The organism is Leptospira sarikeiensis, assembly GCF_004769615.1.
GTDB lineage: Bacteria > Spirochaetota > Leptospiria > Leptospirales > Leptospiraceae > Leptospira_B > Leptospira_B sarikeiensis.
The window spans coordinates 1-57,485 of the sequence record NZ_RQGF01000038.1 but is presented as its reverse complement, the minus strand read 5'-3'; the positions used below and the strand labels follow the sequence as shown (position 1 = coordinate 57,485).

Genomic DNA, 57,485 nt, shown 5'->3' with positions numbered 1-57,485 from the left:
TTCGAAGGCTAGGTTTGCTAGTTTATCCGCTCGTTTGTTCTTTTCTCTAGGAACATGGCGGATAATGAAAACTTTGAGTTTGGAGCTTAGGGCTTTGACCCTTTCTTTTGCAACCTGTAGATGAGGGGATTTTACTTTGTATTCCCCTTTGAATTGTTTCACTACTAATTCGGAATCTAAAAATGCTTCTACTTCGTCCGCAGCTTGGGAAATGCAGTATTCTAATCCCGCTTCCAGGGCTGCCCATTCTGCCACATTGTTTGTTCCGTCGGAGATCCTACGTGATATGGAATGGGTTTCCTCATCGGCTTCGTATACCGCAACTCCGATCGAAGAGGGTCCAGGATTACCCTTAGAAGCCCCGTCACAGTAGATTTTGAGCTTTTTCACTGGTTCTCGTTTTTAGCCTTAGATCCGAATAGGATTTGGAAAGGTCTCCAAAGGATTAGATACGCGATCAAGATGAGAGTGGAGCCTAAAAAAGCGAGAATCCCTAAAACGACGAATTGTAGATTTCTATACCAAAGATCGAATGTTTGTGGGAAAAAGATCCCACCTACTAAACAGATTAGTCCTATGAAAAGGAGTGCGAATAGGACCAAAGGCAAAGATAAAAAATAAAAAAGGTAGCTGATCGCCGTTAAGCCGAAAGCTAATTTATATGCGTTCAAACGTGCCGGATGATCCATCATTAAACCGAATACCATCGTTAGTCCTATCCCTCGGAGGCTTTTGTTTGGCAATGGAAAAACTGTCTAGGAACTTGGCATTCTAACAATGCAGATAGATTATTTTCAGTTCCTAAATTCTCTTCCGGAAACCCCTGAGTCGGAATGTAGCTATTATCCGGATAGAACTTCCAAAGTAAAAGGTTTTATCCTAAGGGAAAATATTCCTTCGGAAGGATTGGATGTTCTTTTTAGATTCGGGTTTAGAAGATCCGGGAACTTTTTCTATAGAACGAATTGTTCAGATTGTTCTCATTGTTTAAGTTATCGTGTTCCTTTGGGATCTTTTGAGAAAACATCTTCTCATAAAAGATTGGAGAAGATTAATTCCGATCTGATCCTACAAACTTCTCTTCCGCAAATTGATGAAAGCAAAGAAAGTTTATATCTCAAATACCAAAAGTCGAGACATCAGGGAAGTCATTCTGGATCCGACTTTGAGATTTTGGAAACGATGAAATACCAAATGTATGTAGGTTCAGAAAGTTCATTGGAGCTTCTTCTTTTTAAGGAGAATACTTTGCTAGGATGGATCTTATTAGATCTTGGAAAAGAAACTGTGTCTGCAGTGTATTCCGTTTTTGATCCGGACGAAGACAAAAGAAGTTTGGGAAATTTTCTAATCCTCTCTTCTATCCTTTGGGCGAAGGAGAAGGGTTTTACAGAATTACAATTAGGTCTTTTTCTTCCAGGTCATCCTAAGATGGATTATAAAAAGAACTGGAAACCTTCCGAAATTTTAAACAAAGAGACTGGTCTTTGGGAAAAGACTGAAAGTTTTCTTCCTAGATATTTTTTAGAGAATGGTGGGGACGGGAAACAAAGATCTTCCAACTAAACCAAAGACTATTTGTAGTCCAAAAACCGTCCAAATCAGGCTTGTCATACGGATAGAGCGTCCGAGAAAGGTAGGTTATGGCTAAAAAGATCATCGTAGTAGGCGCTTCTAGCGGTATTGGTAAAGAAATTGCATCCCAATTGATCGAAGAAGGGCATCAAGTCGCTGCCTTCGCAAGAAGGGAGAAGGAATTGAAAAAGATCTCTCCTTCTTCCAAGTCCAAAAATTTATTCATCAAACATGACGTAACCGAATATTCAAAGGTTCCGAACGAATTCGCAAAGGCGGTCAAAGCTTTAGGCGGACTAGATGAGATCTATTATGCTTCCGGAGTTATGCATAGAGTTGGCCCGGATGAATTTCCTGTAGCTAAAAATATAGAAATGTTGGAAGTCAATCTTCTAGGTTGTGTCGCTTGGTTGGATTCTGCTGCGGCTTACTTTCAAGATAAAAAAGCGGGGAAGATCATCGGTATTTCTTCTATCGCAGGTGATAGAGGTAGAAGAGGAAATCCTGTTTATAACGCGTCCAAGGCGGGAATGTCCACTTACTTGGAAGCTCTTAGAAATCGCCTCGCTGTAAAAGGGATCCAAGTCGTTACTGTAAAACCTGGAATGATCCAAACTCCTATGACGGAAGGCTTGCCGGGACTCATGTGGCTAATTACCGCAAAGGAAGCCGCTCAAGTTATATTAGCAAAAGTGAATGCAGGTAAAGAGAATTTTTATGTGCCTGCTCGTTGGGCGATAGTGTCCTTGATCATTAGGCTCATTCCTTCTTTCATATTCAGAAGACTTTCCGTTTAAGGATCCAGGTGATTTGAATGGCTACCGCCTCTAAGAAAAAGACCGCAAAAAAAACTACTTCGTCAAAAAGTAAAACCGCAAAGTTCGATGCTAAAGGATTTGAGTCTCGTTTAAGCCCTGCTCAAAAAGTAGAAGCTTGGGGAATGAATCATTTCTCCAATAGCCGAGTATTTCTTCCTACATCCATCCAAGATTTCAGGGATCTATTCTCTTATGCAAGAGATACGAATTCTAAGATCGCTTTCAGGGGAGGCGGATGTAGTTACGGAGACGCGGCTACGAATGAAAAAGGGATCGTAGTAGATATTCGGAATTTTAACAAAATATTATCCTTCGACCCGAAAACCGGGATTTTGGTCGCTGAGTCCGGAGTTACTATCAAACAACTTTGGGAGTTCGGGATCGAAAGAGGATTTTGGCCACCTGTAGTAAGTGGAACAATGTTCCCTACATTAGGCGGAGCTCTTTCTATGAATATTCATGGAAAGAATAATTTTGCGGTAGGACCTATCGGAGATCATATCCAAGAATTTACTTTTTTAAGTCCTGACGGAAAAGAAACCCTATGTTCTCCTAAAAAGAATTCTGAACTTTTTTACTCTGCGATTTCAGGTTTCGGAATGCTCGGAGCCTTTTTAACGGTAACGATCAAACTGAAAAAGATTTACTCCGGCAAAATGAAAGTGTGGCCGGTGAATACCTCTAATCTTCAAGAGATGTACGATTATTTCGAAAGAGAATACAAACAATCGGATTATTTAGTTGGTTGGGTGGACGCATTTGCCTCCGGAAAAGGTTTAGGAAGAGGACAAATCCATAAAGCAGTTCATTTAAAAACGGGAGAAGATCCTGATTTTCCTGAAAACTGTAAATTAGAGAATCAAATTCTACCGAGCACATTTTTAGGGATCATTCCGAAAGCTTGGATGTGGATCTTCATGTATCCGTTCAGCAATAACCTCGGAATGAGATTCGTAAATTTCGGAAAATGGATCTCAGGTTTTATCGGGAATAATAAACCGTATTTCCAAGGCCATGCGGAGTATGCTTTCCTTTTGGACTATGTTCCGAATTGGAAATATATGTATAAACCTGGGGCGATGATCCAATACCAAAGTTTTATTCCTAAGGAAAATGCCGTAAAAGGTTTCGAAGAAATCCTAAGCGTTTGCCAAAAAAGAGGGATCGTAAACTGGCTCGCAGTATTTAAAAAACATAGACCGGATAAGTTTTTACTCACTCATGCTGTAGACGGATATTCAATGGCCATGGATTTTCCTGTGACGAAGAGAAACAAAACACGTCTTTGGGAACTTGCCAAGGAATTGGATGAGATTGTTGTGAAGAATGGAGGAAGATTTTATTTTGCAAAAGATAGCACTCTTCGCCCCGAAATCTTTAAAAGAGCGATGCCTAAACAAAATCTGGAAAAATTCAGATCGTTAAAGAAAAAACTCGATCCAAAAAATCTTTTAGAATCGGATCTATTCCGAAGAGTTTGGGAAAAATAAAATTTCTTTAAAGGCCCCGTTTTTCGGGGCCTTCTTATATTATCTTTTTTTAAATGTGAAAGTTTCCATATTAATAGAAGGACTTTGGTAGAAACTTCTATTTTCCAGCTCATAATTTTTTGAGTTTGGAACTAGGATCTCTTTTGGATAATTATCTTTAAAACCGACAACAGTTACTTCTTTTTTGCCTATATTTTCCAGTTTGTTCAAGAGTGTATCGAAGGAATCATCCGTGTCGATTTCGTATACCTCTCTTTCTTCCTGAAAAGAATTGGCAGGAAGGAATACCGAACCCTTTCTATAGATCACTATCTTAGAAGTATGTTCACTCAGCTCTTGTTGTTCTTTGACTACCGATTTTGTGAATTTGTAATAGAGTCGATCGAATATGATCCCCCCGATCATCGAATAGATGATAAGAGATAGCGCGGTGATCTTGACCGGTTTAGAAAATTTTTCCCAATTTTTTTCTAGTATGGAGACTAAGAATAAAAGTAAGAAGGGGAGAATTGTCATTAGAAATCTAGGACCGAATAGTACTCCTTGCCAGAAACGAGTAGAAGTTAGGATCCCGGATAAGAGAATGAATAATAGGATTCCGGATAAGATCCTACCTATCGAATTCTTTTCAGGTTTCCAGAAAAATATGAAGGCGAGTACAGGATAGGCACCTAATAATCCTAGGGAACCGTTCCCCCAGAATACTAATTGTCCTAAATAGGAAATCTGATCTATAAAACGGTATACACCTGATTCTTGCAGATAACCTCTGGAACCTAAAGGATGGCCGACTACAGAATAATTGATCAATGCTTGTGCTACTAGTAGTGTTCCGTAGGTAAAAGGGAAAATAGTAGTTTTCGGTTCTCTGAATATTCTAAAAAGATAAACTAGGGATATGGACGCGGAGAGTAGTATAGTTTCCTGCCTGAAAAAAGAAGAAAATCCGAAAAATAATCCAGCAAGTAAAAGGTCCTTGGCTTGAGTGGATTCTTTTTCTCTAAGTAAAAAATAAAACCCTTGGGTCACTCCGTAGATCGCAATCACTGTCTCAGAAAGGTCTGTCGCAAATAGGCTGAACGCAGAGCCGATAAGTAAAAGTCCTAAAAACGTTAATTTTCCCTGAGGTTTTAATTCGAATAGTTCTGAGATTTGAAATAATGCTCTAAGAGTTAAGATCCCGAATACTAATGATAAGAAAAAACTACCGAATCTTCCGAGTAAGAGCGCAAACGGATATTGGATTGCTGTATAATAAAAAGGAAACACATAATAACATTTTCCGTTGTATACATGGGTCATGGTGGACCCTTTTTTCAGATCTAAGGGAAGGAACCGAAACTCTGGATCTATCTCTTTGCCCGAATATCTACAGGAAAAATCCGGGAGACCGTTTTGGATCAGATCTGCTAACTGTTGTTGCTTAATTGCTCCGTCTCCGACTCGGATCCCTGTTTGGTACTGCCAACCAAGAAAAGAAGATAAGAATATCGCCCCAACGATCAAAAACCCGGACGGTTTGCTGGAAAAGGAAAGGATCCTGGAATAAAAGGATATTAGCATTCTGCTAGGAAGTCCTAAGAAAATCCAGGGTCAAGACAAAATACGAAGTAGGATCCACAGGCTTGAGTGGCAATTTGGAAAGAAAAGAGTCGAAAGTTCTTTATAACGAAGAGGAGTAGATCTCGACTTTGGGCTCGAAACAATGTATATCTTCTTTTTCGTCCTTGATAATTCGACAAAGCTTAGTGTATTACTATTTCTTAATTTCTATTTAATTGATCGCCTTTTTATTGTTAGTCTAAGTTGCCATTCGATCGATTTGGCTCCGGATAAATGCAGATACGGTTTCCGGCAAAGAAGAATACTCGGATCCGGATCCTCTCAAATTGTTAAAAAATCCGAAAATGGCCGGGTCTTCCTTTCTAATAACAATCTATCTATGCCTTTTTGCCTATTTTTTCATATATGAACGGGGGAGAGAAGGGATAGAAGCGTAAGTTCGGCTCCATTAAGTAAATTGAAATCTATTTTTTAATAGAAGCCGGATCCAAGATTGAAGAGAAAGTTTTATTTCGTTCTTCAAAATTGTTAATCGAATCGGAAAACTTTTCATAAACGGAAGAATTATGGAAATTCTTCGAAAAAACCTAGGCGAGATTCTGGATTTGATCCAAAATTTAGATCATTCATCTAATCAATGGGAAAATTAAGAAGGGCAGGAGCTCTGACTGCGGGTCGGTTACAAAATCCTAGATTAGATACTTAGGAAATTTGCTCTTTTAGTAAGATAAGCACGAGTTTACATTTTAAATTCTTGATCCTTCCAACAGGGTTTTCATTTTATTGTTAAGAATGAGCGAAGGACGAACTGCTTGGAGCGCTTCCAAATGGCGGGAATGGTTTTCCGAAGGTGAAACAGTTCCGTACTTCCAGCCCATTTTGTCTGTAGAAAAGGATTCCATTTTCGGTTACGAGGCTCTTGCTCGTTTTATAGATAAAGAAGGTGCAGTTCACAGTCTTGGGCCCTTTTTTCTTGCGGATATCCCACATTCTCTTTCCACTGCGGAACGCGAAGAATTCAAAAAACTAAAACTTGAGATAGATCGGACCATTCGCAGAAAGGCGGTCGAAACTATAAGTAAGGCCCGCAATTTAGATCCAAAGGCTAAACTTTTTCTGAATATTTCTCCTTCTTTCATGCAGGATTATCTTTCCTCCAAAACGGATGAGGAGCCTTATACCTTACAAATTGCAAAATCTTCCGGGCTGGATCCTAAAAGGATCGTAATCGAAATTGTTGAGGAACATTTTTCCGGAGAGATCGATCAATTAAAACCTCTGATCAATCTTTATAAAAGATCGGGATTTTTAGTAGCTATAGACGATCTAGGTTCCAAATCCTCGAACTTGGATCGGATTGGAGCTCTTCATCCTGACATTATCAAAGTGGATCTCGGACTTATCCGAAGTTCTGTTGCCTCTCGCAACTTCCAAGAGATCCTATTCACATTGTCTAGACTCGCCGAAAGTTTAGGTTGTTCTCTTTTATTCGAAGGGATAGAGACAGAAACTGAACTTTATAATGCGCTTACTTACGGAGCTAGATTTCTACAAGGGTTTTACTTTGCAGAACCCACGGCTGATCTTGTGGATATCAGCGGCTTAAGTATTCGATTCTCTCAACTGCACGAACTATTCTTTAATTATAAAAAATACCAACTCTTAAGACAGATCAAAAAAGAAAAAGAATTGGAAGATCGTTTAGATTCTTCCGGGATAGAAGTCCAAAGCTCATCGGATGGATTGGTGGCGATCAAACTTAGGAATTCCTACTTACTCGAAAAATCCGTCTTTAGGATGTATGTGACTAATCATGAAGGAAGGCAACTTTCTCCGAATTATTCAAGCATATCCAGTTCTGGAATGTTAGAGGACGATTCTTTTATAGGAAGGAATTGGAGTTGGAGACCTTATTTTTTAGAACAATTTTATAAGAATGCAAAAGATTCTTCCGGAGATTGGATCGCAAGCAATCCTTACTACGATCTAGAAAGTCATCTATTATTAGTGACTTATTCTAAAAGAATGCCCGAAGGAAATGTTCTATTCGTAGATGTTAGAATGTGGGACTTCCCTTAATTTTTATTTTTGGATTCTTCCGCCATTGCTTTTAGATATTCCTGAAGGTTATCTTCCGAAAATGATTTTCTAAATCCGATCAATCGTATTTCCTCAAACTTATGGAAAATATGCCAGAAAAAAGTGTTAATTGAGTTCAAGGAACTGTAAAAGCAAGAATTTCGTAGGCGCAGAGACTTTTTTATAGATTTATATGTTTCTTTCACAGCTTGATTCGGATGATTTTTCATTTTTTTTAATATAGGCAGATAATCTTCCTCATCTAACCAACTCCCAAACATCAACATATCAAAAAGATACGCAGCCTGATATTCTACTGAGGGATCTTCATTGAATAAAAAAGGCTCCACAACTGAAAATGATTTCGGATGGCATATATCCTTTAATAATCTGAGGACATCAGGTTTGTAGTCTTTAGATTTTGGAGAATAAAGTTTTTGAATGCAGTAGTCCGTTGCCTCTTCAGATCTGAGTAATTTCAGAATATCTCCGATAGGAAGAGCAATAATATCTCCGCTTAAATAATAATCTACCGCTGAATGGATATTTTTTATTCCTAGTAAAGAATGTAATAGTTGGCTAGCAGATCCGATACCAAATGAGTATCCATCTTCTCTATAGCCGCCGCTTTTCTTTAGTTGTTTGTGGATCTCGTTTTTCCAGTTAATTGTATTCATGAAAGAAAAGATAGAAATTCTATGCCGAACCTTTTTAAATTATATAAATCATATCCTCTTTCATATTTAAGAAGACAAAATTCTGACTGGTTGAATGGAAAAAATCAGAATCATTAATTCGCCTCAATACTCGCTATATTTGCGGAACGGATCCAGCCGAACAAACTTAAAAATTTTATACACCACCAACCGGGATCCATTTCCCATTTTTGAAGTGAGAACTTGCTAGATTCCGGGAACGCGTGATGATTATTATGAAGGGATTCTCCCATTGTCAAAAGAGAAATAAAAGGAATATTATATCCTTGGGTGCATGCGTTCGGTACGACTCTGTGTAATTCTCCCTTTTTGTGAGCATAATGACTCACGAGCCAATTCCCGATTGTACAGGCTGTAATCCTTCCGAAGACTCCCCATACTACGAGACCTAAGCCGCCAAAGTATGCGAATAGAGCGATGATTGGCAACTGTTGCCATAGCCAGGTTTTTTCTAGGAATTGGATGAATTTATCTTCTCCATAATCGTTCTCATAACGAAACGTTTGCTCTTTCTCCATTTTGATCGTAAAATTATTTTGTATTATAAAATCTTGAAATACATTATCGTAATGACAAAAGTAGGGATGGCAGGCCTCGCTTCTTTGGGCCCAATCCCTTAGATCATGAAAATACCTTAAGGATAATGGGCCACCAAAACCTGTTAAAACTCCTAAATAGAGCAAAGTTCTTTTTAATTGGATCGGAGCAGAATACGAATCATGGAGTATTCCTCGATGTAATCCTACGGAATGACCGAAGCTAAGTGTAATTATGGACAATAGAAAGGAAACGATCGAATTCCTAAGAGAGTAGGTAGAATAACCTAAACTTAAAAAAATTGTTAGGGATGTTAGGAACAGAAGGGATTTAGTGGGAGCCCAGTGCAGTTTGCCCTGGCGAGGATCCAAATTTTGGATTTCAGGAGAGTATATCATAGAGCCTCCTGCGGGCTCCGAGAGAATCACGGCTCCCGCCTTCACTCTAGTTTATATATCTCTGAAAAAATAAATTAAGTCAAAAAAAATCCGAATAGGACCTTAAAATTTTAAGATCAATTCGGACTCACTTTTACGCCTGCATCCGCAAGCAATCGATTCACGTTGTCTATAAAACGTTTTTTCTCTCCCGGCCTTGCAGAGTTTCCCTCGAGAGAAAGACCTACATACAGATTTCCGTCTGTGTCTCTCGCGATGGAACGTACCACTCCATAAGCGGTAATGGGAGATTGCATTTTAAAGAATATATCGAAAGTAAATCCTTTCCTTCTTGGAAGCTCTCCATTCAGATCCGGGTGATTGATCTTAACTCTCAGTCCTCCGGTAGAAAGATCCAACACTGCAAATCTTTCTTTCACCAGGATCGTATTTGATTCTCTAATACGATCCACCATGTCAAAGGTAAGGGTTTTGATTTCCATCACTTCCGAAAGATCGATTTCTCTGGTTCTATTTTGAGCATGTACATAACCGATCGGGATCGCCTGTTCGTCGTGGTTGATATATATGACAGGAACGATGAGTTCCGATTTGATCTTTTGGTTCGCATATTCTATGATCTTTTTGCGAACATCATCTTCGTCGCCTAGTTCATTTTCATAGTCGATAAATCCATTCGGATCGGAGGACTTATAGGAATCAGGCTTTTGAGTATTCGGAATATATAATATTTTACCGGTTTTTTTGACTAGATCGAATTTATCCCCTATGGAACTAAATACATCTATCTTTACGATATCGAATTTGGGTTTGAGAGTCCTTTCCGTATCTGCAAAATTTACTTTTACCGAAGTAGGAATATTGAACAAATTGGCATCGATCGTAGTCTTACTAGTACGGAGATTTGTGATCCAAACCGCGCCATCCGGTGGTTTGATCCTAACAAATTTTCTTTCCCTACTTGCGATGGATACATGCTCCACCTGCATGATGTACTGGTTATTCGGCTTTTCTTCCAGCACCTCGCATTCTAATTCTACGTATCTCGCGAGAAGTTTGTACAATACAATATGAGCATTCAGCTTAAATTGTTCGGCCATCCGACCCTGTACTAAAATTTTTGTGGCGTCTTTATTGACAGAGAGTAATTGCACGGATTCGTGAGTCTCTGTATCCCTTACGAGTAAATCGGTTTTGAGTAGAAATTTTCCAATGATATGGAGTTTTTTCCCAGGTTCTATGATGAACTCTTTATCTCTCTGTTTCCTTTGAACCTTTTCCATTAAATTCCTAGGTGATCGGATTCCGGCGGAAAATTATCTTGATTCCAGCCTTTGGCTTCGTTTTGATGTAATAGGTAAGGTACACTAATGTCAAACCAATCTTACCGAGACTCCCAATTTTTAGACGGCCTATCAGGCGAAGAACTTTTCAGCATGCAAATCGGGCTTACTTATCGGGACTTTTTAGTCCTGCCCGGTTTTATCGATTTTAATCCATCCGACGTAGAATTAGATACTAGACTGACGAAAAAAATAAAACTTAAACGTCCATTCGTAAGTTCTCCTATGGATACTGTTACCGAGTCCTCAATGGCTATCGCACAGGCCCTTATGGGAGGGATCGGTATCATCCATTATAATAATACGATCGATGAACAAGTTGCCGAAGTAAGTAAGGTAAAAAGGTTTGAGAACGGATTTATTTCGGATCCAGTAGTTCTCGGACCTAAGAATACAATTCACGATCTGGACAGGATCAAAGAGACCTTAGGATTTACTGGGATCCCGATCACTGCAGACGGAACAAGAAATTCAAAATTGATCGGAATTGTTACGAATAGAGATATCGATTTCGAAAGAGATCGTTCCATTCCGGTTGAGAAAGTGATGACTACCGAAGTAATCACAGGAAAAGCAGGGATCACATTAAAAGAAGCAAATGACATCATCAAAAAAGAGAAGATCGGAAAACTTCCGATCATCGACAAAGACGGAAAACTTGTCTCTTTAGTAAGTCGTTCCGACCTGAAAAAGAATAAGGAATTCCCGGATTCTTCCAAGGACGAGAACAAAAGACTTAGATGTGGAGCTGCGGTTTCTACTCTTCCTGAATCTAGAGAAAGAGTTGCTGCATTGTATGAGGCAGGAGTCGACGTAATCATCATAGATTCCGCCCAAGGAAATTCGATTTATCAGATCGAAATGCTCCAATTCATTAAATCCAATTTCAAAAATTTGGAAGTGATCGGCGGGAACGTAGTCACTCGTGGCCAGGCAGAAAATCTGATCGGAGCCGGTGCAGACGGGCTTAGGATCGGAATGGGACCGGGTTCCATCTGTATTACCCAAGATACAATGGCTGTGGGAAGAGCTCAGGCAACTGCGATCTACCAAACTGCTTCTCATGCGGCAAAATACGACGTGCCAGTCATCGCTGACGGTGGGATTTCCAACATCGGGGACATCGCAAATGCTTTGGCAATCGGAGCTTCTGCATGTATGATGGGATTCATGTTTGCAGGAACAACCGAGGCTCCTGGCGAGTATTTTTATGAGAATGGAATTCGTCTCAAGAAGTATAGAGGAATGGCAAGTATTGAGGCCATGAAAGCCGGAGGCGACAAACGTTATTTTAACGAAGGTCAGAAGGTAAAAGTGGCTCAAGGTGTAAGCGGTTCTGTGGTGGACAGAGGTTCTATCCTGAATTTTATTCCTTATTTAAGCCTAGGACTCAGACTTTCTTTTCAGGATATGGGATTTCGCACCGTCCAAGATCTACATAAAGGTCTTAGAGAAGGAAAACTCAGATTCGAAAGAAGAAGTGAGTCTGCTCAGGCCCAAGGTTCCGTTCATAGTCTATATTCTTATAGCGCACCTAGTTTAAGAGCGGAATAAACTATACTCTTGGTTTTGTCGGGAAGGAAAGGTTTTGAGAAAGTTACGCGTCATTTCGATAATCCTTTTTCTCCCGATCTTACTCTCAGGGGAATTCTCCTACGCACAAACCTCTCCGGATAAGGTTCGAGTAGCCCAGGAATTAGTTGCAAGACTAGACCAGGCACTTCTCAAAACAGACGGACTCGTAAAAGCAAATCTGATCCTGATCAAAAAAACCGGGGACTCTTGGACCTGGGATATGAGTGTTTTTAGAAAGGGAGAAGATTCACTCTCCTTATTCGAAAGTAAAGGGCGCGGATTAGAATATAAGATCCTATTCAAGGAAGACGGAGAATTGATCTTCGCGTTCAATGCTCTTTCTCGAAAAATTTTCAGAAAGAACGACGAGGAAAAATACGAAAACCATTTAAATACTGGTTTTAGCTTCGTGGATCTCGCAGGTACTTCTTACCAAGCAAATTATAACCCCATCGTCCAAAGTGATTTGGATCTAGGCGGGAAAAAAATGAAACGTGTGGCCCTTAGACCGATCGTTCCGTATTTTTATTCCAAGCTGATCTTACTTTTGGAATCGGATACTCTTAGGCCGATTCGTCTGGATTTTCATGATAAGGACGGGGTTCTTTATAAGACCATGAACATCAAATACGGTCCTGTAAAAGTGAAGGCAAAACAAAAAGTTTCCAAAGAAGATATAATCAGTCGTTTGGAAATGTTGGATCTGAATACAGGTGCGATCAGCGTTCTGGAATATATAGAAGTGGATCGGGACGTAAAACCGGATCCTTCCTTATTCGAATTAGACAATTTAAACAGATTATAATGTCTGAAGAAGAAATCGTTTTTTTTCGACCTGGATTTCTAACTTCTCCTGAATTAAAATTAGAAGGCGAAGAAATTTCTCATCTAAAAGCACTTCGTGTTTTTGCGGAAGAAAAAACGGTCATCATTAAAGACGGTTTGGGGACTTCTTCCTATTATTCAGTTGCAGTTTCTTCTAAATCAGGAAATCTTCTCCGCTCCGAAAAAAAAGAAAGACCTAATGTTTCCGCAAGGATCGCAACCGCTATTCCGAAAGGAAATCGATTAGAATGGCTGATCCAAAAAGGAACTGAGCTTGGTATCACAGAATTTATTTTCTTAGTGTTCTCTCAATCCGATAGAAAGGATCTGAATCCGGAAAGGCTTTTGAAAGTTGCCGCAGAGGCCGCTTCTCAATCCGGTCAGGATTTTCTACCGGAGATCCACGGACCTTTTACACTTTCTAAATTTTTAGACCGGACTAAATCCAAGGAAGAGTTAGTCTTATTCGATCCAAGGGCAGAAGAGAGAATTGATCCGAAGTCGATCCAAGGAAAAACGATCATCATCGGGCCTGAAGGTGGATTTAGGAAGGAAGAATTGGATCTATTGAAAAAAGGATCCGTTCTTTCTGTAAATGTGGGAGAATCGATTTTGAGAATAGAGACCGCAGGAATTTTTGCGGCCTCTGTATTTCGTTTAGGAAATTGATTATTGTCCGAATTTTACGGCGCTAAGGATGAACACACAGTTGTTCAGATAATCGTCACAATCGCTCTTACAGCTTTGCGCTAATTGGAAACAAAGTGTGGAGATATTGCAGCTGGTATTACAGCTGGAAAGGCAAGTGTTTAGGCCCGCTAAATTCGTAGTCGTTACTGTAGTGCCGTATTTGTTCTCACAAGCATTTTTACATGCTGGATAACTTCCCCCGGTGCAGTTCGCGTAAAAAGTAGCTAAGGCGTTTCCCTTAATATCTCTTTCCCCGCTATTGCATGATAAAGAACCTAATATTACGATTGCTAGTAAAAACGGGAAGATTCGGGTCATATAAGTAAATCGTTTTTGGTCGGGACAGATCGGTAAACTAAAAAACATTCGACGTTAGAGGAGAATGGACCGGAATGAAGCAATCTAGACCGAGGTGCATGGAATGATCGTAAACGGTAAAGAATTTCCGATCCAAGAACTTTCTTCTCCAAACGTTTTTTCCTTATTAGAATCCCTAAAACTAAAACCGGAAACCGTAGCGGTCCAAAGAAATGGCGAAATTTTGAAAAGGGATACCTGGCAAAATTCTTCTCTTACCGAAGAAGACCGGGTAGAAATTTTAAAATTCGTAGGCGGGGGCTGAACGATCTTTGGAATATTTACCTAGACCCAGGCAAGGAATCTGGATATCTCCCGGCCTGTATCCGATTTTGGATTTAGAATACTGTGTTAAATCTTCAAAGGACCCGATCCGCTTAGTAGGTCTTTGGAATTCTCGAAGGGATCTAATCCCATTCTATCAAATCCGTGCAAAAAGAGAGACCTCGTCCGGAGTCCGTCAAATTTACAAAACTCTGATAGAGGTATATCCCGATTTTCCAGTGATCATAAACGATTTTTGGGAAGAATCTTTGGAGTTGGAATGTTTTGGATTGCATATCGGAAAAGAAGACTATGCGAGTCTTTCTGCAAAAGATAGGGATCGGATCCGTGAAAGTAAACTTTATCTAGGGACTTCCTGCCACACTTCCAAAGACATATCTTCATTAGAACCGGGGGTTTGGGATTATACCGGACTTGGACCCATTTATACTACGAATTCTAAAGACACTCAGGATCAGCCTGTAGGTTTGGAAGGATTAAAAGAAGCCTTACAAATCGCTAAAATACCAATCACTCCGATCGGTGGGATCGGACCCAAAGAAATTTCGAAATTATCCGGCCTCGGGCCCTTATCTTTTGCAATGATCGCTTCCGCCTCGGAGGAAGAGAGTTTTTATGAATGTATTCGTATCCTTCAGGAGATAAATATCAGTTAAAAAAGCCCTAGGAGCTCTCTTGGGCTTAAGCTTTTGCCCCTAAGGAATATTAAGTTTCTATTGACTCGTAAATTATGTCCAATAAGATGATCCCTATGAAACAGCCAGGGGAAATACGCCATTTATCCGCTAAGGATGATCGCGACTACCTTTTAGATTACCAAACCCTGAATGTGGACGATTTGGAAAAGGCTCCTATTTTAGGCGTGCCGTTTGATAATGCGAGCCTAGACGAGGCAGTCGCTAAAATTTATCATCTCATGGAAGAGAAGGATAAATTCCATCATGTACTTCTTTTAGATCCGATCAAAACAATGGCCCTTCGTAAGGGCAAAAAATTACATAGGATCGCTCAAAAAGCTAGTCTCATCTTAGCCGAGGGAGCTGGGCTTCAATGGGCGGCTAAAAAATTAGGTGGAGAATTAAAGGAAAGAATTCCTACCATCGCACTCATGATGGACCTGGTCCGTCTTTGTGAACTCAGAAATTATTCCATATTCCTATTAGGTGGAAAAGAAGAGATCGTTGAAAAGGTTTACTTCAATCTATCTAGACATTTTCCGGGTGTACGAATTGTAGGAAGACATGCAGGTTATTTAAATACCCAAAGAGAATTACTGGTTAAGGAATCTATCCGCAAGACCAGTCCGAATATTATATTTCTTGCAATGGATTTTCCTGACCAAGAGATCTGGGTGGAAAACAATACCGCATTTTTCGGTCATGCAGTCGTGATCGGAGTCGGTCCTGCCATGGATATTCTTTCCGGAAAGGTTAAAAAAGCTCCTAACGCTTTCAAACTAAAAGGTCTTACATGGCTTTGGAGAATTATGGTCCGTCCTTGGAGATTAATTCGTCTCAGTCGTATGTTCGGATTTTTTATCGTAGTCGCGATCAAATCTCTTTTCGTAAAAAAGAAAAAATAAACTTTTTAAAATTCGTTTCGCACAGAGGCACGGAGTTCACAGAGAATTTCGAAGCGTTAGTTATTCCTCGGTGTTCTCTGTGGGCTCCGTGTGAAATCTTTAGTTTTACTTACGTACTAGATCTTTAATGGAATCTAGAGTAGGAGAAACCCAGTCTTCTAAGAGAGGTTCTCTTTTAAGAGCTTCTTTTTTGAATAGAAGATCCTTATTCGCTAAGGAGATCTCGCTAGATTCGTTGATCTTACGAGCGGTTTCGATCGCTTTCCAATAATTTTGAAGAGCCTGAGCGGTGTAATTCTCCGCTTCTTGAGCTCCTGCTTTTTTAGAAAGTGTCTCGTAAGAAGCGCCAATATTATTATATGCCGCAGTTAAAGTTTGATAAACTTCCTGATGATACGGATCTTCCGTTTTTGGAGAACTCATCTGAGGAAGTTTTTCTTCCATATCATCTTTTACTCTTAGGAAATATCCTAAAGCGGTTTTAGTCTGACCGGTATAGAAGAACGCATTTCCTTTTGCCATGAGAAGAGTTGGGTTATAATATTCGTCCTTGTCTTCGAAACCTGTCCAATCCGCTAAAGATTTGTCGAAGTCCGAATCCATGTATTCCACCCAACCTTTATAGAACTTCATTTCTCTGAGTAGGGAAGCTGGAAGTTCTCTTCTCCATTTGCGGATCAAATCGTATTTAGGTTCTTCAGAATCCACTTTTGCAAATTCTTGGAGGGAATTTTTAAGTTCATTCCTACGGTTTCTTTTTTCTTCCTCTTCTTTTAGGACGGATAAACTTTTTCCGTCCGATTCTGAACGGGAGCGGAAAGGATAAATTTTTCTTCCAGGAAATTCTTTCAGAGATTCTTTTTCCGTAAGACCCGCGGATAATAGGTATCTGATCTTTCCAAGATCGAAATGGACCCTAGCAGGGTTTCCCTCGAATAATGTTTCGTCTTCGTCTTTAGATCCGAACCAACGAACACTAGTTTCATAACGGGATTCAGCTTCTTTTAAAAGATCTTTTGCTTCTTCGAAATTTCCGACTCGAATAGAATGTTCTGCAAGTTCTAAAACTGCCAGCCAATGTTTTGGATCCAGAGTAGCCGCTTTTTCGAAAAATCTTCTAGCTTGGATATTTTCTTTTTGAGAGAGATAATATTGCCCTCTTTGGTAATATCCTTCCGCGTAATCTTTTCCTTCGATCTCGGTTCCGGTCCTTTCGTCTTCCATGGACCTTCTGTAGATAGTATCTAAGAGTCGGATCGCACTTTCTTCTATCTCTATTCCGGAAACTTGATCTACAGGATTGATATTGTATTTAATCCTAAGTTCTTCCGGATCGATCGTAGCATAGAAGTTTGCAAGTTTTGCTAGAGTGTAGAAGGGGAGTTCCGACTCCATATCCAAATTATTTCTGAGTAAACGGTGATGGTTTAGAACGAATTGAGGATCCCCACTTTCTTTCCACATTTCCAAATAAGTGGAAACAAGTCCTGCTTGCCCAGGGACACTTTTCGGGTTCGCTTCTACGATACGATTATAGAAAGACGCCGCTTTTCCGAATTCTCTTCTATTATAATAAATTTTAGCGATCCCTGCCGTAGAATCCTCGTCATAAGGGCTTTCTCCGTCTGTGAATACCTTGGAGTAATAATCCACTGCAAGAGAATCGTTTTTATATCTTCCTTTTTTACCTTCGCTAGGTTCTGCGAAGTCCGGCATGATCTGAGAATGGAACCAACCTAAATTTCGATAAGTTTGATTATCATGAGCCCTGTCTTTCAATCTCATCGCAAGGAATGCACCAGCTTTTAGGACTTTTCTAGGAGTTTTTTCCTGATCTAATAGGAATTTGATCCCTTCTTTTCCTTGGTTTATACCTTGGCTTGTTTTTAATTTTTTCTCACTCCAGGATTCTCCTTGGGCAAGACGGACTAGAGGTGCCTGTTCTCTTTTATTCCAAGAATCTAATGTTCCGGCACCTAGATCAGGCTCGATCCTACCGAATAATTTTTCGAATGAAAGTTCGTATTCTCCCGCGCGGCTGTATTCTACCCCGTACAGGTTCATATATTTTAAATTATATGGATCAATATCGAAACCTTTATCATAGGAATCTTCAATACTGATCAGATATTTTTTGCGATCTTCTTCCCCTAGGGTCCCTGCGAATTTTTTGGCACCCATTTCGCGGATCTGTTCTAATCCAGCTTCATAATTTTGAGCGGCTTGTCTAGGAAGAATGATATGTTTATAAGTGAAGTAACTTCCGAAACCGATCAAAATTGCAGCCGCAGCCATAAAGAACGTTCTGCGGATCTTCTTTCTTCTTTCTAAAAGACCTTCTCTAGTATAGATCGGGTCGGAAGAAATGATCGGCACTCCATCAGCAGAGTAGGCGCCGGATCTATCCGTAAGATTAACTTGGTATCCTAATGCAGAAGATAAGAATGCTGCGATGTCCTCAGGAGTACTTTCTATTTTAATAAGTTCTAATAGATCTCTTTGAGCCTTTTTAGAAAGTTTATCCTGAACGATTGACTCAATTACAGTCCTACGTAGAAGAGGAGGATACTTGAGAATTTGTCTTTGAATAATTGCAAGTTCTTCATCCGTTAAGGACTTATCGATCTCGTCCTTATCTTCCCCGCCTAAGGAGCGAAGATCTTCTTCGAAAGCAGCAGCACCTATATCTTCGGAATCAGAGTCTGAATCAAGATCAGGGGAGAAGCTTGTGAAATCGGATGATTCAGGAACGGATTCCATCTCCATTGCGGAAGCCGGCTCTGCGGAAAAATCAGCAAACGGATCGGATTCAGGAATAGAAGTGGCACTAGAAAGATCAGAGAAAGGATCATGATCTCCACCGGAAACCGGAGCGAAATCAGCAAAAGGATCTGAATCTCCCATCGGAGAATCAGCAAAACTATCATCTCCGCCTCCCATATCAGAAGGGGCGGAATCATCAAAACCTAAATCTCCAAAGTCTCCGGAACTAGGAGAAGCTCCGAACGGATCTCCTTCTTCTAAACCGAATTCATCACCAGGAGTATCTTCCATACCGGAAGCATCAAATGCGGAGAATGGATCATCTCCTCCGGAAGAAGGTGGAGAATCGAAATCTTCTAGGCCTGAACCTGCAGGTTCGTCTCCTCCTAAACCAGCGAACGGATCATCAGAATCGCTAGAAGGAGTATCCATGTCCATTCCTAGATCTGAATCTGCAAATGGATCCGCTCCAGCATCTGTAGGAGCTCCAAAATCTTCTAAAGGAGTATCTAGATCAGGTGCAGAATCAAATCCTCCAAAAGGATCATCCGCTGCAGGAGCTCCAAAATCGCTTAGATCGGTAGAATCTTCCGTAGTTTCTTCTGGAGTTCCGAAATCTTCTAATCCGGAACTTGCAAATGGATCCGCTTCCGGTTCTGGACTGCCGAAATCTCCGAAGTCATCGGAGGCCGGAGGAGGAGAATCGAAATCCGCAAAAGGATCATCACCTGCATCTGCACTAGGTTCTTCGGAAGCCCCGGAAGGTTCGGTCAATAACTCATCTAGATCGATATCATCGTCTTCGGAAAAGGATAATGGCTTTGGTCTTTGTGGGGCCTCTGGAGCTTCTTCTTCATCTGAATCTCCGCCTAGGTCGAAAGGTTCGTCGGAATCAGAAACTTCTTCAGTATCCTGATCCTCATCATCCCCAATAGAGATCGGAACTCCATATCCCATCTTCTCTCTAAAAGAGGTGAGCATAGGATTCAAGTCTTCGGAAGATTCTGGATTTCTACTCAGAGGTTCCAATATGGAACGGATCTGATCTAGTTCCTGTTCTGAATAATTAGAAGATGGCTCGGCCATAAAGTCCTTCCAATAGTATCGGCTGGTCTTTGAAAGAGCAAAGATTTTTTCCTTATGTCGGATCTAGTTTCAGCCCCAGGAAATACGCTTAGGGTTTCCGGCAAATCCTACGACAATCGGGTTATGGTGCATAAAGCCAAGGCCACTGCCTTACTTACCCTGATATTGACCTTCGCCCTTGCTGCGGAAGAGGCGGAAGACTGGATCGGTGCGTTCCGATCCGTAGATTATGAGGAAGGGGAAGAAGCCCTTCCGGAAGAAAAAATTTATTATTTCTGGCAATTGGAGAATTTAAGGAAGGCGGTTCCACCTAGATTCATCCGTTTTGTGGATACTTCCTCCGCTTTAAAGACGGGCAAACTCTTGAACCGCGGAGTTTTATTCAGTTATGAAGGCTTAGCAAACGATGAAGTGAGCGTCTGTGGGGAATTCAATCATTGGCAATGTGTTCCTTTACAAAAGAATGATAAGGGCATCTTTTATACGGTCGTGGATATTCATGGGGACCAATTATACGAAGGAAAACCTGCTTACGAATACAAGTATAAGGTGGACGGGATTTTTACTCATGATCCTGAAAATCCGGACACTGTAGAAGATGGGGAAGGTTCTCTAGTCTCCAGGATCGCCTTTAGAGAAGGTGGCCCAAATAAACAGACAAGCACTAGAGTTTTAGAAGATTCTCCTTACGAAGAAAAGGAATTTAGGACAGTGGAGTTTCGGATCTATCAACCTCAGGCAGAGTCAGTGAGTTTGATTGGAGAGTTTAATCATTGGGATCCAGAATCCGATTTTCTAGTGAAAGAAAGGAACGGTACCTTCCGGATCGTGAAAAAATTGAAACCGGGTGAATACCAGTACAACTTCTTGGTAGATGGTAAAATCGTACTAGATACTTATAATCCTCTTACAGTTCTAAGAGAAGATACCGGGGAAATTTCTTCTTCCTTACGTGTTCCTGACAGAATGGGAGTTTTGGAGAGAAAATAGACTTCACTCTCCGAAATTCAATCTCATCTATCTGTCCAAAATAGATTGACCCCTTGAGGCATAGATCGGATTGTTTAGATCCGTTCTATGGAAAAGTTTCGCCTCTCTGTATATATGGTGATCGGGATCATCATCATCCTGATCGTCTTTACACTTCTAAAAAGTTGGTTCGTATACGATAGAGGGATTGAGCTCGCGAAACATCCATCTAACAATAGCCAAACGGTTTATGTGGAACCGGACGATGATCTTGTGGAACATTCTTCAGTAGCCTGGGGAAAGTTTTTATATTATCCGTTGGGGCTAAACAGGGACAGAGAAAATTTCGGGCCTCGTAAAACCTTAAACCATGCCCAAAACCTCGTATTCGTGGATCTGCAGACAGGTCGCAATCGTAAGGTTTTTAATAAAAGTGTATATATCTGGGATTATTTTTACGGAGCGGAACCGGAAAAATCCAACTCGGAATCGGAAAATTCGGAGCTACTACAAACGGATCTTTTTCTAGGTCTAAAGACCGGAAAAAAATTCATCATAGTTGGAATGCCTGAAGATACGAATAAGGACGGATACTTAAACCAGAAGGATTCCAAAAAAGTATTCGTATACGATCCTGGCTTGGATGAGTTACTTTCCGTTCTTCCCAAAAAATTCTATTTGGAAAAAATACTTCCGGAAACTCCTGAAAATAAATTAGTCATGATCGTAAAGAGAGAAGAAGAAACAGGCGCAGGTAAAAAAAAGCCAAATCTTCCTACATTATATATTTATGATACTCTTCAGAAAAGGGGCCAGATGATAGAGAGGCCTTAAAAAAGGCTGGGCGGCTTCTCGCTTTGCTCGAACCGTGCTGCTTTCGACTTCGCGCATTTGCGCTCATCCGGGCAAATGCCCGGACTAAAGGTCTGCGCATCACTGCCGCGTTATTCTTGAGCTTCTAACCATCTTTCAGCTTCTAATGCTGCCATACAACCCGAACCCGCTGCAGTGATCGCCTGGCGATAATTCTTATCTTGAACATCTCCTGCTGCAAACACACCTTCTACGCTAGTGCGAGTAGTACCTGGAACAGTTTTAATATATCCAGTTTCATCTAGATCCAATTGACCTTCGAAAATTTCAGTATTCGGTTTATGACCGATCGCATAGAACAAACCTCCTACAGGAAGTTCTTTCACTGCTCCTGTAGTAAGTTCTTTTACCGCTAAGGAAGTAAGTTGATTTCCGTTTCCTTTTGCTCCTTCTACGGTTGTGTTCCAGATAATTTCTATCTTAGGATGAGTGGTCGCACGTTTTTGCATGATCTTAGAAGCTCTTAAACTATCTCTTCTATGGATCAAATAAACTTTAGAAGCGAATTTGGTCAGGTGAGCCGCTTCTTCCACTGCAGAATCTCCTCCACCTACGACAGCTAATTCCTTATTTCTATAGATAGGAAGAGCTCCGTCGCAAACCGCACAGGCAGAAATTCCTTTTTGCCAATAAGAATCTTCTCCTTCGATGAACATTCTTTTAGCAGTAGCTCCAGTTGCGATGATCACAGTCTCCGCTTCTATCAGTTCATCATCCGACCAAATACGGAAAGGTCTTTTGGAAAAATCCACTTTGGTAATTGTTTGAGTGATGATCTTTGTTCCGTATTTTTCGGACTGTGCTCTAAATAAGTTCGTGAGCTGGGTCCCATCAATCCCTTCCGGAAAACCTGGAAAGTTTTCGACCTCAGTAGTGGTGGTGAGCTGTCCACCTGCGGCGATCCCTCCCGCCATAAATCCTTCGTACATAACCGGATTTAAATTTGCTCTGGCTGCATAGATGGCTGCCGTATGACCCGCAGGACCGGATCCAATGATGACTACTTTATGGGGCATCTTACTTCCTCTAAGGTTTAGAATGATTCTAAATTGATTTTATTTTTAGACTGGGGAATTGTAAAGTAGATCTTTTTTTTCTCGGAGAAAGAGTCAGAATTCCTACATTCCTTTCTGGGCCGAATTGGCTTGCCACCTGGGCAGGAATCCAAATGCTTTCCAGTATTCATGGATTTTGCCAAAAAATCGTTTTTCGGCTTCCTTTTTTTGATCTTAATCTTCCTCGGAACCGAAGCTGGTCTATTTCTACTCCGCAGTCCTTCCTTACAATACTACCGAGATTTAAAACTCATTCATAGTTTTCATCCCGAATACTACGTAGCCTTAGAGCCGGGAGAATCAAAATACGTTCGGCATTTCGCGGGAAAATGGGAAGGTCAGTTTAGCATTAATTCTCTAGGCCTTAGAGGAGCAGAAGAGCCAATCCCAGGAAAACCGAAACTTTTATGCTTGGGCGATAGTTTGGTTATGGGATTTGGAGTGGGGGATTCTGATACCTTCTGCCAACTTTTGAATGGGATCGAAATTAATGGAGGATCCAGACAAGCACTCAATCTAGGAGTGGATGCATACGGCTCCAGAGGTTCTTACTATAGGCTAAAAGATATTTCTTCCAAACTGGACAATGTAAAAGAAGTTCTTTTCTTCATTTCTCCGAACGATTTCGATATGCCGGAAGCACTTGCAAAAAAAGGAATATTGCCTGACGACCAAACGGATGCGCTTCGGGAAAAAGATCCGAACTATGCACGTAATTTCAAATTCCAATTTATTTTAACAAAAATATCTTATACACTCCAAGCCTTAAAACTCGCATACGAGCAAACCCAAGTCAATTACGCGATCACTAAACTTACAGTTTGTAAGGAATTAGATTCTGCAGGTTTTTATAGATGTGCATTATTGGATGGGGAAGGAAGCCTAGAGCCCGGGAAAGTTTCCGGAAATCTAAGTACCTATATGAAATCCTCCTTTTTTAGAGAGGTTAAAAAACCTAATTGTGATTCTGACTTAAGTCCTAGTTCGGCAGTATTCGGTGCAATGTGCCCTGAGCCAGTTCCTTCTCATGTTACATGTGTGGATTCTCCTCCTTCTTCGGATTCTTTGCCTGTATTGCCGGAACTTACGCAAGAATATTATCAAAAGATGATAGATCTTGCAAAAGAGAAAGGTTTTAAACTTATTCCTGTGATCTTACCGATCCAGATAGAAGAGATCTTTTGTTATAATAACGGAAAATACCATCCTCTGGAAAATTATGCGACCCGCGCCTCTGCTTTTTTTGAAAAAAGAGGGGTAAAAGTCCTAAGGTTTAAGAAGGAAACTTCATCCATGTGCGGTTTTGATCCGAATGGAAAAAAATACGGGATCCTAGATCATTATATACCGGAAGACGGGCATTTTACCAAAAGAGGAAATGTTTGGGCTGCGGAATCTCTGAGAGCTAAATTAAAGGAGTCGGATCTTGCTCTTTAATTCACTTCATTATTTAATATTCGCTCCGGTCGTTATTTTAGTCTATTTCCTGGTCCCATCCAGGTTCCAGAAGTTCTGGTTACTATTGACCAGCCTTTATTTTTATGCGGTTTTCAGAGTTCCTTTTATCTTACTCCTGATCTATTCTATCGGGATCACGTATTTCTGCACACTTTGGATGGATAAGTCGGAGTCCAGATTCGGAAAATTATTTTTTCTGAATATTGCGATCTTCGGAAATTTAGGCCTACTATACTTCTTTAAATACCTGGATTTTTCCTTCTCGGTTTGGAACACAATTCTTGGATTAGTTCCTTGCGAGCCATATTATGCATATCCTTCGGGAATACTTCTCCCAATGGGGATTTCCTTTTTTACACTACAGGCGATCGCGTATGCTGTGGATGTGTATCATAAAAAGGTAAAACGTGCAGAGAGCCTTTTTCAATTCGGATTATTCTTAAGTTTTTTCCCTCAGTTAGTCGCAGGGCCTATCATTCGTGCCCAGGATATGCTTCATCAATTCCTGGATACATATACATTCAAAAAAGAAAATTTACTTCCTGGGATCAGACAACTTGCCTGGGGACTTTTTAAGAAAACATTCGTAGCCGATCCAATTGCAGCGGTAATCGATCCAGTGTTCGCGGATCCTCTGCATTATGGTTGGTTCTCTCTTGCGGTTACCGGTTCCTTATACATTATCCAAATGTACTGTGATTTTTCGGGATATTCTGATGTGGCCATCGGGACAGGAAGGATCATGGGCTTTCATATTCCGATCAACTTTAGACAACCTTTCCTTTCTCAAACAGTTTCTGAGTTTTGGAGACGTTGGCATATTTCCTTCAGCTCTTGGTTGAAAGAATACGTTTATATTTTCTTGGGTGGGAATAAGAAGGGGATCTCTCGGACTTACTTAAATTTATTCCTTACCACATTCGTGAGCGGGATCTGGCATGGCGCTGACTGGAACTTTGTGGTTTGGGGTTTTGTTCATGCAAGTTTGATGGTGATCGAAAGATTCGCATTCTCTTTTGAAAAAGTTAAAACGTATTGGGATAAGATCCCAAGCTTTATCAAAGTAGTATATCCATTCTCTATCTTCGGGATCTCTATGTATTTCTTCCGGGCAAGACCTGTAGAAGGGATCGGAAATAGTGTCCAAGTAGGTTGGGCAATGGTGAGTAGAATGTTCTCAGGAGTAGAAGGAGATTTTCTAACTGTTCCATTCTCAGTTTTAACTACCGTATTTATTCTAATGTTCGGTGATTATCTCATGGAGAAAGAAACTCCTTGGGCCAAAAAACTGTTCGAGAACCGGGTTTGGGTCTACGGGATCTCCGGAATCTTGATCTCCATCTGTTTTATCTTATATAGTGTAACAGTAAGCGCACCTTTCTTGTATTTCCAGTTCTAGTTGTTTCGCACAGAGATCACAGAGGGGAATAATTGTAGTAACTCCTACGCGACTTATACTCTGTGTTCTCTGTGAACTCAGTGTGAAATGATTCCATTTTCACGCAGAGACGCAAAGTCGCAGAGAGAAGTCTTTTAAAACTTGATTTCTCCGCGGCTCAGCGCCTCTACGTGGGAATAATTGTCCTGAAATTTTGTTTCGCACAGAGATCACGGAGGGGTTTATTTGTAAGAACTCCTGCAATAAGTTATTTAATCTCTCCGTGTTCTCAGTGAACTCAGTGCGAAATAATATCCTTCTCAATCTCGGAAGAAATGAAACGATATAAAGAAGGATTCGGGTGCCCGTCTTTAGGTAGGAAGATCTGCTTCTTTCCTTCTTCCCAAAATTTATAGATTGGTTGTTGGAGATCCAACACTCGGATCTTTGAATCAAGAGCGATTTGTCTGACTTCTTTCACTAATGCAGAATCTGCCACTGGCGCATAGCTTGCGGAAGGCTCTGGTAGAAATACAAGAGTTAAAGGAATTTTCTTTTTCTTAGTATATTCGAAAAGAGAAATTAACGCTTTTCTATGAGGATGATCCGGGCCTAAAACGGAGCCACTAGACGGGATCACTAAATTTTCAGCGGATTCTGGTTTATACTTCTCATACAAAATTTTTAAACCGTTAAAAACAGCACTGTATTTGGAAAGAGCATAAGAAATACGAACCAAAGTCCTTTTTTTGAAGGAAACTTTTAGCTCTTCTTCCCTGTATGAATCCGTAAAATCAGAGATATGATAGATCCAATAGGCTTCTTTCGGAGCCGGAGAAATTTCTAAAACTTCTTCCAATCTTTCCTGGATTCCAAAACTTCCAACCGCATCAACTCCTAGGTTCCTTACTTTCCTATTTAGATTCTTTTTTTCTAAATTACTTTGTAAAATCCAAGGAAGGCTCTCCTCATTCGAAACAAGATAACCCATTGCCACCGAATCTCCCAGGATCCAGGTTTCTTCTATCCTGTTGGAAGTTTGAGCTGTGCCAGTGACCCTTTCTCCATTCGGATCGGTGGTTACCTTATACAAAATATCCTTATCCGGATGGTATAAGGTTATACTTTCGTTCGGGCAAAGTCTCATCCAGGGAATAGGATCCGAAAAAGGGGAGAGATTTTTTAAGCAATGAAGCCTTTTATCCTGTAATCTGAATAGAATGGAGGGGATGGGCAGAAGATGAAAAACGATCTCTAGGCCAAAAAAGAAAAACAGGGATCGAAATAAGATCTTATGATAAGGAAATGAGAAAAAATTTTTTCTCATTTTCCTGAAGTTTCCTCATATAACTTCTTTCCGCAATGAGAGAATAATCTTTTAGAAGCAGGGTTGGACTCAGGGATCCGATTTTCCAAAAAACGTTTCCTTTCGGAAACATTCTTCTTATTATCTAAGATACAGGAACTTAAAAATTTTGCGAGGCTCTCCCTGTCCTTGTCCCAACTCTCCGAAAAAGATCTGAGTACAGTATCCGTCTCGTCTCTTGAGCCTGCTAATAAATAAATTTCCAAAAGATAGAGAAGTATCTCAGGGTTTTTCGGATCTTTTTTCAGGGCTTTTTCTAGATAAAGGGAGGCAGATCCTGGAGCTTCTCCACTTTCTGCGAGAAGAATTCCTAAATTTTTATTAGCAGTAAAATTTTCAGGATTTTCTCTGAGTGCTAAATCGTAATAATATAATGCCTCTGCAGTATTGCCTTGCGATTCTTTTTCTCTCGCCATACTTGCTAACTCCCCTGAGGAATCGCAATTTAAGACAAATTGGGACATAAACAAAATTATGGCGTATCGGAACTTCTGTCTCATTTCCATAGTTTTTTTTCCCTTAGGGGATAAGAAAAGGGCAGTTTTTTGTTATGTCGGCCCGTCGAATTTGTACAATTTACGGGCCTCCTCGTGCCGCAATCTTAAAAAAGTTTCAATCTCGAGGGAGAATTTGTCCGAAGGATTTAGTACTGTAATAATCGGAAGCGGGACTAAGAAAGTGACATCTTCTCATAAGAATCTACTCCAAAATTTTCAAGAATACCTCTCGGTTGAGAAGGGTCTGAGCGACAATTCCATTTACTCGTACGGATACGATCTGAACAAGTTTAAGAACTTCCTCGAAAAAGAACATATCGACTTCTTAGAAGTCCAGGCGAACGACATAGTTCGTTTCTTGAACGAAGAACGAAATCGAAAGATCTCTGCGAAGACGATCGCGAGAGAAGTGGTAGCCATCCGGCAATTTTATAAATTCTTAAAAGACGAAAAGAAGTTAGATTCGAATCCAACGGAGAAGATCGAAACTCCTGAAGTGATGAGATCTATCCCTGATTATTTAACTCAGGAAGAGATCGAAGAATTATTTAACGTAATCAAAGAAGATAATCTCTACGAACTCAGAGACAAATGTATATTCGAACTTTTATATTCTTCCGGTCTTCGAATTTCGGAAGCTTGTAATCTAAGACTTACAGATATGGATATGTCCGGAATGACCTTGACTGTAGAAGGAAAAGGCGGGCGCCAAAGACTTGTTCCTTTCGGTGAAAAATCCTTGGACATCTTAAATCGTTATCTAAAACAAAGCAGACCTTATATTTTAAAAAATAGGAACTGCGATTATCTTTTTGTTTCCAAAAAAGGATCTTTCATTAACAGAAAATCAGTTTGGAGACTTCTGAACCATTATATCAAAAGAACTAGTATCAAAAAGAAAGTGACTCCTCACACTTTGAGACACTCTTTTGCGACTCACTTGTTGGAAAATCATGCAGATCTAAAATCAGTTCAAGAACTTTTGGGTCATATCGATATTTCCACCACTCAAATTTACACCCATATGGCGAACAAAACTCTGAAGGAAGTTCATAAGAAATTCCATCCGAGAGGATAATTTTTCGCTGGCGAAGCATTGGCCGATATTAAAAAAAACGACTATTCGAATCAGTTTCGGATACAAGTTCCTTCCCATCCGCGTTACGTTACAGTAGCGCGGAACTTCGTTTATAACCTAGCAAGAGAATCTGGATTTTCCCTGTACGACGCTGCGGATCTAAAACTCGCAGTGGGCGAATGTCTTTTGAACGTGATCAAACACGCATATTTAGGAAAAACGAATTATCCGATTTTTTTGGAAGTTACCGTGTTAGAAAATCGGATGGAAGTACGTATCCGTGATTTCGGTCTTCAAAAAAATATTTCCGAGATCAGAGGATACGATCCTGGGGATTATAGGGAAGAAGGGATCGGTCTGTATTTGGTCCGAAAATTGACGGATCATTTTTATATCGATCAGTCCGGTAAGGGAAATCGCCTCATCCTTACCAAAATGAAATAGACTATAAAATTTTTCCAACCTTCGTATTTTTGAAAGAACGGCTTGCAGAATCGTAAGTATATTCGTCTACTTCGTATATTCAGTTATTTCGAAAACCAAAATGAAATTTATTTCCATTGTCTTTCTCGTAATTTTGTTTTTTTCCTGTAGGAAGGGTCCTTCTTTATCCAAACAGGAAGTTCAGGATCTTAGTCAGAACTATATTAAAGAATTATGTAAAAAAAATTTAGAATGTTCTGCTCAGTATCTGGAATCTCTTCCTTCGGGAGAGCAAAATGCTGCCAAGTCGGGATTTTCTTCCTTGGACCAATGTATGGCAGAGCAGAGTAATCAGTCCATCTTGCCCGACGATTACGAAAAGGTCACGGATGAACAGATCGGAAAAGTAAAACATTGTATGGACGAACTTTTAAAAACCCCTTGTTCCGAAATGGAGCAGGCGGGCGGGATCCCTGCTTGTAGGGAATTATTTCCGGAAGGAGGCTGATCAGTCGGGAGAGGTTTCCGTTTCGACCGATTCTTCCTGCAAAATGCCGAGTCTTTTCGGTTTCACCTTAGAATGAGCCACTTGTCCATCTCCTCCTAAATATAAGAAAGAAGGTCCCGGTAACTCTTTCAGTTTTACGCTGAATTTTTTATTTCTACCTAAATTGATCTCCACTCCGGGGAAAATCTCTCTCTCCACTTCTACAAAAGAATTTCGATCCGGATCGAAGGATAATATCGCGGATTGTTCCTGTGCATAAAGGTTTTCCAAAATGGAATGATACTTTTGGCGGATCGCCTGTAGTTTAGGAAGGCTTTCCTTTTCTTCTGCAGTTAAGGATCTTCTTTGGGAATCATCGTTTAATTTTTGTAGGCTAGTATCTACTTTCTTTATGATCTCTTGATTTTTACGGATCTCGGATTTTAGATCTTCCAATTCTGCTAAAAGTTCGGGAGGCATTCCGCAGCTCAATATCGTTTTGGTTTCTACGATTGCACCTAACTTAGTGCAGGTGATCATTTTACCAGCCACACATTGACCTCCGATGATCTCTCCTCTTCCTCCTCTAACGACTACGGATTCTCCCGCGATCAATTCGGAATGCATTGCGGCTTCTTCTATGAAGATTGAATTTTTTGCGATCATCTTTCCTTGTTCTATGAACTTTGCATAGATATCGGAACCTGATTCTATCATTCCGCCGTTGCGTCCCATAAAACCACCGGAGAGAACGATATCTCCCTTTGCTTTCAAGAACACTTTTCCTACGGATTTTTTGACGATGATGGAACCATCCGTTTCTAATGTGAATCCATCTGCAATGGATTCTTCTACGATGATTGTTCCAGGAAAATTAATATTTCCTGTGGAGAAGTCTACGTTTTCTAATAAACAAACTTCGTCTACTCGTATGGTACCGAAACGATCGATCAATGGGCGACCATCTATTAAGGATTGGACTAGATTTCCATCCTCTGAAATTTTTACGTTCGGGCCCAATCTCCATTCTGCAAATTTACCTTCTTCGAACGGGAGAACTTCTCCTTTTGTATTTTTGCCTGGTTTACCTGGAGAAGGGGAAATTTTTTCAGCGAGCTTTTGGTTCTTCTTCACGCTTTGGATAATCTGGATATTCTTAAAATCCACTCTTCCGAATTCGTCTTCTTCTAAGGTTGGGGTTTCGGGATGTTGGAATAAGATCCGAATGTCCCCGTCCTTTCCTGGGACCGGAGGTTCTCCTTCTGCGATCAAAGTCCTTTTGCCGTATTCTTCCGCTTGAGAAAGTTTACCTATAGCTTCTTCTAAAATTCCGAATACGATCCCGAGAGATCCTAGTTGGGAATGAATTTCTTCTTTAGTTAATAATTTTCCGCCGAATTTGGGAGGATGAAGTATCCCATACACGGACATCTTATCTTCTGAAATTTTTAAGTCCAGGCTAGAAGGTTCCGGTTTGCCGGGCCATTTACCTATCAAATGAGGTTGTGAATCTTTTGAACGTAATACTCGTTTGACCTCGTCTTCTGAAACTTCAGAGATCTTAAAAACTTCCAATCGTTTTAGGATTTCACGATATTCTACATCTTTTCCTTTTTTTCCTGCAGGAAAAATGGTGAGGTATGCGAGTCCGTCTAGGTTTTCCACTTTGAAAAAACCGTTTTCGTTCTCTTCTAAATCTTTTAAAAATGATTCCGTAAAATTGCGGATCGAGTCGCTCATCCTGGGGGGCCGTTGTTGGAGAGTAAGTCCCATCCTATTTTTTACAATCGAAAACCTACAAAAAGACTTAATGAGTCCGGGTGAAAAAGAGGCCCTTTTTCAACTTTTTTCGTTTGGAATTTTAGTCGGTTGGAACTCCTACTTAGACCTTTTTTCCTTCCTTTTTTCCCAAATTATGTCCTTGAAAATCCGGAAGAAACGACCGATGATCCTAGGGTAAGCTTATGGCATTCAATCCGTTTTCATTTCTAACCGGGATCCGGGAGTCTATCGATCAGATCTTGGGCAATCTTCCGCCCAAAACAGTTAAAACGATCGGTATGGCGGCTTTGGCCCTTGCTGTTTTAGTCGGGATCGTTCTATCCTGGTTTAGTTTTCAAAGAGGTTTGGAATTGGCCGGTGAGGAAGATCAGGCAAAAGAACTGGATCGTAAGGCATTATTTTTAGAAGATATTGAGAGAGAATATAATCGGAAAAGAAAAGAGCTCCGTTGGAGTGATCCTTCTTATTCGGATTCTGCGAAATCTTCGCTGGATATAGAAAGATATTCTTTAGAAAAACCGAAAACCGATCCTTCTACTCCTAAACCTGAATTGGAAGAATCTGATACGATCCGTAATTCTAAAATGAAAGAAGGGGATCCTAGGGTCTTTTTCCCGACTGAAAATGAAAGACCTGCGAGAGAAGATCTTCGTCCTTCCGGAACAGAATCGGATTCTCCTCGTTTGGAACCGAATACTAAGTCTCAGAATAAAAACAATTCTTCCGAAAACGAAGGATCTAGATTGAGTCGTCCTCCTAAAAAAGAATTAAAGCCGAGGGGAGAATGAAGAAGTATATTCTGTTTTTTTTATTTTCCTTCTTCTTTGTAGAAAACATTTTTGGAGAACTTATCCTTCCTTTTCCAGATACCGAAACTGCCCGCACTCAGCCTGATTCTACATTGCCTCCTATTTTGACTGAAAACTCAGAGCAAGAGATTTCGGGCCAGGGACAAAATGCAGAGTTAGTTTCTAATCCCGAGGAAAATACAAACGTACCCGAAGAAGTAAAAGTTTCAGAAACAAAACAATCAAATCCTGAACCTATCAGAGAGAAAAAGACACAGCTACCGAATCTAACCGATAGAAAAGAAAAAAAGAACGGTAAGAAAAAAGAAGCTGCGGACCCGAGCAAAGCTGCATTTGAAAGAGGTCTTGCGAGACTTCGCAGCGGACAGAAAGACGCTGCTAAAGAGGAATTTTCCAAAGCGGCCACCACGGAAGGAAGTTATAGTTCTCCCGCTAAATTAGAATTATCCAAATTAGAAAATTCGAAAGCTCCAGAATCCGACGGGGCTTCCGGGCCGGAAGACGATTCTAAATGGAAAACATCCTTGGAATCCGCAAGATCCTTAAGGGCACAGGGAAAAAATTCGGAAGCGGAATCTATTCTTCTTAGGATCTCAACGGAAGCCGACGGGGAATTCAAGTCCAGGGCCTTATTACAATTAGGCGATCTACTTTTTAGGACCGGGCGATATTCAGATGCTCGTAGTTATCTAATGGATTTCTGGAATAAGTTCGGTAAAAGTTTCCCGAACGCTGAAGATGCAAACTCCAGAGAATATAAAAGACAAAGAGAAGAAAAAGAACTAGGAGCTTATTTACTTTTTAAATCCAGCTATAAGGCCGGAGAAGGGGAATGGGCTAAAAGGTTCTTAAAGAAATATTTATCTAATTCCGTTTCCGAATCCCAAGGAGTATATTCCCCTTTGAGAACGGAAATGGAATCTTTCGCAAAAAGCGATCTTTAAGTTAAGGCTACGTTTACTTCTAATTTTCCGAATTTGGAAAATAGGCTGATCCCTAAGGCTTGTTTTTTAGGGATCTTTATAGTTTCATTCTTTGCATCCACTATATTGGGAGCAGTGATCTCTATAGACTGACCTGCAGTAGCGAAAATATTCATCGCGTTACCCGTGGTCATGTTTGCGATCTCACCTAAGATATCTTTATATTCGTTTTTGATATCGTCGTCGCTCATGCCTGGCATCAGCTTCTTGGAAATTTTATAAGCCGCGTCGTAGTTTAGGCCGTAAATGACTTCTCCGTTGAATGTACCTAAAACTCCGATGATGATCGCAAGTTCTAAGGTAGTTTCAGGAGTATCTTTGATCCCGATCTTTCCACGGATCAAATCTGTCTGCAATACATCTCGGAAAACAATTGTAGCTGCTTCCAAGAACGGGTTTACTAACTCGGCGCGGATTTGCATTATTCCTCCGAAACGGTTGGCCGTTCGATTTTGATACTTTCCTCTAGGGATTGTGGAATTTCCATGAGTATTGCTGTTGTGAAAGAAGAGTTTTCTCTCGTTCTTAAGAAACCAGGATCAGGATTTCCGAGTTTAACCCCGGAAAAAGAAACGATCGCATATTTCTCTCCCTGTCTATAAGGCCCGATATTCTTTTTCTGAGTGAATAGACCAGGAAGGCTCAAGTCTTGTAGGAACTTTTTGTCCGCACTCAAAGAGAATACATCTTTTCCGATATTGATCTTATTGAGTTCGGAAAGGGACTTGTTTCTAAGTGAAACTGTGGGTTTTCCTACAAGAGCAGAAATTTTCTGAAGTCCGTCCGCCTCGTTTTGCAAAGCGACTAGTTTCGCTTTTAAACTTTCCAAAGAGTTTTTACGCGCGTCCAATAAAAACTTACTTTTTAAGACCGCCTTTCTTTCTTCGAATGGGATCGGTTTTCCGTCTTTTCCTTTTAGAGTGCCTGGATCTAAAGATTCTTTCTCATACAATTCTTTTAATTGTTGGTCTGTCGGTTCCAGATTTCTTTCGGAAGCTTTTACCAGATCTTCTTCCGTATAGAGGACTGTGTCCAAATCTACTCTTGCTCCGGATGCTTCCGAGAGAATATTCAATTCTCCATCTGTGCGACGGAGTTCTGAAGGAAGGAAACCTTGAAAAAGGAACTGGGACACTTTATAATCAATCCTAAAACGAAGCGGAGCCTGTTGAAGGTACTGACGATAAATTTCTTCAGGTTTTCTCATATCTTCTTCAGAATATCCGGCGCCCTGAAAGGAATTTTTAGATGCTCTTTGAGCGTCTTCCCATAAGGCCTGTTTTTCTGATTCTTCCGTCAGAGTATAGCCGACAGAATTTCCGATCTTACGGAAGATATACTGTCCTTTTAAAGTTTGGAATGCACAATCTGCCCAAAGTGCTTCGGAGCCCTGGCCTTGGTACATCTGGATACAGAATCTTTTGGCCGCGTGAAAGGAATCGATCGGTACATTTTGCCCGTCGATGCTTCCCATGGTAATATTTCCCTTTCCGAAGAGCATATCGATCCCGGCCTGCTCTACATCCGATTTAAGTAGCATAAATGCTAACATGACTACAAGGATCGTTAAAAAAGTCGCCGATCCAACTTTGAATAAAATATCTTTAATGGAAATTCCGTCTGGTTTTGTCATAAAACTACGTTTACAAGGAAGCATCGTCCGTGCCGGGAATCTGTAAAGGAGAAAAACCCTCCGAAAAATGCTTCAGAAACCCCGGCTTTCGATAGATACATATAATGATGCTTTATATTGCCTTAGCACTCATTTTGGTAGGAATTCTCTGCTTTATTTATGTTTCTTTCCAGCCTAATTCTAAAAAAGAGTTTAGCAGTGGAGCATTTTTAAAGGGAAATCCTGTTTCGGGAAGAGAGAAAAAAATTTCCCAGGATACCTTGGCCTCTCTAAAGAAACCGGTGCAGTCCGGACGTTCTGAAATTTATTCCCAAATGGATATCGCATTTGCGGAAGAGAGAAAGATCCGACCTCTTTCGGAAAGACAGAAACAGGAATCGTTTAGAGAGGATTCTGAAATTCCTGAAACAGAGGAAGAAGAAATTCTAACCGAATCCTTAGGAAATTCTAGAGGGGAAATTTTAGAAATGACTACCGAGCCTGAAAGGATCCAAACAGCAAGAATTCCGAAAGAAGAAGAATGGTCTATGGAAGGGGTTCTATTTTTGGATCTTTCCGGAAGACTACCTTATGAGGCTCTCCAAGAAAAGATCCGTCCTGAAACTTTGAAAGGTTTTCGTAGAATGGGAAAAGGATCTATCCGGGAAATTCCGGGAGGTTTTAGCTTCCAGGCCAGAAACTCGGAGTTTAGTTATAAATTAAACGAAGTAGAGAAGATCGTATTTTATGATGAAGGTTTTGCGTTACTCCCTTTAAAAAGAGAATACCCGACCCCGATTTTTCTAACCAAGGACGGGGAGAAATTCAAATCATATCTAGAGTATACGTCTAACGTTTGATCTGAAGGTCGTGAATTAACGACCTTCGACCACCAACCATTTTGTGGTTTTCACTATGATCCTGGTCAGGATATAAAAAGCGGCTCCTAGTCCGAATGTCCAGATCTGAGGCTCCGTAATCACTGTCCAAGGCTCTCTCCAATCCCCGAAAGAATTTTTGAAAGTAGCCGCGTAATCGAATAATACGAAAATTACTAGGATCCCGAACAAGCTCGGATATTCTCTTTTTAGGATATTTTTAAAAGAAAAACTTAACTTAGGTTTTACATAACCTGAAAATTTCGGAATGAATGCCGGGATATTATTCGCCCAATCCAGGTAATCTTTTCCGAATTTTTCTCTTAAGAATTTTTCCTCCGTGAACATTATTCTTTCGTAATAAAATCCGAAAAATAATGCGAACACTAAGGTTAAAGGAAGATCTCTAAAATATAGAACTGGTCCTAAATACATTAAGAAATTTCCAAGATACAATGGATGGCGAACTAAGGAATAGATCCCTTCCTGATTTACCACATCCGCTACTTGTTCTTTTGTATTTCTTCCGGAAGTGCGGGCAGGGGCATATCCGATCACAAAACAACGAACGAATAGACCGATCAAACTTATGAACAAACAAGCTGCCGCGTAGTATAGATTAATCTCGTAGGAATCTTGTAAAAATTCGTAATGGGATAAGGAATAGATACAAAGAAGAAGAATAAAACCTGGGATGTAGGATCTCCAGCGGAATAGGAAATTCCCTTGTTGATCCAATTCTTCGATTAATGCCATACGAATTCCTTATGGGTTTAAATAGTATTAAGGAAAGAAACTTTTATCCCTAGGAGGTGTCAACCAATGATTCCTAAAGCTTTTGCCTGGAGCTTTCAGGGAGAAAGAGGGCTTTTGGCGAATTCGGCTAGATCTTTTTGTAGTATCCTTTCTATATTCCAGGGATCCAAGACCAATTTATAACTTAATCCTTCTCTTTGGAAAACATAGCTGCCTAGTTTTGTCATCCCGATCGGAGAAACCACATATTTATCAGAAACTGTTCTGATCTCTATTTTAAAGTTTTGGTTTTTCGGTATTGAAAGGATCGGTTCAGAGTTATGTAATAAGACCTCGTCTGCGCTTAACTTTTTGATCTGGTCCAAATATAATTCCACTTCTTCAGAAGAGGTCGGGATTTGTTGTCCAGAGACTTGTAATATCCAGGATCCTCCTTCTTCAATTAAGGAAAAATTTCCGGTGTTAGAAAACGGAAAAATAACAATTTGAACAACTTTCTCCCTTTCCGGAAAAGCAGGAACAAGAGATCGACTCAGGAAAAAATCCAATTTACCGTTACCAGTCGCTAATTTTAGATTTTCTTTAACTAACCAGATCTGGTTTTTTTCATCCATGATATAAGTTCCGGATCCTTTTCTGACAGGAGCTCCGATCAATATTTTTCCTATGGATTTTCCGGAAACGTCCTTTAATTCCAAGATAGGTTCATCCCCGCCTAGTCCGAATTCCTCTTTGGAAATAGGATCGGATTCAGTAAGTTGAGTGAATTTTCGTAAATGTAAACAGGCCTGGATCAGCTCTTCTATCCTTGCAGGATCTCCAGGAAGATTGGATTGATCGGAGGACTGAACAGTCCAACCGTCTAAATGCCGATTTAGGATACTTTGTTGTCCCTTTCGGCCGGTGATAATCGTTTGTATTTCTTCCGATTTGATCTTAAAGAAGGCTTCCGAGTTCTGATAATTTCTTTTGAACCAATCCCCCGGATCATAAAGAAGGAAAAGTAAGATCCCTAAAATCATATTCGTAAAAAATAAAGTTAGAGCCGGATTTTCGGCTGCCTTTTCTTTTAAGGTTTGGATGGAATTACGAAGTGTCATACTTACGAATTCCTCTTTTTCAGTCTTCGGAACGCGTAAATTCCTACTAGAAGAGGAATTAGAAATAAATGAAATAAGCTAATTGCTGTTTCTATATAGAAGGGAAGAGATTTCATTTTCAGGACCGCTGATCCTTTGGAACGAACCTCTAATAGATCCGTTTCTCCTCTAAGTATATCGATCGCATTTAATAAAAACGGAATATTTGCATTTTTTAGGATCTCCGAAAATTCAGGAAATGCCAAAAGGTCCGAGACTATATATGGAGAACCTAACACTAAAAATTTCGTTTTTTTACCCGGCTTAGTCTCCAAAAGAAAATCAGGATCTTGAGTTTTTACTTCGGAGAAATAAGAAGTAAATTTACCTTCTGCATATACTCCTAGATGAAAAGGTCCACCGTTTGCATGGATCGGGACAGAGAGTATTTGTTTTTCTCCTAAAGATACAGGTTCGGTTCTTGATTCCGCTTCTGGTCCGCTTCGGATGAGAGAAGTAAAACTAGCGTTTTTTTGTTTTTCCGGGAGAAATAGAATACTAGAAGACCAAGGTAAGACCAAACTTTCCTGATTTTTAGTAAACGGACTTTCAGGATCCAAGGTTGTGATCTTTTGTTCCGAAACGATCCAAGGGGGGTAGGGATATTTTCCTAAAACCCCAGGTTCAATTTCTATTACAGAACCCATCGGGAGAGAATAATCCGGGTCAAAAACGATATCAGAATTAATTCGTATTCCATAATGTTCTAAAATACGGACCATTTCCTCAGAATCCGGGTTTTTTTGAGCAAGCCCTGCACCCAGATCGTTTGGCATAATACCGAAACTTCCTCTTTCGGTATTTGTTTTGAATTCCATCGTTTTTGCTAGAAGAATGAGACTTCCACCATTCATCAAAAACTGATCCAATCTTTTTACTGCAGAGGTAGAAAGAGGGGAAGCTCCGATCCAAATAATTATTTCAGTCCCGGGAGGAATTGGATCTCTTTCTAAATCCAATTCTAAAATTGGGCCGTATTCTCCCCTTAAGATCCTTCTTGCAAAAATTTCCACACGATCTTTAGGAGAACCTTGCTCTTGGAAGTTTAAATTCGCTTCCGATTTCAGAAGAACAATACCTGAGTCCTGGTCTTGTTTTTCCATCTTACGGATAGAACTTAGGATCTGGTATTCCAAATCTTCCGTAAAGAATGCTAGAGAGAGTACTTCCGTTTTATGACCTAAGGTTAAAACGATTCCCATAAATGCTTGTTTGACGGAAGCAGAATCCCTGGAAGTTTTTTGTAGGATTTGAGGTTCTATTCCCATCTCCAATGCTTTTCTGGAATCTTCCTCAGAGGAAGATGGATCGTAAAATCTAAGATGTACATTTTCTTTTCCGATCTTAGAGATCTCTTTCAAAAGCTCTTTAGTAAGTTCCAGTCTAGTTTTATATTCTCCCGGAATTTCGGAAGAATAGAATGCGTCTATAAAAAGAGGCTCATTCAGTTCTTTTAATACATTTTTTGTGCTGTTTGTGATCTGGAACCTTCCTGATCTGGAAAGATCCAATTTACATGGAGCATAAGAAAAAAGCCCATTCAACAGGATGAACAGCAGGATCCCATTCGCAAAACCGAACCAGGGAGATTTAGAAATATCTAATAAAGGTCGGAACAATTCCTTCATGGATGATTTCTCCTTAGGAAAAACACGTTCGCCCAAAGATTTCCTAAGATAAAACTAAAGAAATAGAACAGATCGGATAGATCCAGGATCCCAAGTCTGAAAGATTCAAAATGAGACGATATCGCGAATAGATAGGCGAATGTGGAAAGTCCACCTTCTAAAAACTTCAGGACAGGTTGTGTTCCTAAAAAGAAAAGTAAAAGAGAAATGAGTAAGGTAAGTATATAGGAGTTGATCTGGTCTTTTCCGAAACTGGAAAGAAAGATCCCTAAACTAATATAGGCTCCTCCTAATAGAAAACATCCTAGATATCCGGCAAATACGATCCCTAGATCCAAATCTCCTAACGCCCAAATGAAGAATGGAATACTCAGGCTAAAGCAGATCACTAGTCCCAAAAATGCCCAAGCGGCTAAAAATTTTCCGGCTACGATCTCCCATTTGGAGATTGGGAGAGTGAATAAAACTTCTATACTTCCTGAACGTTTTTCTTCTGACCAAAGTCGCATTGTGATCGCAGGAATAAAAACTACGAATAACAAAGGAGTCCATACGAAGTATTCTTCCATTCCTGCAATCTTACGGTCCCAGAAAGAACCTTCCCCTAAACCGTAAAAGAATAAGAATGAAGAAAGAAACAGATAGAGGATGGAAAAAACATAGCCGATCGGAGTATTAAAATAGGTACCCCATTCTTTTTTAAAAACTGCGATGAGCCCCGGTTTTGTGAGAAAAAATTTCATTCGGATACAAGAGCCTGAAAGACGGATTCTAAGGACTTTTTCGAAATTTTATATTCTAAAATGGGAAAGGAAGAAGTTCGAACGATCTCGAAAATTTCCTCAGGCTTTAAATTAGAAGATGCCAATTGGAATTCTGTAAATTCTCCCTTTGGATGAGTGGAGAGTATTTTGAGATCCTTGTTTTGGAAAATTTTTTCCAGTTCTGCAGTATCCGTTTTTGCAGTAAGGATAACCGAATCCGATTTTTTGAATTCTGAAACCGGAAGATCCGCTATTAAATTTCCTTTATGTAAGATCAATGCGTGGTCGCAAGTCTCTTCCACTTCGGAAAGAATATGAGTGGATAATAATACGATCTTATTCTTTCCTAAATTTCGTAAGATCTCTCTAAAATGAGAAATTTGGATCGGATCCAGACCTGAACTGGGTTCATCTAATACGATCCAATCCGGATCATGTAAAAGAGCGGAAGCAAGAGATAATCTTTGCCTTGTTCCTTTAGATAAGATCCCGGATAGAGAAAATATTTGGGAAGATAGATCACATAATTCTAATACTTCTTTTTTTCTTTTATGGAGTTGTTTTGGTTCCATTCCCCTTGCTTGTCCTATAAAATCCAGATACTCGTTTACAGTCATATCCGGATAAATAGGAGAGGATTCAGGTAGATAACCCAATTTACTTTTTACGAATTCCGGATTGGATCCCAAGGAAACTCCGTCGTAAATTACGGAACCCTGATCGGGTTGAATAAACCCTGTTAAAATTTTGAGAGTAGTAGTTTTACCAGCACCGTTTGGCCCGAGTAAACCAGTGATCCTATTTTTTGGAATGGTGAATTGTAGATTGGAAATTGCAGGTTTTTCGGAATAAGATTTGGAAAGATCCGTTACCTGCAGGGAAGCCACAAAAGTTATTCTTTCGTGGCTGAAACCCTATGCAACATTTTTTCCCGAAAGAATTAAGCTCTGATCCTGAGCATCGCATCCACTTTGAATTTTTTCAGAACATCCATAAGAGCAGGTTGTAAGTTCACGACCTCTAATTTGATCCCGAAATGATCCAATAAATTCCTAAGTGTAAGCAATTTGGCCACGCCGCTTGAAGTGATTTTTTTAGTGGGGGTCATATCTAGGGTTAAATTTTGAATATGTGCCCTAGATGCTTGTTCCGAAATCTCATCAAAGACTTTTTCGTATCCGTCCAGAAGTTGATTTTCGAAACGAACGATTCCGTGTTTATTTTGTATCGTTAATTTGGCCATATAACCAGCTTGTTTAGTGATATAGACTCCAAAAATCGGACCTTCCCAACAATAAAACTATTTAAGAAACTTTCTTACTCTTCCGGGAAGGAGCGCTATTTTTTCCGGCATATAAAATTCCAATAATTTGCCTTTGGTCGGACTTCCCAAGAATCATAATCGGATCCGATCCCTAAAATTTCCATCTTTGAGTTTTCTAAAAGTCGCTTCCATGTCTCTAATGGATACGCCTTATGAAAATGTTCTTCTACTCCTGAAAAATCCGGCCCATTAAATTCCAAACTGGTCTTTAGGATCGCATTTTTCGGATCAAATTCGTTCCGCCAGAGGAGTTTTGTTTTCCCGTGGTTCTCTTTTATAGTCTTGTTTTGGAAATTTTTTTTAAAATTTTCCAAGGTGCTTACATCGAAAAAAAAGACCCCTGGGCTCTCCAAAACCTCGGATACTTGGGAAAAGATCCGGAAAAGCTCTTCTTCATTTAGAAAGTAATTCAGGGTATCATGGACGGAGAATACCAGGTCAAATTTTGCGGGGAAGGGAGGGAAACTGGTCAATTCAGCTAAATGCCGAGTTCCTCTAATTTGCTGAGAATCGGCGATTTGAAGCATTTCAGAAGAATTATCGATCCCCAAAAGATCTGTTTTGTCAGGTAGGAATTTCCATATTTTGCAGGTCCCGCAGCCTAGGTCCAAGGCTCTTTTCGGGATGTTTTTTTCGGTCCCAATCCGATATGCTTCTAAAATCATCTCGGCCCAATCCAAATAAGGGGCCTGTTTCATGACCTTGTCGTAAATGCCCGCAAACGCCGTATAAGGCCTTTTTTTGGGGATTGGAGAAATAATTCTTGATTTATTCTCCTGGTCTCGAGTATTTCTATCCATTTGATGCGACATAATTCTCTGAAGGGGTTTCTTCACAGAATCTTCGTGAAACTCTAAGTATGGGCCTAGAACTCCTTTTACCCTTTTTAGCCAGTGTAGGCATTACTATCCTCCTTCGCAGGATGGACAAGTCGAATTATAAGCTCAGCCAAATCAAAAGATATACTGGCAAACTCCAAGAAGAGTTACAAGAGATCGCATTAGAAAAGATCCAATCCGTAAAGGATTCGGGGATCGAACTGGAGATCAGTTTAAAGCAAACTCGTAAACTTGCGGAAGAAGTTCGTGGCTTAAACGATGAATCCAGACAACTATTGGAAACGATCCGTTCCAATAGGGATTTTTTAAACGCAGTCACAATCGATCTAAAAGAAGTGGTTCATCTTTCCTCCGATATTCGCCAGGAGTCCCAGTCCATCCAAGAAGGACTCCAGAGATTGGAGCTTGGAAAAAAAGAAGTGCATGGGATCGGAAATCGGATCCAAGAGCTTCGTTCCGATACCGAAGTTCTACTAGAAGCATTCCAAGAGAAATTAAACTTTAGATCGGACGATATCCTTCAATCTCTCGCTTCTAAGATCATTGAACTCGAAGGATTATTAGAAATAAAATCGGATCGTATCGAAACCGGTTTGGAAGAATTGGGTGAAGCGTATCGCCAAAAATTAGATAACCAAACCAGATCTCTTTATCATGAAACTGTAGGAAAAGTGGATTCTGCCAGAGAAGAAGTTCAGTCCCTTCTCGAATCCGTAAAGGTCAAAGAAGAAGATCTAGATGCAAGAACAGACAGAATGCAAACGGCATTCTTATCCGTTTCCGAAAAACTAGATCGTCTAGAAACCAGAGTAGATGAGAAGGCAGAACTCGCAGATCGTAAATTAGAGGAAACCTTCCTAAGAAACGAAGCTTCTCTCAGACAGAAATACGATCAAGTATTGGAACAAGTAGTTCATTCCAAAGAAGCATTCTTAAACGGGGTTCGTATCGAGATCGAGGCGATCCGAAAAGAGATCGATGGTATGAGTCTCGAAACTCTAACTAGAAGAGACGAAATTTTAAACGAGACTAGACGCCAGGCGGAAGGGATCAACGACTCCATCAATATCTTCCAAGAAAAATATCTGGAAGCGGAGAACAAACTTCTCAAGCAGGCGGATTCCAGAAAAGCGGATCTGATGCGCCAGATCGATTCTTTCGAGGACGAATTCAATCGTATCTCCAGTTCTCTTCGGATAGAAGCGGAAGATCTTAGAAAAGAGATCCTTTCCGGTCTGAAAGAATTCCATTCTGCTCTCGAAACTTCTCGAGTAGAAGAAGAAAGAAAATCCAAAATTAAATTAGATCAGATCAGGGAATCCCTGGTAGAAGAATTACGTATTTCTCAACTTTCTCAGTCTGAAAAATTTAAAGCAGACTGGGAAGAAGTAAAAGAGAACGCAAAAAACAATAGTCTTCAGATCGCGAATCGAATGAAAGAGATCGATTCTTATATTAAAGATCTGAAAACTTCCTTAGAAGAAGAAGTTGGTGCTTTACACGCTTCTCATTCGGAACGTTTCCGAGAAGAATGGGATTCTATTAAAGAAAACGTAAAGGTCTTCGACGTGCAGGTATCTAACCGCATGAAGGAAATGGACGTTTACGTAAAAGATATCAGAGATGCACTGGAAGGGACGGCCGCGGATATTCTGGGAGAAGCGGAATCCAAAGTAGGAGAGATCAATCTCTCTATCGAGGACGAATTCCGCAAAATGGACAGGAGATTCGAACATTTCTCCCGTTCTTGGGAAGAAGAAGTCCAATCCCAGAAAAATCATACCATGGATGCGATCCGCGGTTTGGAAGAAAGACTGGGACAGATCCACTTTAAGGGTGCGGAGTATTTGGAAGAATTCTCCAAAACCTATGCGGAACAAAAAGATAAGATCGAAGAATTTGTATCTAAGTATAAGGCGAATTTCCGCTCGGAAGGGGAAGAGGTTCGTAACGATCTTCTGACCCGTTTTAAAGATCTGAAAGTAGAAGCTCAAGGTACACTTGAGAATGTAAAAGTAGAATATTCTGCCGCTGGTGAAAGATTCGAAAATCTTCTTCGCAAAAACGAGAAACTTTTAGAAATGCAGGCGGAGAAGATCCGCACTTCTACCGAATCCCAGTTAGAGAAAGCTGGAGAACAGGCTCGCAATGTACTGGATAAATTAAAAGAATCCGGTCAGGAATTCTTCGAAAGACAGGAAGAAAAGATCGATCGTTTGAACGATACGATAGACGCAAAGATCAACAGGCAATTATCCGCTCTATTAGACAAAGGGCAGATCCAACTCAGCCAATTGGAAGAAAGGATCGCAAAACATTTGGCGGATGTAAAACGCCATTTAGAAGAAGCTTTGGATTCAGGCCGCAAAGAAAGCGAAGGCCAGATGAAGGAATTCCAAAATCAGGTCAGATATCTTCTAAAAGAAACGGAAGAATCTTCTGAAGAATTCCTGAAAACCGGAAGGGAAGAATTCCAAAAAGCTCAGAAGGAATACAGGATCTTACAAGTAGATCTTCGTAAAGACTTGGAAGAGATCAAGGATGCAAAACGTTCCTTATTCTCCGAGTTGGAAGAAGAGGCGGAAGTCCTTCGTTCTTCTGTGGATGAGATCTCAGAAAGGATCTTGGACGCAGAGAAACGTTCCGCTCTATTCTTAGAAGTAAAAGAGATCATAGAACGTTCCGAAGAATTCGTTTCCCAAATGAAAGAAGGTTTGGAAGACGCAAACCAAACCGAAAAAACCTACGAAGACTTGGATCTAAACTTAGTGCGTTTGAAAAAGATCCAGGAAGATCTCGAGTCCCGCATTTCCCAAGTGGAAGAAAGGGGAGAAGAAATTCTCTCAATCGAAGGCAAGGCAGAGGTCTTGAAAGTAGAATTCGAGAAGATCATGGAAGAATCTTCTCATTGGAACGATACTCATCGTAAACTAGTCGAAGCGGGAGAAAGGGCCTTCGAAATGGAGTCCCGTTTCTTGGATCTGGAAGATAGGCTAGGCAGAGTTGTCGCTGTTAGAGAAGAAATCAAACAGCTAGACCAAGAAAGCCAAGATCATAAAGAAAGTTCTTTTAAAGTGGCTCAGAAGATCAGAGAGATGGAGAAAGAGATCTCCGTCCTCGAAGCAAGAGAAAGAGAAGTCGCAGAAACATTAAAGAAAACGGATGATAGATTAGAATCTTTAGCGGGACGCAAAGAGGAGATCTTATCGGTGGAAGCCAAGTTCGATAAGATAGAAGATCTTATGTCCGAGCTAGGAGAGCGTCATAAACAGATCAGCACTCTTCAACAGAGGTTGGATGATATGAAAGAGGGAGCTCTTTCTGTGAAAGATGATCTGGAAGGTCTATTATCTGAGGCAGAGGATACGTTTGAAAAGTTATCCACCTTCATGGATGTAGTACAGACCAATATTTCTAAAACCGGTGGGGGAAAATCCGGTAAACAACAAGAAAAGGATCCCCTAGTCGCTAGAAAGAAAGCGACAGTCTTGAATTTATTTCATAATTTTCATTGGCAACCAGAGACGATCGCTGAAAAATTAGGGCTCGAAACTTCGTTAGTCCAAACGATCATTCAGAACGAGACGGTGAAAAAGGGATGATTTTTTTCTTGACCCGAATGTTTTCTCCCAATATGTCTCGTTCCCACTTGTATTATACGACATGCAAAAAATTTCATGGGAGAAACACCTTTCGTTTTTAATAAAAAACTGAAATTATAAAGAGCCTTTCCGAAAATGATTCCTTTTTTCGAGGCGTTTGAAAACGTATCTTTAGTCAAATTTGATACGTTCCGCAAACTCTCGGAATGGAAAAAAGGAGAAGCTCCCAAAGCTCGTTCGTATGGTACAAAAAAAGAAAACTACTGTTAAGAGGAAGAATTCCATGGCTCAAAGCGCTGAAAAGGATACCCTCATCGTCGCAAGCAAGGTAAAAGCTTATATCAAATCAAAAGGCTTTATGACTTCCGGAGACGCGGTCGACGGCTTAAATGAGAAGTTGTACGGACTGATCGACGATGCTTTGAAACGTACCGAGGCGAATAAACGCACTACGGTTAGACCTACCGACTTCTAATCCATTCTTGATTTACATCAAGAACAAGACTGAAATCGAGAAAATGAGGGCGGCGGGCAAATTAGCCGCCGCGCTTCTGGACTATATATCCGGGTACATCCAACCCGGTATTAGTACTCTTGCGATCAATGATCTTTGTGAAGAATTCACAAAGAAGAATGGAGGCAAGTCTGCTCCTCTTGGTTATAAAGGATTTCCTAAATCAGTTTGTACTTCTATCAATGAAGTAGTCTGTCATGGGATCCCGAAAGCCGTAGATGTTCTCAAAGATGGGGATATCGTAAACGTGGATGTGACTCCGATCGTAGATGGTTATCACGGAGATAGCTCTCGCACTTTTATCGTAGGCGGTAAAACTTCTCCCGAAGTGGAACGTCTAGTACAAGATGCGGAACGTGCGATGTGGGTAGGGATCGAACAGGTAAAACCTGGTAATCGTGTGAGCGATATCGCAAATGCGATCGATGATTATCTTACTCCAAAAGGATATGGCATTGTTCGTGATCTAATGGGCCACGGTATCGGAAGAGGTTTTCATGAAGAGCCTCAAATCCCTCATTATCGTTCCGGCCGTAAACTCTCCAAATTAGAGCCTGGTATGACTTTCACAATCGAACCGATGGTGAATCTGGGAACTTGGGAAGTGATCTTTTCCAAGAAGGATGGATGGACCGTCACTACTAGAGACGGAAAATGGTCCGCTCAGTTCGAACATACCATTCTGGTCACAGAAAAAGGCTATGAAATTTTAACCCAAGCATAGTAATCTGTTGTGCATGGATTTCGTTTGGAAATATATTTCTTTACTCGGTAAAGATTGCGCCTTCTTCGTTTTAGGCTTCTTAATCTTTTATATCGGAAAAAAACTAAAGGACTGGACGGAGCCTCGCAAATTGGACGAGGAACTGGTAAAGTCGGATAATAGCGCTCTCGCATTAAGTTTATCCGGTTATTATATCGGGGTCATTGTACTTTTTATTACCATCGTTTCGAACCCCAGCGAAAAAGGGGATTTTTTAGGAGATCTATTTCAGGTCTCTTCATTTGCGATCTTAGGAGTGGTCCTACTTCTTCTTTCCCAAAAGATCAATGACGGTCTGATCTTAGGTGGAATAGACGCGATCGAAGAAATATACGAAAAAAGAAATCTTGCAGTTGCTTCCGTTCTTTTCGGAGGAACGATCGCAAGTTCCTTCTTCATTGCAGCTGCTTTGAACGGAGATATAGGGGAGAAAGTTTTTCCCCAAGGACTTGGACTCGCTGTTTCTCCCTTAGTCGAAAAAACACTAATCGGCTCGATCGTATCCGTGATCTTTTTTTCAGTAGGTCAGATCGGGATGATCTTATTTTCAGTATATTATAAAGTTTGGATCCCTTATAAACTCAAATTGGAATTGGAAGAAAAACAGAACTTGGCTGCAGGCACTGCGTTTGCAGGAGCATTACTCGCGATCGGTATTTTGTTAACCCGCGCATTATTTAGGGAATTCGAGAATTTATACCAAACAGGGATCCTTCTTCTTTTAGATTTAGGTCTCGCTTTTTTCATTATTCCGGTCCTACATTTTTTTGCGGATTGGGTCGTGTTACCAGGTTCTACTTTGAAGGAAGAAATAGAAAGGGATCAAAATTTCGGGGCAGGGCTTTTAGAAGCCGTAGTGCTTGTTTCCTTTTCCGCGATTATCTTTTTTGCAGTTTAGATCCTAGAATAGATCGTGGGAAGAGTATAATTTCCATTCTAAATGATATACTTTTTTGATCCCGAAATCGCAAGCTGCTTGTAGGATCATTTTTTCGTCGGATTCTTGGGAAAGGATTGGATATGCATCTGTAAGATCGGATACAATTTCCGCGAATAAGTGTTTATGAGTGGGTAAAAAGGGAGAAAGCCCTCTTTCTGAAAATCCTCTCAACGCACCTAAAATTCCAGCGAGTAAGATCTTACCCAAAGGTCTTTCTCTTTCTTTAGGAAGATCTAAACCTGCTTCTTTGGCTGCTGCTAAAAGTTCTTGGAGAGGAATTCCGCCGGAAAGGGATTGTAAAGACGTTTCTTCTCCTTCTTGCATATAGAAAGAATAAGATATGGTTCTCGAAAGTAAAGAACTTCTGAATGAATTAAAAGCGATTGCCTCCGAGAATGGATTCCAACTTTTTGGGGTCGCAGATGCGCAAATCCCCGATCCAGATAAGGAAAATATTCTTCATTGGGTGGAAGAAGGCAGGCATGGGAATATGAATTGGTATCCCAGGAACATGAACCTTCGTTTGGAGTTGGAAGGCCTTGGATTCAAACCTCAATCCGTCATCGCGTTAGGCGCCTTATATAATGATCCGGAATACGAAAATTTAGATCTTACGTATCGTTTTTCTAGATATGCTATGGGAGAAGATTATCATTCGGTTCTGCGCAAAAAAGCATCCGCTCTAATGGAATTTCTACAAAACTCTTTCCCGAACCAAAAATTTAGACAAGGAGTGGATTCACTTCCTGTTCCTGAAAAAATTTTAGCTCGAGAAGCAGGGATCGGCTGGATCGGAAAAAATACGAATCTAATTCACGAGGAATACGGCTCCTTCTTCTTCATTAGTTTGATCTTTACCGATCTTCCATTAAGATCCGCTTCGTTAATTGCAAAAGATAGATGTGGGACTTGTACTGCTTGTATAGATTCTTGCCCGACTGCTGCTCTTTCTCCTTATAAAATCGATGCAAGAAAATGTATTTCTTATAAAACGATAGAAGATCGTTCAGAGTCCGTTGAAAATTTGCATGGTTGGATCTATGGCTGTGATATCTGCCAGGAAGTTTGCCCTTGGAATCAAGTCAAAGCCAGGAAAAAAGGTTGGAAGACTGAGATCCAAGAATTTAAGATCCGAGATCTTTTTAAACAACAAGGATCTTTAGAAAAACTAGAAGAAAATGAATTTCGAGAGAGGTTCGAGGATTCTGCCGTTAATAGGGTTTCTTATAAACAATTTAGAAGAAACCTAGAAACGAATAGAAGAGAAAAATAAGGTCTCTTCTATTCACTCTTTGTTTCGATAGAAAATTATTTTTTCGGAATATGTTTAGATAAGAAGTTCTTATTCGCCTTGTTCCACTGCTCGATCAATGTTCCTCTTTGTTTATCTAGAGTTTGGTTGATATTATTATATGTAGCTACTAAAGCGTTCACTTCTCCTAATAATTTATTGTAAGAGTCTACATCTTCTTGTGTGCGGTCTTTTGGGTCTTTCTCATTGAATTTCTTTTTATAAGTCTCGAATTGAGCTTTTTTGAGATAGAAGTCTACCAAGGTAGGGATTTGGTCTTTTGCTTCCGCCTTGTAAAAATTTAGATTATTTTTACAGGACTGGATCAAAGATGGATCACCATCATAAGCTACGACCTTATCCAATAACTTAAGTCCTTCTTCCGCATATTTTAAAAGTGTTTCTCTATTTTGTTCGATCGCTTTAACGTCTTGGTCTTTGAGAGCTTGCATTAGATAATATTCTTGTTTATAAGGTTTAAAATCGATCAAATAGATCTCGTCCTTATAATCCATTACTTCCCCTGATTTTTTCAGGAGTAGGCTCATTCTATCCTTACTTTCGTAAAGAGTGATATCGTTATCTTTTGCGAATTCTTTCTGTTCTTTGTTGAATTTGTCCGCGGACTCGCGTAACTTCTCGCTTGCTTTTTTCTCCGCAAGCATATAGGTTTCCATCGCGTCGTAGGATTGTTCTGCCGCTTCTTTTAAGTCTACTATCTTGCCGTAGTCTTCTCTTAGAACAGTGTAATATACATTTAAATATTTGATGACTGCATCTTTAAGATCCGAGTTGCCGTCGTAGTTTGTGGCTTGGTTTGCATTCAGAAGCGCTTTTTCTACGGAAGTGATAATCGCGCCTCTTTTTGTTTCCGTTTCGCGTTTGTTATTGCTATGAGCTAGAGCTTGGATATAAGAAAGGCGATCCGCCGATATTTTGTCTAATGGATCAGTGAGCTCATTTAGATATTTTAATGCTTCCGCAGGACTTTTGGCCGATAGATTTGCAGCGAAGGAAAAAACCAGTGAGGTTACTAGGATTTTCCACGCCATTCCTTTATGTTTCATGCTATTTCCTTTATTCTAATATATGAAATTGTTGAATATCTAGTAATTAGATCTTCCGTTTTCCGATTTATCCTAAATGAGGGATATCGGAAGAATTGGCAAGACCTGAGAATCGATCTTACTTAAGCTATGTGCATAACTTACCAGATAGTCGATGATCTGTTCTGTTTATAGAGCTGCAAATCTTTTTAAAATAGTTTTTGTCGGAAGACCAACAGAATTTGATCTTCCAATCGCTTCTTTTGTATGTCGCGTGCAGTAAGCATAGTTTATTCTTTTTGGAAAGATAGCCGAACAAATTTGGAGGACAATAATTTATCTACCAAGAATAGAAATCCTGCGATGAGTAGAAATAGAACAAAGATCCCGGCTATATTAATGGAGACACCTGAATAACCGAGACGGGGAACGTCCAGAATATTGTAAGGATACCACTCCATGATCGCTCCTCTGATTAGAGTAAACGCAGCGTAAGCGATCGGAAGGATTGCCGCTAAAAAGATCCGTTTCGTTTTAACTGATCCGAAAGGACCAAAGATAACCCAAAGTAATATTCCGAAGATCGGATTTAAGATATGCTCGATATCACTTGTGAATGCTGCAAGTTCACCGCCGCTCGGAGCATTTTGTAGAACGAAATTAAAAACAATTCCGGTGATCGTAATATCTATGAGTCCAATGATACGCCATACATGAAAGGAAGTTGATGTTCTATCGGGTTGTAATGCGAGTAGAAGACTTGTTACTCCCAAGATCGTATTGGATTGGGTCGTGAAAAAGGCAAATTGGTTGAAAAAACTATCGAACCCGGGACCGAATGTCCTCGTAAAACCTGCGTTTGGTGGAAGTTTAGAAGTATGATGATAAGCCCACCATAACTCTAATAGAACTCCTAAAAAACAGGTAATCGCATTTAAAGCGAAGAGATACCGAGCCAAAGTGACACTAGGTTTGGAAGATTCAGTTTTATTCATAAGATCCGAGTCAACGGATTCTTATTAGTTTTATGGATTCGTCAATAGTATTTTTTCCCTCACGTTAGAAGCGTCTCTAACAGGAGAATCTCCGAAAAATCTGGAATATTCTCTATTGAATTGAGAAACACTTTCGTAGCCAACTTCATAGGCGGCGCGTGATGCGGAATAAGCGCTATATACCAAAAGTTTTCTAGCTTCTAATAGTCTGAGTTGTTTTTGGAATTGGACAGGGCTTAATCCAGTGATCTGTTTGAATTGCCGGTGGAAAGTTGTTACAGCCAATCTAGATTTTGCAGCGAGTCGTTTGATTTCCATGGATGCAGTATAATTTTCGCGGATCCATTGGATTGCAGGATATACACTCGGCCCTTTTCCTTGTGCTTGGCAGAGTTGTTTTAAACGCCAACCTTGGGGGCCGAGTAGTGTCCTAAATAAGATCTCCCTTCTATAGACCGGAGCGAGTGCAGGGATATGTTTCGGCGTTTTTAGAAGGTTTAACATTCTGAGCCAAGGTTCTAAATATTCGCTATCTGCATCACAAGCGCAGAATTCGTCATAATGATTTTCATCCGAAAGATCTTTTGAAAGATCATTTAACAAATCAGCAATCGAATCTTGGTCCAGTTGGAGGCCTATGGAAATATATGGACCTTCTTTACCCTGTTGCACCTTACCGGTAGCGGGCACATCTGCAGAAATTACGAAATAAGAAGGAGCGGGTAAATGAATGGTTTGTTCACCTATTGAGATTGTCTTACTTCCTTGCACGACTAAGCCGATCATAGGCTCGTAAATCGCTGCGAGCTGGTGTTCGGACACTTCTCCTTTGATGATCAATATTCCGGGAAGCTCCGTTTTAGTAGGTTCTGTCGTCGCTTTGGTAGTTAATTCGGCGATCTCTTTTAGGATACCTTTCATTCTTTTATAATAGTAAAATAGATCCTTATTTTCAAAAGCGAAAAATTTCCCCAGGTAGGATTAGGCAATGAACCGGTAGTATCCGATCTTTACGATTTTCATAAAATCATCTACGATCTTTTCTATTGGAGAATTTTATGAAACTAGCAATTGTCACAGGTGCAAGTAACGGAATTGGAAAAAGTACCGCATTGGAACTTAGCAGAAGAGGGATTGGAGTCATTATTACCTATCATTCTGATAAAAAAGGCGCGGAAGAAGTAGTAAAGGAAATCGAAAAAAGTGGAGGTAAGGCAATTTGCCTTAAGTTAGATCTGAGCCAAAAAGATTCCTTCGAAAGCTTTGCAGAACTTGCGAAAAAGAATCTTGGAGAGATCTGGCAGAGAAAAACATTCGATTACTTGGTGAATAACGGAGGGATCGGCGGCGGTATGCCTTTTGCGGAGATGACGGAAGAATATTTCGATCAGATCCTAAATACGAATTTTAAGGGACCATTCTTCTTAACCCAATATCTTGTTCGATTTTTAGAAGATAACGGAAGAATCGTGAATACATCCAGTTCTTCCAGTCATGGATCTTTTGTAGGATATTCAGCATACGGTGCCTCAAAGGCAGCTTTATCTTCATGGACAAAGTATCTGGCAAAAGAACTTTCTCCAAGAAAGATCCGAGTAAATGCAGTGTCACCGGGGCCTGTTCATACGAATTTAGGAGGTGGAGCATTTGATAAACATCCAGAATTTATCCAACCGCTTGCAGACCAAACCGCATTAGGAAGGATCGGAAATCCGGATGATATTGCTAAGGTGATCGTGAACTTACTTTCAGATGAACTTTCTTGGGTCACCGCTCAGGACATTGAAGTCTCCGGAGGTTTTTTACTTTAGAAAAGAGTTTCGCAAAACATTTCCACGCGGAGCCGTCGAGTTTGGATTCATTTGTATTCGAATTTCTCTGCGACTCTGCGTGAGAATATAGAAAAACTACCAATCAAAGTAGATTTAGAAAGACTCATTATAAACCCTCAGTGCCCTTTGTGCGAAACCTGTAGGAACTCCTACAAAAACTCCTTTTCGTAGAGAACGCCTGGGGTTTCGATTGTCAGATACATGTCCGCAGGTCTGAGATCAAAAGATCCAATTTTGGATCCCTACAGATTCGATCCTAAAACCAATACCAAACTCAGAAATTGGTTTTTAAAAGAAAAAAGAGACCTACCTTTTAGGAAAAATCGAACTCCTTATTCTACCTGGGTAAGTGAGATCATGCTCCAACAGACTAGGGTAGCCGCTATGCTTCCTTTGTACGAAAAATTTATGCAAAGGTTTCCAACTCCGGAGGAACTTGCAAATGCTGAAGAAGAGGAAGTTCTTAGGTATTGGCAAGGCCTTGGATATTATTCAAGAGCGAAAAATCTCCATCTAGGTGTGAAAAAATTAGTCCATGAATTTGGAGGAAAATTTCCCAAAACTTTGGAAGAAGTTTTGTCTCTGCCCGGGGTTGGACCTTATACAGCACGGGCGATCTTATCCATTTCATATAATCTACCTTTTGCTGTTTTGGACGGGAATGCGAAACGAGTCCTTTCTCGTTTAGTATTATTTCAGGAATCAGGATCAAAAGCGGATCCTAAACTACAAAAGATTGCTGATTCATTTTTAAATACTGAATTTCCTGGAGATCATAATGAAGCAGTGATGGAGCTTGGAGCTAGGGTCTGTATTCCGAAACCTTTATGCAACGAATGTCCATTACAAATCGATTGTGAAGCGAATAAAGCCGGACTGCAAGAGAGTATTCCTCCCATCGAAAAAAAGAAGAAAGAAATTCCTTTAAATATCAGATTTTATCTTTTACATACTGAAAACGGATTTTTACTTCTTCGTTATCCTGAGAGAAGATTTTTTAAAACGATCTATTCACTTCCTTTTGGATTTGAAGGGAAAAATCCTTATGAGTCTGATCCGGTCCTGGATTGGGATCTAAAAGCGAATGATCTATGAATCAAATTCAAACATACGATCACACATCATAAGATCCAGGGGTTTGTCTCTGAACTAGATCTAGATAAAAAGACGGAAAAAAAACTGATCGAGAATTTCCGTAAAATAAGACCTTCTATAGAAATGAGATATTGTAATTGGAAAAATTTGGAAACGGAGTTTCCTTCTTCCATTGCTAAAAAGATCAAGCAGACTCTGGCGAAAAAAGAATCAGTGCTGCCTGGTTTGGAACTAAAACCAGAGAACAAAAAGAGGAAATAATCCATGAGTATTCGGTCCACTTCAGAATTTGTAAAGGAACTCGCTCGTAAAGGACAACTTCTGGAGATCAAAGAAGAGGTGGATCCTATCTTAGAGATCGCCGAGATCCAAAGAAGAGTTGTTGGAAAAAGAGGACCGGCTATTCTATTCTCCAATGTAAAAGGCTCTAAGTTCTCAGTTGCGACGAATTTATACGGTTCTGAAAACAGGATCAAGATCGCTTTTGGGGAAGATCCGGTAAAGTTTATTCAAAAAATCGCATATACTGCAAAACATCTAATGCCGCCTACACCCAAAAAAGTTTGGGAAGCTAGATCTCTTGCTTGGACTGCTTTGAAAGTTGGTTTAAGAAAAGTAAGTAAGGCACCGGTATTGGAACAAGAATTGAATAGCCTCGACGAACTGCCCGCTTTAAAATCTTGGCCGAAAGACGCGGGCAAATTTATCACTCTTCCTCTTGTGTATACGGAAAGTCCTAAAACAGGAAAAGGAAATCTAGGAATGTATCGGATCCAATTCCATGAGCCTAGACTGACCGGTATGCATATCCAGATCCATAGAGGAGGAGGATTTCATTATTCGGAAGCTGAAAGCGAAGGAAATTCTCTTCCTGCTCATATCTATGTAGGTGGTCCTCCCGCACTTACAATTTCTGCGGTAGCTCCTTTACCGGAAGAGATCAGTGAATTTCTTCTCGCCTCATTACTATTAGGCGAAAGATTAAAAGTTTTAAAGAATAAGAAGATCAGTTCTTTACCATTGGTTGCGGACGCCGATTTTGCTCTTATCGGAAAAATTCCTCCTAGGATCCGAAGACCCGAAGGACCGTTCGGAGATCATTACGGATATTACGCACTAAAACATGATTATCCAGTTTTCGAAGTCGATCATATTTATGCACGTAAGGATGCAATCTGGCCTGCGACTGTTGTAGGACGTCCTCCACAAGAAGACCATTGGATCGCAGAATATCTACAACATCTACTTTCACCTATGTTCCCGATCGTAATGCCTCAGGTAAAAGGAGTTTGGGCCTATGAAGAATCGGGAGTCCATTCTCTTGCGGCTGCCATCGTAAAAGAAAGATACAAGAAAGAAGCATTTATGGGAGCACTCCGAATTTTAGGAGAAGGGCAATTATCTCTTACAAAGTTTTTGATCGTGACGGACCAAGATGTGCCCTTAATGGATTTTAGAACCACATTCATCGCAGCTCTAGAAAGATTTCAACCTAGGACCGACTTACATATCTTCTCGAATATTTCTCAGGATACTTTGGATTATACAGGTCCGAAAGTAAATGAAGGAAGTAAGGCTGTTCTTCTAGGGGTTGGTCCTAAAACTCAAAAATTAAAACCTAAGATCACATCCAATCTCAAAAATACTAGATTTAAAGATCCGAAAGTTTATTGCCCAGGAGTTTTAGTCATCTCCGGTCCCAAGTATAAACATAAAGACGGTATCTTGGCGCTTCTTAAAAAAGAAACGATCACTCAAGGATTTTTATTCGTGTTCCTTGTGGATAATTCTGAGGAATCTACAAAGTCGGATCATGATTTCATTTGGAACGTATTCACTCGTTTCGAACCGGCTGCTGATATTTATGGAGATTCCGAACTAGTCAGAAATCATATCTCTTTCACTGGGCCGATCCTTGTAGATGCAAGAATGAAAACCTGGTATCCTTCGGTATTAGAAGAAGATCCTAAAATCACCAAACAGGTTGAGAATAGATTTGGTAGACTTTTGGATTCCCTCTGAACCAATGGAAGAATGGGAATGAAACGAGTCATCGTTACCGGTGGAGCCGGATTGATCGGAAGTAATATTGTAAGACTACTAAACGAGCAGGGTATTGGCGATATACTGGTTGTGGATCATTTAGGCACTTCTTCCAAATGGAAGAACCTAAGAGGACTAGAATATACCGATTACTTGGAAAAAGAGGACTTTTTAGATAAAGTACAAAACTCTAATATACTCAAAGATTATTCCCATATTTTCCATATGGGTGCCTGTTCTTCCACGACTGAAACGGACGCTTCTTACTTAATCCGAAATAATTTCGAATATACTAAGATCCTCGCAGAAGAATCACTTCGAAATAAGATCAATTTCTTATACGCTTCCTCCGCAGCAACTTATGGGGACGGAAAGTTCGGTTATGACGACAAGGCTCCTATCCATTCTCTCAAACCATTGAATATGTACGGATATTCTAAACATATGTTCGATCTATATGCGATCCGAAAGGGTTTTGCGGATAAGATCACTGGAGTAAAATACTTCAATATTTTCGGTTTTGGAGAAGGTCATAAAGGAGACATGAGATCCGTAGTTTTAAAAGGTTACGATCAGATCCTTTCTGAAGGCAAATTGAGACTATTTAAGTCCTATCGCCCTGATTATAAAGACGGGGAGCAGAAAAGGGATTTTCTATATGTTAAGGATGCTGCAAAGATAAGTCTGCATCTATTAGAAAATCGTAAATTTGGTCTTTACAATGTAGGAAGAGGGGAGGCCGAAACCTGGAAATCACTCGCTTCTGCTCTATTCAAAGCTCTCGGAAAACCCGAAAACATCGAATATATGGAAATGCCGGAAAGCCTAAAGGCGAAGTATCAATACTATACAAAGGCTGAAACCCAGAAATTGATCTCTAACGGTTATAAAGAAGGATTTACTAACTTAGAAACTGCGATCGCAGATTACGTGGATCTTTTGAGAAAGGACGAAGAGTAAAAGGGGCTCGATAGAACCCCCCTCAGTTCACTGATTACTTAGAAAAGATCTGAAGTAAAGATTTTGCGAATGCTTTGAACTTCGCATCTTTAATAGAATAAAAAACCTGATTGGAAACTTTTTTGCTGCCTAGGTATCCGGCTTCTTTCATTTTGCTAAGGTGTTGAGACGCTGCTGATTGGCTAATGCCTAATGCGTCCACAAGCTCACCTACGCTGTGTTCTTTTTTAGAAAGGTGAAGAAGAATTTTTAATCTATCAGGATGCGCTACCGCTTTCAAACCACGGATAGTAGAATCCAGATGAGTTTTTTTAATGTCTAACTTTTGGGCTGCCATAATCTGCCTTCTGTTGTATTTGAATCCATTCTACTACATCCTTTGAAATTTACAAGGATTTCCGAAAACTATCCTCATTTTTTGTAAAATTATAAATCGTGTAAATTATGATATAATTATGAAAATAAAATGGAAAATAATTTATTACCAATTGTAGGTATAACTACCTCATTAACTTAACGATATTGAATATTAGTAATTTGAATCCTTCGAATATTAGATTCATATCACGTTAGAAAGATCCCAAAAATCCAATATTCTAATTTATAAATAAACTAATTCCGTAC

General features: G+C 40.2%; 54 protein-coding genes and 2 pseudogenes (1 of these 56 running past the window's edge). 30 read left to right on the top strand and 26 right to left on the bottom strand.

Translation table 11 applies throughout. The features are described 5' to 3' along the window. Positions 1-390: the 5' portion of a ribonuclease HI family protein gene (locus EHQ64_RS18560; protein WP_135651298.1), read on the bottom strand. 18 nt of this gene lie to the left of the window's left edge; the window shows 390 of its 408 coding nt (coding positions 1-390); the start codon lies at positions 388-390; its stop codon lies off the left edge, out of view. Further along, positions 387-707, bottom strand: coding sequence for a hypothetical protein (locus EHQ64_RS18555; protein ID WP_135651297.1), 321 nt, complete (start codon positions 705-707; stop codon positions 387-389). The genes EHQ64_RS18560 and EHQ64_RS18555 overlap by 4 nt, the downstream gene beginning before the upstream one ends. Positions 708-777: 70 nt before the next feature. Between EHQ64_RS18555 and EHQ64_RS18550 the strand changes: the two genes are divergently transcribed. From EHQ64_RS18550 to EHQ64_RS18540, 3 genes are all read left to right on the top strand, one after another. Next, positions 778-1,566, top strand: coding sequence for an arginyltransferase (locus EHQ64_RS18550; RefSeq protein ID WP_210410889.1), 789 nt, complete (start codon positions 778-780; stop codon positions 1,564-1,566). Positions 1,567-1,643: 77 nt separating this feature from the next. Continuing rightward, positions 1,644-2,372 (top strand): SDR family NAD(P)-dependent oxidoreductase, encoded by a 729-nt coding sequence (locus EHQ64_RS18545; RefSeq protein ID WP_135651295.1) that lies wholly within the window; start codon positions 1,644-1,646, stop codon positions 2,370-2,372. Between the two features lie 17 nt (positions 2,373-2,389). Beyond that, positions 2,390-3,883 carry an FAD-binding oxidoreductase gene (locus EHQ64_RS18540; RefSeq protein ID WP_135651294.1) on the top strand — a complete coding sequence of 498 codons (1,494 nt, stop codon included), beginning with the start codon at positions 2,390-2,392 and terminating at the stop codon, positions 3,881-3,883. Positions 3,884-3,922: 39 nt separating this feature from the next. Here EHQ64_RS18540 and EHQ64_RS18535 read toward each other — a convergent pair whose 3' ends face one another. Further along, positions 3,923-5,446, bottom strand: coding sequence for an LA_3751/LA_3752 family putative glycosyltransferase (locus EHQ64_RS18535; RefSeq protein WP_135651293.1), 1,524 nt, complete (start codon positions 5,444-5,446; stop codon positions 3,923-3,925). 792 nt (positions 5,447-6,238) lie between these two features. Between EHQ64_RS18535 and EHQ64_RS18530 the strand changes: the two genes are divergently transcribed. After that, the gene (locus tag EHQ64_RS18530; RefSeq protein ID WP_167882432.1) at positions 6,239-7,525 is read left to right on the top strand and encodes an EAL domain-containing protein; all 1,287 of its coding nucleotides are present in this window, start codon (positions 6,239-6,241) and stop codon (positions 7,523-7,525) included. Here EHQ64_RS18530 and EHQ64_RS18525 read toward each other — a convergent pair. The 3 genes from EHQ64_RS18525 to EHQ64_RS18515 all read right to left on the bottom strand — a co-directional run bounded on the left by EHQ64_RS18525 (position 7,522) and on the right by EHQ64_RS18515 (position 10,459). After that, positions 7,522-8,202: a hypothetical protein gene (locus EHQ64_RS18525; protein WP_135651291.1), complete on the bottom strand. Its 681-nt coding sequence runs from the start codon at positions 8,200-8,202 to the stop codon at positions 7,522-7,524. The genes EHQ64_RS18530 and EHQ64_RS18525 overlap by 4 nt on opposite strands. Positions 8,203-8,315: 113 nt before the next feature. Further along, the gene (locus tag EHQ64_RS18520; RefSeq protein ID WP_135651290.1) at positions 8,316-9,176 is read right to left on the bottom strand and encodes a fatty acid desaturase; all 861 of its coding nucleotides are present in this window, start codon (positions 9,174-9,176) and stop codon (positions 8,316-8,318) included. 116 nt (positions 9,177-9,292) lie between these two features. Beyond that, the gene (locus tag EHQ64_RS18515; protein WP_135651289.1) at positions 9,293-10,459 is read right to left on the bottom strand and encodes a DUF1577 domain-containing protein; all 1,167 of its coding nucleotides are present in this window, start codon (positions 10,457-10,459) and stop codon (positions 9,293-9,295) included. 87 nt (positions 10,460-10,546) lie between these two features. Here EHQ64_RS18515 and guaB point away from each other — a divergent pair, with 87 nt between their 5' ends. The 3 genes from guaB to EHQ64_RS18500 all read left to right on the top strand — a co-directional run bounded on the left by guaB (position 10,547) and on the right by EHQ64_RS18500 (position 13,588). After that, on the top strand, positions 10,547-12,073 hold the full coding sequence (guaB, locus tag EHQ64_RS18510; protein ID WP_135651288.1) for an IMP dehydrogenase: 1,527 nt from the start codon (positions 10,547-10,549) through the stop codon (positions 12,071-12,073). 61 nt (positions 12,074-12,134) lie between these two features. Then, the gene (locus tag EHQ64_RS18505) at positions 12,135-12,899 is read left to right on the top strand and encodes an outer membrane lipoprotein-sorting protein (RefSeq protein ID WP_425460447.1); all 765 of its coding nucleotides are present in this window, start codon (positions 12,135-12,137) and stop codon (positions 12,897-12,899) included. Then, complete coding sequence (locus EHQ64_RS18500; RefSeq protein WP_135651286.1) at positions 12,899-13,588, top strand: RsmE family RNA methyltransferase; 690 nt, start codon at positions 12,899-12,901, stop codon at positions 13,586-13,588. The genes EHQ64_RS18505 and EHQ64_RS18500 overlap by 1 nt, the downstream gene beginning before the upstream one ends. On the opposite strand, the gene EHQ64_RS18495 is transcribed toward EHQ64_RS18500, so the two are convergent. After that, entirely contained in the window at positions 13,589-13,927 is a 339-nt protein-coding gene (locus tag EHQ64_RS18495; protein WP_135651285.1) for a hypothetical protein, read from the bottom strand. It abuts the gene before it with no gap. Between the two features lie 103 nt (positions 13,928-14,030). Here EHQ64_RS18495 and thiS point away from each other — a divergent pair, with 103 nt between their 5' ends. From thiS to EHQ64_RS18480, 3 genes are all read left to right on the top strand, one after another. Then, positions 14,031-14,231, top strand: coding sequence for a sulfur carrier protein ThiS (gene thiS, locus EHQ64_RS18490; RefSeq protein WP_135651284.1), 201 nt, complete (start codon positions 14,031-14,033; stop codon positions 14,229-14,231). Positions 14,232-14,298: 67 nt separating this feature from the next. Further along, on the top strand, positions 14,299-14,907 hold the full coding sequence (locus EHQ64_RS18485; RefSeq protein WP_246048842.1) for a thiamine phosphate synthase: 609 nt from the start codon (positions 14,299-14,301) through the stop codon (positions 14,905-14,907). 95 nt (positions 14,908-15,002) lie between these two features. Further along, positions 15,003-15,833, top strand: coding sequence for a WecB/TagA/CpsF family glycosyltransferase (locus EHQ64_RS18480; protein ID WP_135651282.1), 831 nt, complete (start codon positions 15,003-15,005; stop codon positions 15,831-15,833). Positions 15,834-15,938: 105 nt separating this feature from the next. Here the strand turns inward: EHQ64_RS18480 and EHQ64_RS18475 are convergent, their stop codons facing one another. Next, positions 15,939-19,682: a tetratricopeptide repeat protein gene (locus tag EHQ64_RS18475; RefSeq protein ID WP_135651281.1), complete on the bottom strand. Its 3,744-nt coding sequence runs from the start codon at positions 19,680-19,682 to the stop codon at positions 15,939-15,941. A gap of 123 nt (positions 19,683-19,805) precedes the next feature. Between EHQ64_RS18475 and EHQ64_RS18470 the strand changes: the two genes are divergently transcribed. Both EHQ64_RS18470 and EHQ64_RS18465 read left to right on the top strand, forming a co-directional pair. Further along, positions 19,806-20,672 (top strand): early set domain-containing protein, encoded by an 867-nt coding sequence (locus tag EHQ64_RS18470; protein ID WP_135651305.1) that lies wholly within the window; start codon positions 19,806-19,808, stop codon positions 20,670-20,672. An 87-nt stretch (positions 20,673-20,759) separates the two neighbouring features. Beyond that, positions 20,760-21,485, top strand: a complete 726-nt coding sequence (locus tag EHQ64_RS18465; RefSeq protein ID WP_135651280.1) for a hypothetical protein — start codon at positions 20,760-20,762, stop codon at positions 21,483-21,485. Between the two features lie 110 nt (positions 21,486-21,595). Here the strand turns inward: EHQ64_RS18465 and trxB are convergent, their stop codons facing one another. Further along, positions 21,596-22,540: a thioredoxin-disulfide reductase gene (gene trxB / locus EHQ64_RS18460; protein WP_135651279.1), complete on the bottom strand. Its 945-nt coding sequence runs from the start codon at positions 22,538-22,540 to the stop codon at positions 21,596-21,598. Between the two features lie 168 nt (positions 22,541-22,708). Here trxB and EHQ64_RS18455 point away from each other — a divergent pair, with 168 nt between their 5' ends. Both EHQ64_RS18455 and EHQ64_RS18450 read left to right on the top strand, forming a co-directional pair. Beyond that, positions 22,709-24,016 (top strand): LA_2490 family SGNH/GDSL-type esterase, encoded by a 1,308-nt coding sequence (locus tag EHQ64_RS18455; RefSeq protein WP_135651278.1) that lies wholly within the window; start codon positions 22,709-22,711, stop codon positions 24,014-24,016. After that, positions 24,006-25,436 (top strand): MBOAT family O-acyltransferase, encoded by a 1,431-nt coding sequence (locus tag EHQ64_RS18450; protein WP_135651277.1) that lies wholly within the window; start codon positions 24,006-24,008, stop codon positions 25,434-25,436. Before EHQ64_RS18455 ends, EHQ64_RS18450 begins: the two co-directional genes overlap by 11 nt. A 277-nt stretch (positions 25,437-25,713) precedes the next feature. On the opposite strand, the gene EHQ64_RS18445 is transcribed toward EHQ64_RS18450, so the two are convergent. Beyond that, entirely contained in the window at positions 25,714-26,742 is a 1,029-nt protein-coding gene (locus tag EHQ64_RS18445) for an LA_2486 family SGNH/GDSL-type esterase (RefSeq protein ID WP_135651276.1), read from the bottom strand. Continuing rightward, entirely contained in the window at positions 26,739-27,197 is a 459-nt protein-coding gene (locus EHQ64_RS18440) for a tetratricopeptide repeat protein (RefSeq protein WP_246048840.1), read from the bottom strand. The genes EHQ64_RS18445 and EHQ64_RS18440 overlap by 4 nt, the downstream gene beginning before the upstream one ends. Before the next feature lie 262 nt (positions 27,198-27,459). On the opposite strand from EHQ64_RS18440, the gene xerD reads away from it, so the two are divergent. From xerD to EHQ64_RS18425, 3 genes are all read left to right on the top strand, one after another. Then, a complete protein-coding gene (gene xerD, locus EHQ64_RS18435; RefSeq protein WP_135651304.1) occupies positions 27,460-28,356 on the top strand; it encodes a site-specific tyrosine recombinase XerD in 897 nt (298 codons plus the stop codon). Between the two features lie 18 nt (positions 28,357-28,374). Beyond that, complete coding sequence (locus tag EHQ64_RS18430) at positions 28,375-28,800, top strand: ATP-binding protein (RefSeq protein WP_135651274.1); 426 nt, start codon at positions 28,375-28,377, stop codon at positions 28,798-28,800. 100 nt (positions 28,801-28,900) lie between these two features. Beyond that, positions 28,901-29,287: an LA_2478/LA_2722/LA_4182 family protein gene (locus EHQ64_RS18425; protein WP_135651273.1), complete on the top strand. Its 387-nt coding sequence runs from the start codon at positions 28,901-28,903 to the stop codon at positions 29,285-29,287. On the opposite strand, the gene EHQ64_RS18420 is transcribed toward EHQ64_RS18425, so the two are convergent. After that, the gene (locus tag EHQ64_RS18420) at positions 29,288-31,006 is read right to left on the bottom strand and encodes a DUF342 domain-containing protein (RefSeq protein WP_135651272.1); all 1,719 of its coding nucleotides are present in this window, start codon (positions 31,004-31,006) and stop codon (positions 29,288-29,290) included. A 224-nt stretch (positions 31,007-31,230) separates the two neighbouring features. Between EHQ64_RS18420 and EHQ64_RS18415 the strand changes: the two genes are divergently transcribed. After that, positions 31,231-31,836, top strand: coding sequence for an LIC_11485 family protein (locus EHQ64_RS18415; protein ID WP_135651271.1), 606 nt, complete (start codon positions 31,231-31,233; stop codon positions 31,834-31,836). Beyond that, positions 31,833-32,801 (top strand): tetratricopeptide repeat protein, encoded by a 969-nt coding sequence (locus EHQ64_RS18410; RefSeq protein WP_135651270.1) that lies wholly within the window; start codon positions 31,833-31,835, stop codon positions 32,799-32,801. The genes EHQ64_RS18415 and EHQ64_RS18410 overlap by 4 nt, the downstream gene beginning before the upstream one ends. Here the strand turns inward: EHQ64_RS18410 and EHQ64_RS18405 are convergent. Together EHQ64_RS18405 and EHQ64_RS18400 are read right to left on the bottom strand one after the other, a co-directional pair. Further along, positions 32,798-33,262, bottom strand: a complete 465-nt coding sequence (locus EHQ64_RS18405) for a chemotaxis protein CheX (RefSeq protein ID WP_135651269.1) — start codon at positions 33,260-33,262, stop codon at positions 32,798-32,800. The two genes, EHQ64_RS18410 and EHQ64_RS18405, sit on opposite strands and share 4 nt — an antisense overlap. Next, on the bottom strand, positions 33,262-34,473 hold the full coding sequence (locus EHQ64_RS18400; protein ID WP_167882431.1) for a hypothetical protein: 1,212 nt from the start codon (positions 34,471-34,473) through the stop codon (positions 33,262-33,264). Before EHQ64_RS18400 ends, EHQ64_RS18405 begins: the two co-directional genes overlap by 1 nt. Before the next feature lie 104 nt (positions 34,474-34,577). Here EHQ64_RS18400 and EHQ64_RS18395 point away from each other — a divergent pair, with 104 nt between their 5' ends. Continuing rightward, on the top strand, positions 34,578-35,312 hold the full coding sequence (locus EHQ64_RS18395) for an LIC_11490 family protein (RefSeq protein ID WP_135651268.1): 735 nt from the start codon (positions 34,578-34,580) through the stop codon (positions 35,310-35,312). A gap of 15 nt (positions 35,313-35,327) precedes the next feature. Here EHQ64_RS18395 and lmtA read toward each other — a convergent pair whose 3' ends face one another. From lmtA to EHQ64_RS18360, 7 genes are all read right to left on the bottom strand, one after another. After that, a complete protein-coding gene (gene lmtA / locus EHQ64_RS18390) occupies positions 35,328-36,086 on the bottom strand; it encodes a lipid A Kdo2 1-phosphate O-methyltransferase (protein ID WP_135651267.1) in 759 nt (252 codons plus the stop codon). A gap of 95 nt (positions 36,087-36,181) precedes the next feature. Further along, positions 36,182-37,186, bottom strand: a complete 1,005-nt coding sequence (locus EHQ64_RS18385; protein ID WP_135651266.1) for a DUF4340 domain-containing protein — start codon at positions 37,184-37,186, stop codon at positions 36,182-36,184. 2 nt (positions 37,187-37,188) lie between these two features. Beyond that, complete coding sequence (locus EHQ64_RS18380) at positions 37,189-38,853, bottom strand: GldG family protein (protein WP_135651265.1); 1,665 nt, start codon at positions 38,851-38,853, stop codon at positions 37,189-37,191. Further along, positions 38,850-39,596 carry an ABC transporter permease subunit gene (locus EHQ64_RS18375; protein ID WP_135651264.1) on the bottom strand — a complete coding sequence of 249 codons (747 nt, stop codon included), beginning with the start codon at positions 39,594-39,596 and terminating at the stop codon, positions 38,850-38,852. Before EHQ64_RS18375 ends, EHQ64_RS18380 begins: the two co-directional genes overlap by 4 nt. Then, positions 39,593-40,504 carry an ABC transporter ATP-binding protein gene (locus EHQ64_RS18370; RefSeq protein ID WP_135651263.1) on the bottom strand — a complete coding sequence of 304 codons (912 nt, stop codon included), beginning with the start codon at positions 40,502-40,504 and terminating at the stop codon, positions 39,593-39,595. The genes EHQ64_RS18375 and EHQ64_RS18370 overlap by 4 nt, the downstream gene beginning before the upstream one ends. A 53-nt stretch (positions 40,505-40,557) precedes the next feature. Further along, on the bottom strand, positions 40,558-40,860 hold the full coding sequence (locus EHQ64_RS18365; protein WP_135651262.1) for an STAS domain-containing protein: 303 nt from the start codon (positions 40,858-40,860) through the stop codon (positions 40,558-40,560). 95 nt (positions 40,861-40,955) lie between these two features. Further along, a complete protein-coding gene (locus tag EHQ64_RS18360; RefSeq protein ID WP_135651261.1) occupies positions 40,956-41,741 on the bottom strand; it encodes a class I SAM-dependent DNA methyltransferase in 786 nt (261 codons plus the stop codon). Positions 41,742-41,800: 59 nt separating this feature from the next. Between EHQ64_RS18360 and EHQ64_RS20555 the strand changes: the two are divergent. The 5 genes and pseudogenes from EHQ64_RS20555 to EHQ64_RS18340 all read left to right on the top strand — a co-directional run. After that, positions 41,801-43,048 (top strand): annotated as a pseudogene (locus EHQ64_RS20555) (SpiroCoCo family coiled-coil protein); the annotation flags it as partial. Positions 43,049-43,213: 165 nt separating this feature from the next. Continuing rightward, positions 43,214-45,382, top strand: a complete 2,169-nt coding sequence (locus EHQ64_RS20550; RefSeq protein ID WP_425460446.1) for a SpiroCoCo family coiled-coil protein — start codon at positions 43,214-43,216, stop codon at positions 45,380-45,382. A 241-nt stretch (positions 45,383-45,623) separates the two neighbouring features. Next, on the top strand, positions 45,624-45,857 hold the full coding sequence (locus tag EHQ64_RS18350; RefSeq protein ID WP_010515511.1) for a hypothetical protein: 234 nt from the start codon (positions 45,624-45,626) through the stop codon (positions 45,855-45,857). Positions 45,858-45,864: 7 nt separating this feature from the next. Further along, on the top strand, positions 45,865-46,620 hold the full coding sequence (gene map, locus EHQ64_RS18345) for a type I methionyl aminopeptidase (RefSeq protein WP_135651259.1): 756 nt from the start codon (positions 45,865-45,867) through the stop codon (positions 46,618-46,620). Positions 46,621-46,633: 13 nt separating this feature from the next. After that, the gene (locus EHQ64_RS18340) at positions 46,634-47,557 is read left to right on the top strand and encodes a DUF350 domain-containing protein (protein ID WP_135651258.1); all 924 of its coding nucleotides are present in this window, start codon (positions 46,634-46,636) and stop codon (positions 47,555-47,557) included. Between the two features lie 3 nt (positions 47,558-47,560). Here the strand turns inward: EHQ64_RS18340 and EHQ64_RS18335 are convergent, their stop codons facing one another. Next, entirely contained in the window at positions 47,561-47,923 is a 363-nt protein-coding gene (locus EHQ64_RS18335) for an LIC_11502 family protein (protein ID WP_135651257.1), read from the bottom strand. A 16-nt stretch (positions 47,924-47,939) separates the two neighbouring features. Between EHQ64_RS18335 and queG the strand changes: the two genes are divergently transcribed. Next, on the top strand, positions 47,940-48,872 hold the full coding sequence (gene queG, locus EHQ64_RS18330) for a tRNA epoxyqueuosine(34) reductase QueG (protein WP_135651256.1): 933 nt from the start codon (positions 47,940-47,942) through the stop codon (positions 48,870-48,872). A gap of 35 nt (positions 48,873-48,907) precedes the next feature. On the opposite strand, the gene EHQ64_RS18325 is transcribed toward queG, so the two are convergent. From EHQ64_RS18325 to EHQ64_RS18315, 3 genes are all read right to left on the bottom strand, one after another. Next, entirely contained in the window at positions 48,908-49,957 is a 1,050-nt protein-coding gene (locus tag EHQ64_RS18325; RefSeq protein ID WP_135651255.1) for an LIC11966 family surface protein, read from the bottom strand. A 269-nt stretch (positions 49,958-50,226) separates the two neighbouring features. Beyond that, on the bottom strand, positions 50,227-50,931 hold the full coding sequence (locus EHQ64_RS18320) for a Pr6Pr family membrane protein (RefSeq protein ID WP_135651254.1): 705 nt from the start codon (positions 50,929-50,931) through the stop codon (positions 50,227-50,229). Positions 50,932-50,961: 30 nt separating this feature from the next. Further along, positions 50,962-51,852 carry an AraC family transcriptional regulator gene (locus EHQ64_RS18315; RefSeq protein ID WP_135651253.1) on the bottom strand — a complete coding sequence of 297 codons (891 nt, stop codon included), beginning with the start codon at positions 51,850-51,852 and terminating at the stop codon, positions 50,962-50,964. 137 nt (positions 51,853-51,989) lie between these two features. Here EHQ64_RS18315 and EHQ64_RS18310 point away from each other — a divergent pair, with 137 nt between their 5' ends. The 4 genes and pseudogenes from EHQ64_RS18310 (at position 51,990) to rfaD (ending at position 56,861) form a co-directional block, all read left to right on the top strand. Continuing rightward, complete coding sequence (locus EHQ64_RS18310) at positions 51,990-52,742, top strand: SDR family NAD(P)-dependent oxidoreductase (RefSeq protein ID WP_135651252.1); 753 nt, start codon at positions 51,990-51,992, stop codon at positions 52,740-52,742. A gap of 222 nt (positions 52,743-52,964) precedes the next feature. Further along, positions 52,965-54,119 (top strand): annotated as a pseudogene (locus EHQ64_RS18305) (A/G-specific adenine glycosylase). A gap of 3 nt (positions 54,120-54,122) precedes the next feature. Then, a complete protein-coding gene (locus EHQ64_RS18300; RefSeq protein WP_135651251.1) occupies positions 54,123-55,880 on the top strand; it encodes a UbiD family decarboxylase in 1,758 nt (585 codons plus the stop codon). 12 nt (positions 55,881-55,892) lie between these two features. Further along, the gene (rfaD, locus tag EHQ64_RS18295; RefSeq protein WP_167882430.1) at positions 55,893-56,861 is read left to right on the top strand and encodes an ADP-glyceromanno-heptose 6-epimerase; all 969 of its coding nucleotides are present in this window, start codon (positions 55,893-55,895) and stop codon (positions 56,859-56,861) included. 34 nt (positions 56,862-56,895) lie between these two features. Here rfaD and EHQ64_RS18290 read toward each other — a convergent pair whose 3' ends face one another. Then, complete coding sequence (locus EHQ64_RS18290) at positions 56,896-57,198, bottom strand: ArsR/SmtB family transcription factor (RefSeq protein ID WP_100769362.1); 303 nt, start codon at positions 57,196-57,198, stop codon at positions 56,896-56,898. Positions 57,199-57,485 lie beyond the last annotated feature (287 nt).

Excerpts from the sequence above, each read along its gene's own strand:
- EHQ64_RS18555 (WP_135651297.1), bottom strand. The coding sequence starts at position 707 with ATGGTATTCGGTTTAATGATGGATCATCCGGCACGTTTGAACGCATAT.
- EHQ64_RS18550 (WP_210410889.1), top strand. The coding sequence starts at position 778 with ATGCAGATAGATTATTTTCAGTTCCTAAATTCTCTTCCGGAAACCCCT.
- EHQ64_RS18545 (WP_135651295.1), top strand. The coding sequence starts at position 1,644 with ATGGCTAAAAAGATCATCGTAGTAGGCGCTTCTAGCGGTATTGGTAAA.
- EHQ64_RS18540 (WP_135651294.1), top strand. The coding sequence starts at position 2,390 with ATGGCTACCGCCTCTAAGAAAAAGACCGCAAAAAAAACTACTTCGTCA.
- EHQ64_RS18535 (WP_135651293.1), bottom strand. The coding sequence starts at position 5,446 with ATGCTAATATCCTTTTATTCCAGGATCCTTTCCTTTTCCAGCAAACCG.
- EHQ64_RS18530 (WP_167882432.1), top strand. The coding sequence starts at position 6,239 with ATGAGCGAAGGACGAACTGCTTGGAGCGCTTCCAAATGGCGGGAATGG.
- EHQ64_RS18525 (WP_135651291.1), bottom strand. The coding sequence starts at position 8,202 with ATGAATACAATTAACTGGAAAAACGAGATCCACAAACAACTAAAGAAA.
- EHQ64_RS18520 (WP_135651290.1), bottom strand. The coding sequence starts at position 9,176 with ATGATATACTCTCCTGAAATCCAAAATTTGGATCCTCGCCAGGGCAAA.
- EHQ64_RS18515 (WP_135651289.1), bottom strand. The coding sequence starts at position 10,459 with ATGGAAAAGGTTCAAAGGAAACAGAGAGATAAAGAGTTCATCATAGAA.
- guaB (WP_135651288.1), top strand. The coding sequence starts at position 10,547 with ATGTCAAACCAATCTTACCGAGACTCCCAATTTTTAGACGGCCTATCA.
- EHQ64_RS18500 (WP_135651286.1), top strand. The coding sequence starts at position 12,899 with ATGTCTGAAGAAGAAATCGTTTTTTTTCGACCTGGATTTCTAACTTCT.
- EHQ64_RS18495 (WP_135651285.1), bottom strand. The coding sequence starts at position 13,927 with ATGACCCGAATCTTCCCGTTTTTACTAGCAATCGTAATATTAGGTTCT.
- thiS (WP_135651284.1), top strand. The coding sequence starts at position 14,031 with ATGATCGTAAACGGTAAAGAATTTCCGATCCAAGAACTTTCTTCTCCA.
- EHQ64_RS18480 (WP_135651282.1), top strand. The coding sequence starts at position 15,003 with ATGAAACAGCCAGGGGAAATACGCCATTTATCCGCTAAGGATGATCGC.
- EHQ64_RS18475 (WP_135651281.1), bottom strand. The coding sequence starts at position 19,682 with ATGGCCGAGCCATCTTCTAATTATTCAGAACAGGAACTAGATCAGATC.
- EHQ64_RS18470 (WP_135651305.1), top strand. The coding sequence starts at position 19,806 with ATGGTGCATAAAGCCAAGGCCACTGCCTTACTTACCCTGATATTGACC.
- EHQ64_RS18465 (WP_135651280.1), top strand. The coding sequence starts at position 20,760 with ATGGAAAAGTTTCGCCTCTCTGTATATATGGTGATCGGGATCATCATC.
- trxB (WP_135651279.1), bottom strand. The coding sequence starts at position 22,540 with ATGCCCCATAAAGTAGTCATCATTGGATCCGGTCCTGCGGGTCATACG.
- EHQ64_RS18455 (WP_135651278.1), top strand. The coding sequence starts at position 22,709 with ATGGATTTTGCCAAAAAATCGTTTTTCGGCTTCCTTTTTTTGATCTTA.
- EHQ64_RS18445 (WP_135651276.1), bottom strand. The coding sequence starts at position 26,742 with ATGAGAAAAAATTTTTTCTCATTTCCTTATCATAAGATCTTATTTCGA.
- EHQ64_RS18440 (WP_246048840.1), bottom strand. The coding sequence starts at position 27,197 with ATGGCGAGAGAAAAAGAATCGCAAGGCAATACTGCAGAGGCATTATAT.
- EHQ64_RS18425 (WP_135651273.1), top strand. The coding sequence starts at position 28,901 with ATGAAATTTATTTCCATTGTCTTTCTCGTAATTTTGTTTTTTTCCTGT.
- EHQ64_RS18420 (WP_135651272.1), bottom strand. The coding sequence starts at position 31,006 with ATGAGCGACTCGATCCGCAATTTTACGGAATCATTTTTAAAAGATTTA.
- EHQ64_RS18415 (WP_135651271.1), top strand. The coding sequence starts at position 31,231 with ATGGCATTCAATCCGTTTTCATTTCTAACCGGGATCCGGGAGTCTATC.
- EHQ64_RS18410 (WP_135651270.1), top strand. The coding sequence starts at position 31,833 with ATGAAGAAGTATATTCTGTTTTTTTTATTTTCCTTCTTCTTTGTAGAA.
- EHQ64_RS18405 (WP_135651269.1), bottom strand. The coding sequence starts at position 33,262 with ATGCAAATCCGCGCCGAGTTAGTAAACCCGTTCTTGGAAGCAGCTACA.
- EHQ64_RS18400 (WP_167882431.1), bottom strand. The coding sequence starts at position 34,473 with ATGACAAAACCAGACGGAATTTCCATTAAAGATATTTTATTCAAAGTT.
- EHQ64_RS18395 (WP_135651268.1), top strand. The coding sequence starts at position 34,578 with ATGATGCTTTATATTGCCTTAGCACTCATTTTGGTAGGAATTCTCTGC.
- lmtA (WP_135651267.1), bottom strand. The coding sequence starts at position 36,086 with ATGGCATTAATCGAAGAATTGGATCAACAAGGGAATTTCCTATTCCGC.
- EHQ64_RS18385 (WP_135651266.1), bottom strand. The coding sequence starts at position 37,186 with ATGACACTTCGTAATTCCATCCAAACCTTAAAAGAAAAGGCAGCCGAA.
- EHQ64_RS18380 (WP_135651265.1), bottom strand. The coding sequence starts at position 38,853 with ATGAAGGAATTGTTCCGACCTTTATTAGATATTTCTAAATCTCCCTGG.
- EHQ64_RS18375 (WP_135651264.1), bottom strand. The coding sequence starts at position 39,596 with ATGAAATTTTTTCTCACAAAACCGGGGCTCATCGCAGTTTTTAAAAAA.
- EHQ64_RS18365 (WP_135651262.1), bottom strand. The coding sequence starts at position 40,860 with ATGGCCAAATTAACGATACAAAATAAACACGGAATCGTTCGTTTCGAA.
- EHQ64_RS18360 (WP_135651261.1), bottom strand. The coding sequence starts at position 41,741 with ATGGATAGAAATACTCGAGACCAGGAGAATAAATCAAGAATTATTTCT.
- EHQ64_RS20550 (WP_425460446.1), top strand. The coding sequence starts at position 43,214 with ATGAAAGAGATCGATTCTTATATTAAAGATCTGAAAACTTCCTTAGAA.
- EHQ64_RS18350 (WP_010515511.1), top strand. The coding sequence starts at position 45,624 with ATGGTACAAAAAAAGAAAACTACTGTTAAGAGGAAGAATTCCATGGCT.
- EHQ64_RS18340 (WP_135651258.1), top strand. The coding sequence starts at position 46,634 with ATGGATTTCGTTTGGAAATATATTTCTTTACTCGGTAAAGATTGCGCC.
- EHQ64_RS18335 (WP_135651257.1), bottom strand. The coding sequence starts at position 47,923 with ATGCAAGAAGGAGAAGAAACGTCTTTACAATCCCTTTCCGGCGGAATT.
- queG (WP_135651256.1), top strand. The coding sequence starts at position 47,940 with ATGGTTCTCGAAAGTAAAGAACTTCTGAATGAATTAAAAGCGATTGCC.
- EHQ64_RS18325 (WP_135651255.1), bottom strand. The coding sequence starts at position 49,957 with ATGAAACATAAAGGAATGGCGTGGAAAATCCTAGTAACCTCACTGGTT.
- EHQ64_RS18320 (WP_135651254.1), bottom strand. The coding sequence starts at position 50,931 with ATGAATAAAACTGAATCTTCCAAACCTAGTGTCACTTTGGCTCGGTAT.
- EHQ64_RS18315 (WP_135651253.1), bottom strand. The coding sequence starts at position 51,852 with ATGAAAGGTATCCTAAAAGAGATCGCCGAATTAACTACCAAAGCGACG.
- EHQ64_RS18310 (WP_135651252.1), top strand. The coding sequence starts at position 51,990 with ATGAAACTAGCAATTGTCACAGGTGCAAGTAACGGAATTGGAAAAAGT.
- EHQ64_RS18300 (WP_135651251.1), top strand. The coding sequence starts at position 54,123 with ATGAGTATTCGGTCCACTTCAGAATTTGTAAAGGAACTCGCTCGTAAA.
- rfaD (WP_167882430.1), top strand. The coding sequence starts at position 55,893 with ATGGGAATGAAACGAGTCATCGTTACCGGTGGAGCCGGATTGATCGGA.
- EHQ64_RS18290 (WP_100769362.1), bottom strand. The coding sequence starts at position 57,198 with ATGGCAGCCCAAAAGTTAGACATTAAAAAAACTCATCTGGATTCTACT.